The 57,083-nt window shown below is 73.2% G+C and carries 48 protein-coding genes and 1 pseudogene (1 of these 49 running past the window's edge); 21 read left to right on the top strand and 28 right to left on the bottom strand.

What is annotated here, in order from left to right:
• Window positions 1–128: 128 nt before the first annotated feature.
• Window positions 129–917: a DUF222 domain-containing protein gene (locus RM445_RS08720; RefSeq protein ID WP_311555621.1), complete on the top strand. Its 789-nt coding sequence runs from the start codon at window positions 129–131 to the stop codon at window positions 915–917.
• A complete protein-coding gene (locus tag RM445_RS08715) occupies window positions 914–1,555 on the top strand; it encodes an HNH endonuclease signature motif containing protein (RefSeq protein WP_311555620.1) in 642 nt (213 codons plus the stop codon). Before RM445_RS08720 ends, RM445_RS08715 begins: the two co-directional genes overlap by 4 nt.
• A gap of 99 nt (window positions 1,556–1,654) precedes the next feature.
• On the opposite strand, the gene RM445_RS08710 is transcribed toward RM445_RS08715, so the two are convergent.
• Entirely contained in the window at window positions 1,655–2,704 is a 1,050-nt protein-coding gene (locus tag RM445_RS08710) for a class I SAM-dependent methyltransferase (RefSeq protein ID WP_311555619.1), read from the bottom strand.
• Between the two features lie 123 nt (window positions 2,705–2,827).
• Between RM445_RS08710 and RM445_RS08705 the strand changes: the two genes are divergently transcribed.
• Window positions 2,828–5,965 carry an ATP-binding protein gene (locus RM445_RS08705; protein WP_311555618.1) on the top strand — a complete coding sequence of 1,046 codons (3,138 nt, stop codon included), beginning with the start codon at window positions 2,828–2,830 and terminating at the stop codon, window positions 5,963–5,965.
• On the top strand, window positions 5,947–6,351 hold the full coding sequence (locus RM445_RS08700; RefSeq protein WP_311555617.1) for an SRPBCC family protein: 405 nt from the start codon (window positions 5,947–5,949) through the stop codon (window positions 6,349–6,351). The genes RM445_RS08705 and RM445_RS08700 overlap by 19 nt, the downstream gene beginning before the upstream one ends.
• Here RM445_RS08700 and RM445_RS08695 read toward each other — a convergent pair.
• Genes RM445_RS08695 through RM445_RS08680 form a run of 4 tightly spaced genes read right to left on the bottom strand, consistent with a single transcriptional unit; the run spans window position 6,344 to window position 10,330 of the window.
• Complete coding sequence (locus RM445_RS08695; RefSeq protein ID WP_311555616.1) at window positions 6,344–7,519, bottom strand: acyl-CoA dehydrogenase family protein; 1,176 nt, start codon at window positions 7,517–7,519, stop codon at window positions 6,344–6,346. The two genes, RM445_RS08700 and RM445_RS08695, sit on opposite strands and share 8 nt — an antisense overlap.
• Window positions 7,516–8,376 (bottom strand): 3-hydroxyacyl-CoA dehydrogenase family protein, encoded by an 861-nt coding sequence (locus RM445_RS08690; protein WP_311555615.1) that lies wholly within the window; start codon window positions 8,374–8,376, stop codon window positions 7,516–7,518. The genes RM445_RS08695 and RM445_RS08690 overlap by 4 nt, the downstream gene beginning before the upstream one ends.
• A 2-nt stretch (window positions 8,377–8,378) precedes the next feature.
• Window positions 8,379–9,149: an enoyl-CoA hydratase/isomerase family protein gene (locus tag RM445_RS08685; RefSeq protein WP_311555614.1), complete on the bottom strand. Its 771-nt coding sequence runs from the start codon at window positions 9,147–9,149 to the stop codon at window positions 8,379–8,381.
• A complete protein-coding gene (locus tag RM445_RS08680) occupies window positions 9,149–10,330 on the bottom strand; it encodes an acyl-CoA dehydrogenase family protein (RefSeq protein WP_311555613.1) in 1,182 nt (393 codons plus the stop codon). Before RM445_RS08680 ends, RM445_RS08685 begins: the two co-directional genes overlap by 1 nt.
• 220 nt (window positions 10,331–10,550) lie before the next feature.
• On the opposite strand from RM445_RS08680, the gene RM445_RS08675 reads away from it, so the two are divergent.
• Window positions 10,551–10,898: a nuclear transport factor 2 family protein gene (locus tag RM445_RS08675; RefSeq protein WP_311555612.1), complete on the top strand. Its 348-nt coding sequence runs from the start codon at window positions 10,551–10,553 to the stop codon at window positions 10,896–10,898.
• Window positions 10,899–10,909: 11 nt separating this feature from the next.
• The gene (locus tag RM445_RS08670) at window positions 10,910–12,292 is read left to right on the top strand and encodes a pyridoxal phosphate-dependent decarboxylase family protein (protein WP_311555611.1); all 1,383 of its coding nucleotides are present in this window, start codon (window positions 10,910–10,912) and stop codon (window positions 12,290–12,292) included.
• Between the two features lie 9 nt (window positions 12,293–12,301).
• Here the strand turns inward: RM445_RS08670 and RM445_RS08665 are convergent, their stop codons facing one another.
• Window positions 12,302–12,541, bottom strand: a complete 240-nt coding sequence (locus RM445_RS08665) for a hypothetical protein (RefSeq protein WP_311555610.1) — start codon at window positions 12,539–12,541, stop codon at window positions 12,302–12,304.
• Window positions 12,542–12,786: 245 nt separating this feature from the next.
• Between RM445_RS08665 and RM445_RS08660 the strand changes: the two genes are divergently transcribed.
• On the top strand, window positions 12,787–13,560 hold the full coding sequence (locus tag RM445_RS08660; RefSeq protein WP_311555609.1) for an alpha/beta fold hydrolase: 774 nt from the start codon (window positions 12,787–12,789) through the stop codon (window positions 13,558–13,560).
• Between the two features lie 97 nt (window positions 13,561–13,657).
• Here the strand turns inward: RM445_RS08660 and RM445_RS08655 are convergent, their stop codons facing one another.
• The 6 genes from RM445_RS08655 to RM445_RS08630 form a co-directional block, all read right to left on the bottom strand.
• A complete protein-coding gene (locus RM445_RS08655; RefSeq protein ID WP_311555608.1) occupies window positions 13,658–16,909 on the bottom strand; it encodes a bifunctional cytochrome P450/NADPH--P450 reductase in 3,252 nt (1,083 codons plus the stop codon).
• A gap of 101 nt (window positions 16,910–17,010) precedes the next feature.
• Complete coding sequence (locus RM445_RS08650; RefSeq protein WP_311555607.1) at window positions 17,011–21,669, bottom strand: multicopper oxidase domain-containing protein; 4,659 nt, start codon at window positions 21,667–21,669, stop codon at window positions 17,011–17,013.
• Window positions 21,670–21,694: 25 nt separating this feature from the next.
• Window positions 21,695–22,432 carry a DUF2182 domain-containing protein gene (locus tag RM445_RS08645; protein ID WP_311555606.1) on the bottom strand — a complete coding sequence of 246 codons (738 nt, stop codon included), beginning with the start codon at window positions 22,430–22,432 and terminating at the stop codon, window positions 21,695–21,697.
• Window positions 22,429–23,100 (bottom strand): DUF1326 domain-containing protein, encoded by a 672-nt coding sequence (locus tag RM445_RS08640; protein ID WP_311555605.1) that lies wholly within the window; start codon window positions 23,098–23,100, stop codon window positions 22,429–22,431. The genes RM445_RS08645 and RM445_RS08640 overlap by 4 nt, the downstream gene beginning before the upstream one ends.
• Before the next feature lie 12 nt (window positions 23,101–23,112).
• Window positions 23,113–25,071, bottom strand: coding sequence for a PKD domain-containing protein (locus tag RM445_RS08635; RefSeq protein ID WP_311555604.1), 1,959 nt, complete (start codon window positions 25,069–25,071; stop codon window positions 23,113–23,115).
• A 164-nt stretch (window positions 25,072–25,235) separates the two neighbouring features.
• Window positions 25,236–26,015 (bottom strand): SDR family oxidoreductase, encoded by a 780-nt coding sequence (locus RM445_RS08630; protein ID WP_311555603.1) that lies wholly within the window; start codon window positions 26,013–26,015, stop codon window positions 25,236–25,238.
• 63 nt (window positions 26,016–26,078) lie between these two features.
• Here RM445_RS08630 and RM445_RS08625 point away from each other — a divergent pair, with 63 nt between their 5' ends.
• The 3 genes from RM445_RS08625 to RM445_RS08615 are packed head-to-tail and all read left to right on the top strand — an operon-like array spanning window position 26,079 to window position 29,219.
• Window positions 26,079–27,227, top strand: a complete 1,149-nt coding sequence (locus tag RM445_RS08625) for a glycosyltransferase family 4 protein (protein WP_311555602.1) — start codon at window positions 26,079–26,081, stop codon at window positions 27,225–27,227.
• Between the two features lie 30 nt (window positions 27,228–27,257).
• Window positions 27,258–28,334 carry an ATP-grasp domain-containing protein gene (locus RM445_RS08620; RefSeq protein ID WP_311555601.1) on the top strand — a complete coding sequence of 359 codons (1,077 nt, stop codon included), beginning with the start codon at window positions 27,258–27,260 and terminating at the stop codon, window positions 28,332–28,334.
• A 9-nt stretch (window positions 28,335–28,343) separates the two neighbouring features.
• Window positions 28,344–29,219: a hypothetical protein gene (locus RM445_RS08615; RefSeq protein ID WP_311555600.1), complete on the top strand. Its 876-nt coding sequence runs from the start codon at window positions 28,344–28,346 to the stop codon at window positions 29,217–29,219.
• 52 nt (window positions 29,220–29,271) lie between these two features.
• Here the strand turns inward: RM445_RS08615 and RM445_RS08610 are convergent, their stop codons facing one another.
• Both RM445_RS08610 and RM445_RS08605 read right to left on the bottom strand, forming a co-directional pair.
• Window positions 29,272–29,640 carry a hypothetical protein gene (locus RM445_RS08610; protein ID WP_311555599.1) on the bottom strand — a complete coding sequence of 123 codons (369 nt, stop codon included), beginning with the start codon at window positions 29,638–29,640 and terminating at the stop codon, window positions 29,272–29,274.
• Window positions 29,641–29,859: 219 nt separating this feature from the next.
• The gene (locus RM445_RS08605; RefSeq protein ID WP_311555598.1) at window positions 29,860–30,993 is read right to left on the bottom strand and encodes a PucR family transcriptional regulator; all 1,134 of its coding nucleotides are present in this window, start codon (window positions 30,991–30,993) and stop codon (window positions 29,860–29,862) included.
• Window positions 30,994–31,123: 130 nt separating this feature from the next.
• Between RM445_RS08605 and RM445_RS08600 the strand changes: the two genes are divergently transcribed.
• The 3 genes from RM445_RS08600 to RM445_RS08590 are packed head-to-tail and all read left to right on the top strand — an operon-like array spanning window position 31,124 to window position 35,587.
• Window positions 31,124–32,047, top strand: coding sequence for a proline dehydrogenase family protein (locus RM445_RS08600; protein ID WP_311555597.1), 924 nt, complete (start codon window positions 31,124–31,126; stop codon window positions 32,045–32,047).
• Window positions 32,048–32,082: 35 nt separating this feature from the next.
• Complete coding sequence (gene pruA, locus RM445_RS08595; protein ID WP_311555596.1) at window positions 32,083–33,723, top strand: L-glutamate gamma-semialdehyde dehydrogenase; 1,641 nt, start codon at window positions 32,083–32,085, stop codon at window positions 33,721–33,723.
• 13 nt (window positions 33,724–33,736) lie between these two features.
• A complete protein-coding gene (locus tag RM445_RS08590; protein WP_311555595.1) occupies window positions 33,737–35,587 on the top strand; it encodes an amino acid permease in 1,851 nt (616 codons plus the stop codon).
• A 17-nt stretch (window positions 35,588–35,604) separates the two neighbouring features.
• On the opposite strand, the gene RM445_RS08585 is transcribed toward RM445_RS08590, so the two are convergent.
• The 6 genes from RM445_RS08585 to RM445_RS08560 all read right to left on the bottom strand — a co-directional run bounded on the left by RM445_RS08585 (window position 35,605) and on the right by RM445_RS08560 (window position 42,328).
• Window positions 35,605–36,693 (bottom strand): NADH:flavin oxidoreductase/NADH oxidase, encoded by a 1,089-nt coding sequence (locus tag RM445_RS08585; RefSeq protein WP_311555594.1) that lies wholly within the window; start codon window positions 36,691–36,693, stop codon window positions 35,605–35,607.
• Between the two features lie 35 nt (window positions 36,694–36,728).
• Entirely contained in the window at window positions 36,729–37,697 is a 969-nt protein-coding gene (locus tag RM445_RS08580) for an amidohydrolase family protein (protein WP_311555593.1), read from the bottom strand.
• Entirely contained in the window at window positions 37,694–38,155 is a 462-nt protein-coding gene (locus RM445_RS08575; protein ID WP_311555592.1) for a cupin domain-containing protein, read from the bottom strand. Before RM445_RS08575 ends, RM445_RS08580 begins: the two co-directional genes overlap by 4 nt.
• A gap of 19 nt (window positions 38,156–38,174) precedes the next feature.
• Window positions 38,175–39,380: an FAD binding domain-containing protein gene (locus tag RM445_RS08570; protein WP_311555591.1), complete on the bottom strand. Its 1,206-nt coding sequence runs from the start codon at window positions 39,378–39,380 to the stop codon at window positions 38,175–38,177.
• Window positions 39,377–40,765: an MFS transporter gene (locus tag RM445_RS08565; RefSeq protein ID WP_311555590.1), complete on the bottom strand. Its 1,389-nt coding sequence runs from the start codon at window positions 40,763–40,765 to the stop codon at window positions 39,377–39,379. The genes RM445_RS08570 and RM445_RS08565 overlap by 4 nt, the downstream gene beginning before the upstream one ends.
• Before the next feature lie 72 nt (window positions 40,766–40,837).
• Window positions 40,838–42,328: an aldehyde dehydrogenase family protein gene (locus RM445_RS08560; RefSeq protein WP_311555589.1), complete on the bottom strand. Its 1,491-nt coding sequence runs from the start codon at window positions 42,326–42,328 to the stop codon at window positions 40,838–40,840.
• Between the two features lie 125 nt (window positions 42,329–42,453).
• Here RM445_RS08560 and RM445_RS08555 point away from each other — a divergent pair, with 125 nt between their 5' ends.
• Window positions 42,454–44,199: a helix-turn-helix domain-containing protein gene (locus tag RM445_RS08555; RefSeq protein WP_311555588.1), complete on the top strand. Its 1,746-nt coding sequence runs from the start codon at window positions 42,454–42,456 to the stop codon at window positions 44,197–44,199.
• A gap of 12 nt (window positions 44,200–44,211) precedes the next feature.
• On the opposite strand, the gene RM445_RS08550 is transcribed toward RM445_RS08555, so the two are convergent.
• Window positions 44,212–44,409: a hypothetical protein gene (locus tag RM445_RS08550; protein ID WP_311555587.1), complete on the bottom strand. Its 198-nt coding sequence runs from the start codon at window positions 44,407–44,409 to the stop codon at window positions 44,212–44,214.
• Window positions 44,410–44,570: 161 nt separating this feature from the next.
• Between RM445_RS08550 and RM445_RS08545 the strand changes: the two genes are divergently transcribed.
• The 3 genes from RM445_RS08545 to RM445_RS08535 all read left to right on the top strand — a co-directional run bounded on the left by RM445_RS08545 (window position 44,571) and on the right by RM445_RS08535 (window position 46,970).
• The gene (locus RM445_RS08545; RefSeq protein ID WP_311555586.1) at window positions 44,571–45,437 is read left to right on the top strand and encodes an aldo/keto reductase family oxidoreductase; all 867 of its coding nucleotides are present in this window, start codon (window positions 44,571–44,573) and stop codon (window positions 45,435–45,437) included.
• A 9-nt stretch (window positions 45,438–45,446) separates the two neighbouring features.
• Complete coding sequence (locus RM445_RS08540) at window positions 45,447–46,262, top strand: MBL fold metallo-hydrolase (RefSeq protein ID WP_311555585.1); 816 nt, start codon at window positions 45,447–45,449, stop codon at window positions 46,260–46,262.
• Window positions 46,263–46,343: 81 nt separating this feature from the next.
• Window positions 46,344–46,970 (top strand): maleylpyruvate isomerase family mycothiol-dependent enzyme, encoded by a 627-nt coding sequence (locus tag RM445_RS08535; RefSeq protein WP_311555584.1) that lies wholly within the window; start codon window positions 46,344–46,346, stop codon window positions 46,968–46,970.
• Window positions 46,971–46,984: 14 nt separating this feature from the next.
• Here RM445_RS08535 and RM445_RS08530 read toward each other — a convergent pair whose 3' ends face one another.
• Window positions 46,985–47,896 carry a MerR family transcriptional regulator gene (locus tag RM445_RS08530; RefSeq protein WP_311555583.1) on the bottom strand — a complete coding sequence of 304 codons (912 nt, stop codon included), beginning with the start codon at window positions 47,894–47,896 and terminating at the stop codon, window positions 46,985–46,987.
• Between the two features lie 187 nt (window positions 47,897–48,083).
• Between RM445_RS08530 and RM445_RS08525 the strand changes: the two genes are divergently transcribed.
• Window positions 48,084–49,022: a sensor histidine kinase gene (locus RM445_RS08525; RefSeq protein WP_311555582.1), complete on the top strand. Its 939-nt coding sequence runs from the start codon at window positions 48,084–48,086 to the stop codon at window positions 49,020–49,022.
• Here the strand turns inward: RM445_RS08525 and RM445_RS08520 are convergent.
• Window positions 49,007–49,744 carry a lipoate--protein ligase family protein gene (locus tag RM445_RS08520; protein WP_311555581.1) on the bottom strand — a complete coding sequence of 246 codons (738 nt, stop codon included), beginning with the start codon at window positions 49,742–49,744 and terminating at the stop codon, window positions 49,007–49,009. The two genes, RM445_RS08525 and RM445_RS08520, sit on opposite strands and share 16 nt — an antisense overlap.
• Before the next feature lie 41 nt (window positions 49,745–49,785).
• A complete protein-coding gene (locus RM445_RS08515) occupies window positions 49,786–49,986 on the bottom strand; it encodes a hypothetical protein (protein ID WP_311555580.1) in 201 nt (66 codons plus the stop codon).
• A gap of 373 nt (window positions 49,987–50,359) precedes the next feature.
• On the opposite strand from RM445_RS08515, the gene RM445_RS08510 reads away from it, so the two are divergent.
• Both RM445_RS08510 and glgX read left to right on the top strand, forming a co-directional pair.
• Window positions 50,360–51,235 carry an alpha/beta fold hydrolase gene (locus RM445_RS08510; RefSeq protein WP_311555579.1) on the top strand — a complete coding sequence of 292 codons (876 nt, stop codon included), beginning with the start codon at window positions 50,360–50,362 and terminating at the stop codon, window positions 51,233–51,235.
• A 95-nt stretch (window positions 51,236–51,330) separates the two neighbouring features.
• The gene (gene glgX, locus RM445_RS08505) at window positions 51,331–53,457 is read left to right on the top strand and encodes a glycogen debranching protein GlgX (RefSeq protein WP_311555755.1); all 2,127 of its coding nucleotides are present in this window, start codon (window positions 51,331–51,333) and stop codon (window positions 53,455–53,457) included.
• Here the strand turns inward: glgX and RM445_RS08500 are convergent.
• On the bottom strand, window positions 53,451–55,295 hold the full coding sequence (locus RM445_RS08500; protein WP_311555578.1) for a SpoIIE family protein phosphatase: 1,845 nt from the start codon (window positions 55,293–55,295) through the stop codon (window positions 53,451–53,453). The two genes, glgX and RM445_RS08500, sit on opposite strands and share 7 nt — an antisense overlap.
• A gap of 224 nt (window positions 55,296–55,519) precedes the next feature.
• Here RM445_RS08500 and RM445_RS08495 point away from each other — a divergent pair.
• A pseudogene (locus tag RM445_RS08495) lies at window positions 55,520–56,431 on the top strand (RNA polymerase sigma factor); the annotation flags it as partial.
• Between the two features lie 5 nt (window positions 56,432–56,436).
• On the opposite strand, the gene RM445_RS08490 reads toward RM445_RS08495, so the two are convergent.
• The 3 genes in view from RM445_RS08490 to RM445_RS08480 are tightly spaced (at most 55 nt apart) and all read right to left on the bottom strand, a layout consistent with a single transcriptional unit that may run on beyond the window.
• Window positions 56,437–56,616, bottom strand: coding sequence for a dihydrofolate reductase family protein (locus RM445_RS08490; protein ID WP_311555577.1), 180 nt, complete (start codon window positions 56,614–56,616; stop codon window positions 56,437–56,439).
• Window positions 56,613–56,810 (bottom strand): hypothetical protein, encoded by a 198-nt coding sequence (locus tag RM445_RS08485; protein WP_311555576.1) that lies wholly within the window; start codon window positions 56,808–56,810, stop codon window positions 56,613–56,615. The genes RM445_RS08490 and RM445_RS08485 overlap by 4 nt, the downstream gene beginning before the upstream one ends.
• Window positions 56,811–56,865: 55 nt before the next feature.
• Window positions 56,866–57,083, bottom strand: partial view of a hypothetical protein gene (locus tag RM445_RS08480; protein ID WP_311555575.1) — the 3' portion only. The gene runs 205 nt beyond the window's last position; 218 of the gene's 423 nt are visible here — the last part of the coding sequence; its start codon lies off the right edge, out of view; it ends in the stop codon at window positions 56,866–56,868.

Here is a 57,083-nt window from a genome sequence, read left to right as displayed (position 1 = left end):
AGCCACGAACCCTGCGAGGAAGGACGGTTTGGTGAAGTTGCGGTCCGCCGAGTCCCGCATGCGGCGCGGCTGTGTTCGACCTGGGGATAAGCAGTTAATGGGGTAGCGATCTTGCGATGGAATCGAACATGTTCGAGCAAGCGGTCGAGGGACCCTCCTGGGATCCCGACGGTTGGCTGCCCGAAGACGACTTCGACGGCGTGCTGGAACGGCTGCTCGCGAAAGCCGAGGCGCTGCCCGAGTTCGTGCCGGACTGGTCGGACCCGGTGCCGGACTTCCCGCCCGAGGACTGGGCATTCGAGGACTGGGCATTCGAGGACGGGGCACTCGGGCCGCGCAGCGACGACGACGCCCCCTACGGCACCCGCATGCCGTCGGGGTGGCTGGCGCTGGACCTCGACTCCGGCACCGCCGAGCCCGCCGCGCTCGACGACAACACCTTGATCGAAGCCCTGGTCGGGTTCGACCGGGTCGCGTCCTGGGCCGCGGCGCGGCAGGCCCGGCTGCTCGCCGAGCTCGCCCGCCGCCGCCCGACCGACCGGGCGCCGCATACGGCGCGGTGGGCCGGGGTGGGCAGCGAGTACGCCCCCGACGAGGCCGGGGTCGCCCTCAAACTCTCCCGCCCCACCGCGTGTGCCCGGATCGGCACCGCCAACCGGCTGCTCACGGTGCTCCCCGCCACCCACGCCCTGTGGGAGACCGGACGCATCGACACCGCCAAAGCCCGCGCGGTCGACGACACCACCTGGATGCTCACCCCCGAGCTGGCCCGCGCCGTGCAGGACCGGGTCCTGCCCCGCGCGCCGGAGCAGACGTTGGCCCAGTTGAAGGCTGCGCTGGCCCGTGCCGTGCTGGCCGTGGACCCTGAGGGTGCCGAGGCGCGGCACCGCGCGGCCCCCGCGACCGCCGGGTGGTGATCACCCCGGAGGCCGACGGGATGGCCGCGCTGTGGGCGCTGCTCACCGCGACCGAAGCCGCCGGGGCGTTCACCTGGCTCACCCGGCTGGCCCGCGGCCTCGGCTCGGACGACCCCCGCTCCATGGACGCCCGACGCGCCGACATCCTCACCGCCTGCGAGCTGGTCGGCCACGCCCCCATCCCGGCGAGCCTGGCCCGCGACACCGCCACCGAAAGTGTGTGGCAGCGGCTGGTCACCGACCCCCTGTCGGGCACCCTGCTCGACCACGGCCGCAGCACCTACCACCCACCCGCCGGGCTCGCCGACCACGTCCGCGCCCGCGACGTCTACTGCCGATTCCCCGGCTGCCGCCGCACAGCCGTCGACGCCGAACTCGACCACATCCTGGCCTGGTCCGACGGCGGCACCACCAGCGACCACAACCTCGCCGCCTACTGCACCCACCACCACCGGCTCAAACACCACGCCGGTTGGCAGGTCCACGCAAACCCCGACGGCAGCCTCACCTGGACCACCCCCACCGGGCACCAACGCACCACCACACCCCACGACTACCGCCCCGAACCAGCACCCGAACCGGCGTCCCCGCCGTGCCCGACGACGAACGAACCCGGCCCCGACCCGCCCCGGTTCTGATCGATCCGATCAGCGTGTTCATCGCGCTCCACACCTCGCCCGCGCGTTCTCCTCGACCCCCTCGACCGAGGAGAGCGCGCGGACGGAAGGGTATTCAGATCAGGGCCGGGCCTCGAAGACGTTGTTGAACGGCGTCTCGGCGGCCCGACGGAAGCGGGTGAAGCCCGCCTCGGTGACGACCTCCCGGATCGCGGCCTCGCCGGCCTGCGCGCCGAGCGCGTACCCGCCCTCCTGCGACAGCGCGGTCGGAACGCACAGGAACGTGGAGAACCCGTAGTAGGCCCGGCCGACGGGGTTGAGGTTCCCGGCCACGGTGTCGGTCGCGTACGGCTCGACGATCAACCAGGTCCCGTCAGGGGCGATCGACTCTCGGACGTGGCGGGCTGTCGCGACGGGGTCGCCCATGTCGTGCAGGCAGTCGAAGGTCGCGACGAGGTCGAGGTCGTGGCCCGGGAAGTCCTTCGCGCTCGCGACGTCGAACGTCGTCCGGTCCTCGACGCCGGCGTCGGCGGCGCGCTTGCGGGCCAGCTCGATCGACTCGGCGTGGTAGTCGGAGCCGGTGAAGGTCGACTTCGGGAACGCCTGGGCCAGGAGCACCGTCGACGCACCGAGCCCGCACCCGACGTCGGCGACCCGGGCACCGGCGGTCAGCTTCGCCTCCACCCCGTCCAGCGCCGGGATCCAGGTCGGGACCAGGTTCGCGATGTAGCCGGGTCGGAAGAACATCTCGCAGCCCAACGGCACGTCGTCGTGGTGCTCGTGCCAGCCCATGCCGGCACCGGTCCGGAAGCTGTCGGTGATCTGGCTCTCGGCCCGCAGTGCGCCGAGAGCCAGCACGAAGGCGCCGGGGGTGTAGACGGCGCCGTCCGGGTCGGTCAGCACGAACGCCTGCTCCTCGGACAGGGAGAACGTGCCGCTGGCGGCGTCGAACTCGGCGTAGCCGCCTGCGGCCTGCGCCCGCAGCCACTCTGCGACGTACCGCGGCGAGGTCCTGGTGCGCTCGGCCAGCTCGTCCGGAGTCGCGGGACCCTCCGCGAGCGCCTTGTAGAGCCCCAGCCGGTGTCCGACGACGATCCCGCCGGCCGCCATCGTGGCGCCGAGGTCGTCGACGAAGCGGCCGAGTACTGCATTCAGCTTGTCCTGATCCATCGGGCTGTCTCCTTGTGTCGTCTCGATGTGACGACGAGAGCCTCGGCGCGGACCGTCGGTGCACCGTCAACGCAGCGTCAACGGCGGTGTACGCCGGCCCCGTCTCGGGCTACCGTCCGGCGGGTGCTGCACGTGCAGCTCCTCGGCGAGATCACGGCGACGCGCGACGGGGAACAGGTGCTCCTGTCCCGGCCGCACCGGCGGCTGCTCGCGTATCTCGCCTTGCACCCCGGTCCGCACGAACGCGACGCGCTCGCCGCGCGCTTCTGGCCGGATGCGCCGACAGCCCGGGCGAACCTGCGCACGGCCGTCTGGACGCTGCGCCGGTCGCTGGGGGCCGACGCGGTGCAGGCCACCCGGACGACGGTCGCGCTGGCGCCGGTGGTCCGCGACGTCGACGAGCTCGGCACGGCGCTGGAGCGGGGCGAGCCGACCGCACTGGACATGCTCGGGGCCGAGCCGTGTGCCGAGTTCGACGACGACTGGGCGGACGCGGCGCGCGCCGAGCACCGGCGCCGGTGCGTCACGCTGCTGGACGCCCGCGCCGCGGCGGCGGCAGATCCGGCCGGGGCCGTGCGGTGGTCCGCCCGGAGGTGCGCCCTCACCCCGCTCGACGAGCCGGCGCACCGCGCCCTCTTCGAACACCTCGCCGCGACGGGTGACCGGGCAGGAGCGATGCTCGCGGCCCGCGAGCTCGCGGATCGGCTGCGCACCGAGCTCGGGGTGGGGCCGGCCCCGACCACCCGGGCGCTGGTGGCGCGGCTGTGTGGGCCCGGAGCGGTCCCCGCAGCGTCGGGTGCACCGATGTTCGGGCGTTCGGCGGAGCTCACCACGCTGACCGCGGCCTGGTCGGCCGCGCGCCGTGGCCGGGGAAGGGTCGTGGTCGTCACCGGCGAGGCCGGGATCGGCAAGACCCGGCTGATCCGCGAGCTGGCCCGGCGGGCCGACAACGCCGGGGCCCGGGTGGCGGTCGGCGCGGGCGTGGATGTCGGCGGCGAGGCGCCGCTCGCGATGTGGCAGGAGCTGGCGCGGGCGCTGGTCGCCGTCGTCCCGCAGCCGCCGGATCGAGCCGGATGGCCGTCGGAGCTCGGTCGGCTCGCCCCGGACCTCACCCGCGGGCTCGGCAGGCACGGCGAACCCCCGGTGGTCGCCGCGCCCGAGCTGGAGCGGCTGCGGGTGTTCGACGCCGTGCTGCGGCTGGTCGAATGGGCCGCGGGAGGACGTCCGGTACTGCTCGTGGCCGAGGACGTGCACCGGGCCGACCGGGCGAGCATCGCCCTGTGTGCGCACATCGGACGGCGACTGGCGGGGATGCCGGTGCTGTTCGTACTGACCCGACGCGACCGCCCTGCCCATCCCGAGATCGACGCGCTGCTCGCCGACCTCGCCGGCCGCGGACTGGACGTCGCGGAGGTCGAGCTGGGCCCCCTCCGCGGGCCGGAGATCGCCGAGGTCGTCCGCAGCGTCACCGACGACGTGCTGCCCGGCCCGGTCGTCGACGACGTGGTGGCTGCAGCCGAGGGGAACCCGCTGCTTGCCGTGGAGAGCGCCCGCGCCACGGCGGCAGGCAGCAGCGCCCCGCCCCGCAGTTTGCGCGCCGTCGTCCGGGCCGCGCTGCGCGGGCTGCCGGAGCCGGCACGGGCACTGGCGGAGGCGATCGCGGCCGCGGGACGGACGCTCACGGCCGCGGAGATCGCCGCGCTACCGGCCACCGCCGACGCCGAGCGCCAGATCCTCGACACGGGGCTGGCCGGCCGGGCGCGGGGCGGGCTGCGCTACCGCCACGCACTGCTGGCCGAGGCCGCCCGCGCCGACCTGCGCGATCCCGAAGGCACGCATCTCGCGGTCGCGCTCGCCGTCGAGGCCGGCTGCGCGCCGGGCCACGGCGCCGCCCGTGCGGCCGAGGTCGCCCGGCACCTGCAGCGGGCCGGCCGCGACGATCTGGCCGGTCCACGGTGGCAACGCGCCGCGCGCCACGCCCGCGAGCTCGGTGCGCTCCCGGAGGCGACGGCGTTCTGGACCGAGGCGGTGCTCTGCGACCCCGACGACGGCATCGCCCGCCTGGAGCTCGCCGAGGTGCACGCGTGGTCGGGGCGGACCGAGGCGTTCGAGCAGGAGTGGGAGCACGCGCTGGCCCGGCTCGCGCCGGCCGACCGGGCCGCCGCCTGGTCCCGCCGCGGTCACATCCACAAGACGGTGCTGTGCCGGCCGTCCGCCTCGCTCGCCGCCTACCGCCGGGCCGCGGAGCTGTTGACCCCCGACACGTCGGTGGCACTGCGGGTGACCGTCCTGATCGGCCTGGCCTGGAGCGAGGCGTCTGCGGGCGACGCGGGACGCAGCGGCCCGCTGCTCGCCGAGGCCGCGGCGCTCGTACCCCATCCCGACGACACGACCGCGGCGGAGATCGAGACCGCGCGGCTGTCCATCGCGATCCGCCTCGGCCGGTTCGACGGATGCGAAGACGTCGCGCTCCGTGCGGCGGACGCCGTCGGCCGCGCGCGACGGCCCGACCTCGCCCACGTCGTCTGGATCCAGACGGCGTGCGCCCTGACGTGTGCGGGCGATCTCGGCGGGGCCCTCCGGGCCGCCGACCGAGGGGTCGCGACCACGCGCGACGTGCCGGTACTGGTGCTGCCCAACCTGGCTGCGCGCGCCCACCTGCTCTCCCGGCTCGAACGGCACGACGAGGCGGGGACCACCGCGGCGGAACTGCTGACGACGGCGGAGCGGCTCGACTCGGCGGCCATGCTCGCCGTGGCCCGGCACGACGCGGGCCTGGTCGCGCTCGCCGCCGGGCGGTACGGCGCGGCGGTCGACCTGCTCGGCGCGGCTCTCGCCGGGAACGCGTCGGTCAGCCGGCCGGCGACCCGGATGGCGCTGGCCGAGGCGCTGGCCGGGTGCAGGGACGCCGACGCCGCCGGGGCCGAGCTGCGCCGGGCCGTCCTGGAACCGGTCGGCCCCGGGGATCAGCCGTGGGCGCTGGTTCCGCGGATGGCTCGGGCCCAGGGGCTCGTGGCCCGGGCACGCGGCGACGTGCCGCAGGCTCGGCGCCGGCTCGCCGAGGCCGCCGACGGCTGGCGCCGTCTCAGTCGTACCGGGCGGGCGGGACATCGGACCGGCGAGGAGTTCATGGCGTCGCTCGTCGACCTCGGGCGGCCACCGGTCGTCGGCCTGGTCGAGCCCGACCGGGAGCTGGCCCGCGTCGTCGCCGAACTCGTCGATCTCGACGAGCTGGAGGGCTCATGCCTGGATTCATCCTGACCGACACGGCGGCGGCTCCGGTCGAAGACGTGTGGAAGCTGCTGTTCGACCCGTCGCGCTTCCCTGAATGGTGGGCCGGCATCGAGACGGTCCAGGTCGACGGCGAGGGCGCGCTCACGGTCTGGCAGCACGGCTACCCGGACTTCCCCCTGCCCCAGTACCTGCGCGCAGACCCGGCGACCGGCCGCGTGACCATGTCGTGCCAGACCTTCGACGTCGAGGTCTCCTGGCAGCTCGCCGAGCAGGGCGAGGACACCCGGATCACCGTGACCGCGGACATCCCGGCCGACCTCGCAGACCTCGTCGGCGTACTCGAGCGGGAGGTCGTCGCAGCGTCGTTGACCGCGCTGGTGAGGCTCGCCGAGGCGGAGCACGCGCTCAGCTGATCGCCGAGATCCCGGTGATGTCGCGCCCCACCAGCAGCGCCTGGATGTGGTCGGTGCCCTCGTAGGTGTGCACGACCTCCATGTCCGTCATGTGCCTGGCGACGTGGTTCTCCAGCAGCAGACCGTTGCCGCCGAGGATGTCGCGAGCGTCGAGGCAGATCTGCCGCGCCTTGCGGGCGTGGTTCATCTTGGCCAGCGACGCCATCGGACCCGTCCAGCGTCCCTGCTCCTGCAGCTGCGCCATCCGGAAGCAGTAGAGCTGCATCGCGGTGATCTCGGCGAGCATCTCGGCGAGCTTGGCCTGCACGAGCTGGAAGCTCCCGATCGGCCTGCCGAACTGGTGGCGGGTCGTCGCGTAGTTCAGCGCGATCTCGTAGGAGGCGGCGGCGTGGCCGAGCGATTCCCACGCCGCGCCGCCGCGGGTGGCGGTGAGCACGCGGGTGGCGTCGCGGAAGGACCGCGCCTCGGCGAGCTTGTTGTCCAACGGGACGCGGACCTCGCGCAGCGTGACGTCCGGCTGCCACACGGCCCGCTTGCCGATCTTGCCGGTGATCAGCTGGGCGGTGTAGCCGTCCGGGTAGGTGCCGTCGAGGTTCTTCTCGACGACGATCGCCTTGACCTTGCCGTCGTCGGTGTCCCGGGCCCAGACGACGATCACGTCCGCGATGCTCGCGTTGCCGATCCAGCGCTTCGCGCCGTTGAGCACCCAGGAGCCGCCGTCGCGCCGGACCGTGGTCTCCAGCGCCACCGAGTCCGAGCCGTGGTCGGGTTCCGTCAGCGCGAAGGCGCCGATCAGGTCGAGCGTGGCCATCCCCGGCAGCCAGCGCTGCCTCTGTTCCTCGCTGCCCAGCAGATTGATCGTGCCCATGGCGAGCCCGGACTGGACGCCGAGGAACGTGTTCACACTGCCGTCGCCGCGCGAGATCTCCAGGCTCACCATCCCGGCGGCCAGCCGCGACAGCCCCGGGCAGCCGTACCCCTGGATCGTCGAGCCGACGATCCCGAGCGCGGCCAGCTTCGGCACGAGCGGCCAGGGGAACTCGGCCCGGTCCCAGTAGTCGTTGATCACGGGCAGGACGTCGGAGTCGACGAAGGCGCGCACCCGGTCGCGGACGGCGCGGGCCTCATCGGTGAGCAGCTCGTCGAGCAGGTAGTAGTCGGGGCTCACCGCTCGTCCTCGTAGCTGTAGAAGCCCTTGCCGGTCTTGCGGCCGAGGTCGCCGCGCTCGACGAGCTCGGTGACGGTCCGGCTGGGCAGGTCGCGGGGATCACCGGTGACGGCGTGGCGGGCGAGCTTGGCGTGGTAGCCGATGTCGATCCCGGTGAGGTCCATGAGCTCGAACGGGCCCATCGGGTGGCCGAGAGCGGTCCGGCAGGCGGTGTCGATGTCCTTGACGGACGACACACCCTGCTCCAGCAGGGAGATCGCCTCGTCGCGGACGGCACCGAGGATCCGGTTGGCGACGAAGCCCGGGATCTCCTTGTGCAGCACGACCGGCTCCTTGCCGAGCCGGCGCGCCAGCGCGGTGACGGTCTCCATCGTCTCCGGTGACGTGTCGTCGGACCCGACGACCTCGACGCAGCGCATCACCAGCGCCGGGTTGAAGAAGTGCATGTTGGCGACGCGGTCCGGGCGCCCGGTGGCGTCCGCGATCTGCGACGACATGATCGCCGACGAGTTGGTCGTGAGGATCGTCTGTGGTGGCGCTGCCTTGTCCAGTCGGGCGAAGACCTCCCGCTTGACGTCCAGCTTCTCCACCGCCGCCTCGATCACCAGGTCCGCACCGGCCGCGGCGGCGTCGAGGTCGGTGGTGAACGTGAGCCGGTCGAACGCGGCGTCGACGTCGTCGCGGGTGCGGCGCTCCTTCGCGACGTCCCGGTCCAGCCGGGCCTGCAGTTGTGCCCGCGCGCGGTCGAGTGCGTCGTCGGTGACGTCCGTGACGGTCGTGTCGTGCCCGGCGAGGGCGCAGACCATCGCGATCTGCGACCCCATGGTCCCGGCACCGACGACGAGAAGGCGGTCCATCGTCACGCCCCCTTGAACTCGGGCGGGCGCTTCTCCAAGAACGCGCTCGTGCCCTCGGCCTTGTCCGCGGTGGTGTAGAGCAGGGCCTGGGCGAGCTGTTCGATCACCTGGCCGGTGCGCTGGTCGGCGTCCATGCCTGCGCGCACCACGAGCTTCGCCAACCGCACCGCGAGTGGTCCCTTGGCCAGGATCTGGTCGGCGAGGCGGCGCAGCTCGCCGGGCAGGTCGTCCGCCGGGACGACCGCGGTGACCAGACCGATCGCGTGCGCCTCCGCGGCGTCGACGAACCGGCCGGTCAGGATCATCTCGATGGCGCGGCCGGTACCGACCAGCCGCGCGAGCCGCTGCGTGCCTCCGGCTCCGGGCAGGACGGACAGCGTCGTCTCCGGCAGCCCGAACCGGGCGTTCTCGCTCGCGATCCGGATGTCGCACGCCATCGCCAGCTCGCAGCCGCCGCCGAGGGCGAACCCGTTGACGGCCGCGACCGTCGGCTTCGGGAAGGCCTCGACGACGTCGAAGGTCCGCTGCATCTCCGCCGCGAGCCCGGTGTGCAGGTCGTAGTGGCGCAGCTGGGAGATGTCCGCACCGGCGACGAAGGCCTTGTCGCCCGCGCCGGTGAAGGCGACGAGCCCGACGTCGTCGCGCTCGCGCAGGTCGGCCAGCACGTCGCGGAGCTCGGCCAGCACCTGCCGGCTCAGCGCGTTGCGGACCTCGGGCCGGTCGACCGTGACGACGGCGAGCCGGTCGTCGACCTCGACCGTGAGCGTCTTCATCACGCACCCCCGAAGGCGGCGATGCCGGTGATCGCCCGGCCCATGATCAGGGTGTGCACCTCGTCGGTGCCCTCGTAGGTGCGCACGCTCTCGAGGTTGTCGGCGTGCCGGAGCGGCGAGTGCTCCAGCGTGATGCCGTTGCCGCCGAGGATCGTGCGCGCGGACCGGCAGATCGCGATGGCCTCGCGGACGTTGTTGAGCTTGCCGAACGAGATCTGCTCGGGGCGGAGCTTCCCGGCGTCCTTGAGGCGCCCGGTCTGCAGCGCGACCAGCACGCCCTTCTGGATCTCCAGCACCATGTCGACGAGCTTCTGCTGCGTGAGCTGGAACGACGCGATCGGCGTGCCGAACTGGCGGCGCTCCAGCGCGTAGCGCAGCGCGGTCTCGTAGGAGTCGCGGGCGGCGCCCATCGCGCCCCAGATGATCCCGTAGCGGGCCTCGTTGAGGCAGGCGAACGGTCCCTTGAGACCCCGGACGCCGGGCAGCACCGCGTCGGTGGGCAGCCGCACGGCGTCGAGGGTGATGTCGCACTGGATCGAGGCGCGCATCGAGAGCTTCGGCTCGATCGGGGTGGCGGTGAAGCCGTCGGTGTCCGTCGGGACGACGAACCCCCGAATGCCCTCGTCCGTCCCCGCCCAGATGATCGCCACGTCGGCGATCGAGGCCAACCCGATCCAGCGCTTGGTGCCGGTCAGCACCCACCCGTCACCGTCGCGGACGGCGCGGGTGGCCATGCTCGCCGGGTCGCTGCCCGCCGACGGCTCGGTCAGGCCGAAGCACCCGATCAGATCGCCGGTGGCCATGCGGGGCAGCCACTGCTGCTTCTGTTCCTCGGAGCCGAACTTGGCGATGGCGCTCATCGCGAGCGAGCCCTGGACGGAGACGAACGTGCGGATGCCGGAGTCGCCGGCCTCCAGCTCCATCATCGCGAGGCCGTACTCGACGGCCGAACGGCCACCGCCGCCGTACCCCGAGAGGTGCATGCCGAGCAGGCCGAGGTCGGCCATCTCCTTGACCAGCTCGCGGGGAAAGGTCGCGGTGGCGTACCAGCCCGCGATGTTCGGGCGGATCCGCTCGTCGACGAAGGTGCGGACGCGGTCGCGCACGGCCAGCTCGTCGGGCGTGAAGAGGTCGTCGAGGTCGAGGTAGTCGTGGGAGAGCTCAGTAGGGCCCAATTCCATCACGGCCTCCAGCAGTTGGGCGATGCCTCGTCCATCGTGAACCCTTCGCCGTGATCCTGCGCCGCCTCAGGTTCCGCACCAGGACGGGCACGACCGCTCCTGCGGCAGGGTGGGCTAGCGACCCAGCCGTGCGCCGGTTGGTGGCTGGACGCGGCACCCCGATCGGACGACCCTGGCCCGCACCGGCGGGACGAGCCGGTCGACGAGCCAGGAGGCAGCAATGGCGCGCACTCCCCAGGAGATCTTCCAGCACCACGCCGAGGCGTTGATGGCCGGCGACGTCGACGAGATCGTCGCCGACTACACGGACGACGCCGTTGTGATCACTCCTCGCGGGTCTCACCACGGCAAGGACGGCGTGCGAGAGAGTTTCGTCGCGCTGCTGGCGGACCTGCCCGACGCGAAGTGGGACGTGCCGGTCCAGATCTTTGAGGGCGACGTCCTGTTCATCGAATGGACGGCCGAGACACCGACGGCGCGCGGGACGTACGGCGTCGACACCTTCGTCTTCTCGGACGACGGGATTCGCGTCCAGACCGTCCGCTACACCCTGAACCAGCTGGGTTAGCCGAGGCAGCCATGGACCGACCGGACTGGAAGGGACCCCTGGGCGAGGCGCTCGCCCAGGCGCTCGCCCATCTCGAGGGCCTGCCCGACCGGCCGGTCCGTCCGGCTGCCGATCTCGCCGAGTTGCGCTCGGCGCTCGGCGGTCCGCTGCCCGAGGCGCCGCACGACGCGCGGGACGTGGTCGCCGGACTCGCGGCGGCGACCGGGCCGGGGGTGATGCCGTCCGGGAGCGGCCGGTTCTTCGGGTTCGTCGTCGGAGGAACGACCCCGGCGGCGCTGGCCGCCGACTGGCTGGCCTCCGCCTGGGACCAGAACGCCGGGCTCTACGTGCTCGCGCCCGCGGCGGCCGTCGTCGAGGAGGTCGCGGGCGCGTGGCTGGCCGATCTCCTCGGCCTCCCGCCGAAGGTGTCGGTGGGGTACGTGACCGGCGCCCAGATGGCCAACTTCACCGGTCTGGCGGCGGCCCTGCAGTCGGTGCTGGCCCGCGCCGGTTGGGACCTGGGCTCGGCGGGTTTGTGGGGGGCTCCGCGGGTCCGGGTGCTGGCCGGCGAGTCGCGGCACGGCACGATCGACCGGGCGTTGCGCTTCCTCGGGGTCGGCACGGCGGCGATCGTGCCGGTGGCCGCCGACGGCCAGGGGCGGATGCGCGTCGACGCTCTCGCCGAGGCGCTCGACGACGGCCCGGCGATCGTGTGCGCGCAGGTCGGCAACGTGAACACCGGAGCCGTCGACCCGGTCGGCGAGATCAGCGACCTGGCCCACCGGCACGGCGCCTGGGTGCACGTCGACGGCGCTTTCGGGATGTGGGCGGCGGCGAGCCCGCGCCTGCGGCCGCTGATCGCCGGTGTGGAGCGGGCCGACTCGTGGGCGACCGACGCGCACAAGTGGCTCAACGTGCCCTACGACTGCGGCCTCGTCTTCTGCGCCGACCCGCAGGCGCACCGGGCCGTGATGGGCGCCCGGGCGGGCTATCTCGTGCACGGGGCGGCCGGCGAGCGGGATGCGCTCGACCACAACCCCGAGCACTCCCGGCGGGCGCGTGGGTTCGCGGTCTACGCGGCGCTACGCGCGCTGGGCCGCAGCGGCGTCGCGGACCTGATCGAGCGCAATTGTGCGCTCGCCCGCCGATTCGCCGAGCAGCTCGGCACGGCCCCGGGCGTCGAGGTGCTGAACGACGTGGTGCTCAACCAGGTGCTCGTGCGCTTCGGCGATTCCGACGATCTGACTCGCGCGGTGGTCGACCGGGCACAGCGCGACGGCACGTGCTGGATGAGCGGCACGGTGTGGCAGGAGCGGGCGGCGATGCGGATCTCGGTGTCGAACTGGTCGACCGACGAGGCGGACGTCGACCGGTCGGTCGCGGCGATCCTCCGCTGCATGCGGGAGGCGGGCTGATCGACCGGCTCAGGCCACGATCCGAAGCGCGACGGGCGCCCCGACGCGGACGGCACGCTCCGCGGCGGTGACCACCGCCCGCCACCGGTCGTCCGTCGCCGTCGTGGCGCCGGTGCGGGCGGCCTCGTCGCGGGCGTAGGCGACCGCGGTGAGCACGTCGCGCAGCGGGCCCGGCGGCAGCGTGGCGACGCCCGACCGGAACCGGTCGCGCTGGTCGGGTAGATCGATGACGACGGCGGTGGGGTTCACGGGGGCCTCCGGGGACGGCGTTGTCCGACGAGCCGAGCTTCCGGGAAGAGCGCGGTGACGTCCGTGGAATACGCCACGCAGGGGTGCGCCCTTTTCCAGCCCGGCCGCGCCCCCGCCGCCCACGACCTCGCAGAGGCCGTGTCGTCGTCGCAGCTCCGATTGTCCCTGCGACGACGACGGCGACCCTGCGAACACGGCAGCGTCAGTACCTTGTCGGCGCCGTGCCTCCCCGCCACCATGGCCAGGTGCAACGCGTCGAGCTCGACGGCGTCCGTGTCGAGTACGAGCTCACCGGCGAGGGCGAGCCGGTGGTGCTGCCGCACGCCCGGCCGTTCGTGATGTTGCACCTGCCGCTGGCCGCGGAGCTGCGCGACATGTCGGTGCTCCGCTACCGCAGGGAAGCCCCCGTCGGCTGGCGGATCGAGGACGACGCCCGATTGTGCGCGCAGCTGCTCGACGATCTCGGGATCCGCCGCGTCCACGTGGTCGGACACTCCTACGGTGGGCTCGTGGCCCTGGAGCTCGCCCGGCAGGGCGCGGCGGACCTGCGGTCGCTCGCGCTGCTCGAGCCGGCGACGGTCGGGCTCCTCCCGCCGGACGAAGCGGCGGCCCGGACGGCTCCGCTGATGGAGATGGCTCGGATGGAGGGCGCCGGTACGGCGATGGACCGGTTCCTCCGGGCGATCACCTGCCCGGACGGCCCCGAGGAGCTGGACGAGCTGGTCCCGGGCGCCCTGACGGACGCCCTCAGCCACGCAGCGGGATTCTTCGCGGTCGAGCTCCCGGCCGCCGCTCGATGGGTGTTCGCACCGTCGGACGCCACCGAAATCGGCCTGTCGGTACTGCACCTGCGCGGCGGCGCCAGCGTCCCCCGGTTCGCCGAGAGCGCCGCCCTCGTCGAGTCGTGGTTCCCCGCCGCCGAACATCGGATGCTGGACGGGGTAGACCACTTGATGATGGCGCGGGCTCCGGAGGCGACCGCCGCGCTGCTCGGTCGGTTCTGGGAGTCGTGCCGCTGACCCGCCCCTTCCTCAGGACGTCCTCGCAAAGGCCGTGTCGTCTTCGCAGCTTCGATCGCCTCTGCGACGACGACGGCGACCCTGCGAGGGCGCAGCGTCAGCCGCCCCAGATGTCCTCGACGAAGCGGTTCGTCGCGCGGAGCCCGGCGAGCCAGGCCTCCGCGTCGGCCGCCCCGGTGGACGTCTTGTCGCGGAAGATCTGCGTCAACGCGGCGCGCACTCCCGGGGCGATCGTCGAGGCGTTGCCGCAGACGAACACCACGGCGTCGTGGCGCAGCGCCTCCCACACCTCGTCCGCGCGGTCGAGCATCGCGTCCTGGACGTAGCGGCAGCGCTCGCCCGCCGCCCGGGAGAAGGCGTTCTCCACCTGGACCAACCCGCGGTCCTGGTAGTCGCGCAGCTCGTCGGCGTACAGGAGGTCCGACTCGCGGTTGCGGCAGCCGAAGAACAGCAGCGATCGCGCCACCGGCACCCCCTGGCCGGCCAGCGCGGCGCGCTCCTGCAGGAACCCGCGGAAGGGCGCGACGCCGGTCCCGGCCCCGATCATGATCATCGGGATGTGCGGGTTCTCCGGCGGGTGGAAGGCGATGGTCGGTTTCCGCATGAACACGAAGACGGTGCCGCCGACCGGCTGGTGAGCCAGGTAGGCCGAGGCGACGCCGGTGAACGTGCCGGTCCCCGAGCGGGCCGGCGCGCGCAGCACGCCCGCGGTGATGCTGCACGCGTCCGGGCTCGCCAGTGGCGAGGAGGAGATGGAGTAGTAACGGGGCCGCAGCGGCGGCAGGAGGTCGAGGAACTCGGCGAAGGGCAGCGCACAGGCCGGAAAGGCCTCGAGCAGGTCGAGCACCGATCGGTTGGCGGCGTACACCTCGTCGCGGTAGCGCTGCTGTGCCGCCTCGCCGTCGCCGGCCAGCTCCTGCAGCGCCGCCTTCTGAGCGGGGTCGCCGGTGTGACGGGCCATGGTCGCGATGTCGTCGCGGCCGGCGACGTCCTGCAGCTCGACGCAGCTGCCCAGCACACCGATCACCGGGGCCGGTTCGTCGATCGGCAGGTGGGTGTGGGCCCCGCTGTTCGGGATGATCGTCACGTACTGCCCGCCGTCGAGCGCGAACCGCACCATCACCCGGCGGATGAGGTCGATGCCGTTGCGCGGGAGCACCCCCAGGTGGTCGCCGGCCGCGTACGTCGTCCCGGACGGGAGCGCGATCTCGAGGTGCCGGGTGGAGCGGTCGGCAGGCTTCCCGTTCATGGCCGAGATGAGCTCGCGGTTCGCCCGGACCCGCGCCGGCCGGGCGTCGTAGGAGACGATCACCGGGTTGCTGACCTGCCGGTTGGTCAGGGTGATCGACAGCCGCGGTCCGGTCGGGGCCACGGTCTCGCCCACCTCTGCGGGCAGGTCGAGGGCGGTGGCGAGGTCGGCCCAGAGGCCGCTGTGCCAGTCACGGTAGGCGGCGTCGAAGTCGCCCGCGGCGTTGCCCTCTCCGCGGTCGCGGACCCGGCGTCCGCCGTGTGCGGCGAGCTGCTCGTCGAGCAGGGTCGGGACGGCCTGGTAGGTGGCGGCCCACTCCGTGTTGCCGCAGCCGAAGACGGTGTAGGCCAGGCCGGCGGCCGCATCGGTGGGGGCACCCGTGATCCAGCGGCAGAAGGCGGCGGCGTTGTCGGGCGGGGTGCCGTTGTAGGAGGAACAGACGATCAGCGCGGCGCCGTCGCGGGGCAGGTCGTCGACGTGGTCGTCGAGCGCGCCGAGGGTGACGTCGAAGCCGCGTTCGGAGCCCTCCTGGGCCAGGCGGGTGGCGATCGACTCGGCGGTGCCGAGGTTGGACCCGAACAGCACGCTGAGCGGGGTGCCGTGCCGGGCGACGAGCGGTGCCGGCGCGGCCTCCGGGTCGGCGACGGCCCGCTCCGCCGCGGCCACCGGAGCGGCCCGGTCGAGGTGCACGTCGGCGCGGGGCTGGACCTGGATGTGGAAGCCGTCGGGCTTCATCGTGAGGGTCGTCTTGACCTTGAGCTCGTACCGCAGGTGGTCGACGAACTCGAAGCGCTGCAGCAGCATGCCGAGCACCAGCGTGGCCTCCTGCAGGGCGAACTGCCGCCCGATGCAGGCCCGCTGCCCGGTGCCGAAGGGCTTGTAGGCGTTGGGCGGGAGCGCGGCCATCCGCGCCGGCGCCGTGTGGTCGGGGTTGAACTCCGCGGCGTCGTCGCCCCATACCGACGTCGCGTGGTGCAGCGCCTGGCTCAGCACGAGCATCGGGGTGTGGGCGGGGATCGCGTACCGGCCGCCGATCACGGTGTCCTCGTACGGGGCGCGGGTGAAGCCGGGCGCGGTCGGCCACAGCCGCAGCGACTCGTCGAGGACCTGCCGGACGTAGGTGAGCCGCTGCACCTGCTCGAACGCGGGCGCCGCGGTGGTGCCGAGCACCCCGTCGACCTCCGCTCGGGCCCTCGCCAGCACGTCCGGGTTCTTCAGCAGGTAGTAGAGCGCGAACGACAGCAGCCCGGAGGTCGTCTCGTGGCCGGCGATCAGGAAGGTGATGCACTGGGCCCGGATGTTCTCGTCCGGCAGCCGCTCGCCGGTCTGCTTGTCGACGCCGGTGAGCATCCGGCCCAGCAGGTCCGTGGTGGCACCCGCGTCTGCCCCAGGACCGTCGAGCACGGCTTTCCGCTCGGCGATGATCTGGTCGACCAGGTCGTTCATGAACGACTGGTCCTCCTGCATCTGGCGTTGTGCACGGATGTTCAGGCGGGCCTGGATCGGCAACTGCCGGGCACGGTTCTGCGAGTCGGCGAGACTGCGCGTCATCGCCTCGACGAACGGGTGCTGGGTGTCGCGGTAGAAGGAGTTGAACCGGTAGCCGAAACCGCAGAGGGCGATGGTGTCGAGCGTCAGCCGGGTCATGTCGGCCGCGACGTCGACCTCCTCGCCCGGGTTCAACCGCGACCACTTGTCCATGAGCTGGTCGGCGACGTCGAGCATGTGGGGCATGTAGTCGCGCATCGCCTGCAGGCTGAACGGGGTCATGAGGATGTTGTGCGCGCGGTGCCAGAGCGGGTTGTCGGTGTCCGCGGTGAACAGCCCGTCGCCCGCACCGCCCTGGCGGAGGTTCCCCAGGCCGCCCCCGACCAACTCGTCGAACCGGCTGTCGTCGCAGACCTCGTCGACGAGTTCCGGTCCCGAGAGGAACACCCGGACGCCGTTCGGGAAGTGCATCTTGAAGATCGGCCCGTACTCGCCGGCCATCCGGACGAAGCCCTCGACGGGGCCTGCGGAGTCGATGTCGAGGAGGTTCCCGATCACGGGCAGGCCGTGTGGGCCCGGAAGATCGTTCAGCGACAGGGGAGTGGAGGTCACGGCTGATCCCTTCACCGAGGGCCGCTCAACGTACGCCGAACCGCAGGACCGCGGTAGCGATCGGGTCGCCGATCACCCGATGACGCGAGATGACGGCGCGGTCAGCGCACGCGCAGGATGCCCCACATCCCCTGCTCGACCGACCACCGGAAGACCCCGTCGCGGTAGGCGTGGTCGCCCTGCGCCTCGACGTCGAACACCAGGTCGTGCACGCTGCCCGCGGTGATCCCCCCTACCGCGCCGGCTCGTGGCCCCGCGCCCGGCCGCGGCGCCGAGGGCCAGGAGACGCCGTGGACCGTGAACGTGTGGTTGCGCGGCTTGTCCGCGGCGGAGACGACGCGCAGCCACACCGTGCCGTCGTCGGGCACCTCCATCGTCGGGGTGCGCGGCTCGCGGACGGCGAGCTGCGTGCGGGGGTGCACCGGCTCGGTGCGGTAGCTGATGCCCTTCTGCCCCGAGTCCTCCGGGTCGTCGCCGGGCACCACGTCGCGCACCGGCTCGGCCGGGTTGCCGGCGACGAACAGCCGCAGCCCGTCCTGCAGGAACAGCACCTTCTCGTGCGCCACGGTCTCGCCGGCGCCGTCGACGATCCGCGCCTCCGACCCGCTCCACCGCTCGTCGCCGTGCCCGTCCTGCGGGGTGTGGCCCGCCGGGAGCACGACCAGCGCGCCGACCAGGCCGTGGTGGCGATGGTTGCGGATGTCCGCCATGTCCTGCAGCAGGCACACCTGCCCGGCGCCGCCGGCCGGGGCGAGCAGCGGGTCGGCGTACCACCAGTACTCGCGCCAGTTGCGCTCGACGTGGTTGCCGTGGTCGTCGCGCAGCACGACGGTCGTCTCCTCCGCTCCGTGCGCCCGGTGCTCGGCGTCGTCGACCGGCAGGGCGGCAACCGTGCCGTCGTGGTTGCGGCCCACGTTGGACCCGTCGTCGGAGACGACGTCGTACGACAGCAGCGCGGCATGCAGTGAGACCCGGGGTGAGACCTTTCGCCGGTCCGGGTCGCCCAGCTCGTCGACGTGCTCGATCGGCAGCCGTGGCGGGCTCGGCTCGACCTTGAACTCCGGCAGGAACGGGTCGGCGAAGAACCGCGGGTCGTCCTCGTGCCCCGCCGGAACGACGGCGCCGATCTCGTCGTCGTCGGAGTCGAGCCTCGGCAGGAGGACCTCGTTGACGAGGGTGATCCGCACCCACTCGCCCGCGCGGGCCCGCAGCACGAGCGGACCGGGCGCGTCGTGCAGCCCGTCGACGCGGAGGTGTTCGTCCGGCAGGGTCAGCGGTGGCCGGTCCGCCAGCACGTACTCCAGGCCCCAGGGGTCGGTGAGCACGTGCCCCCGGTAGCTGTGCTCGCGCCGCCGGGCGACCACGAGGTAGTCCCGGTCCGGCTCCGTCGGCCGCGAGGGCACGGGCCGGGTGGGGCCCGGCGAGGTCGGGAGCGGCGGGAGGTCCGCGTGGGTCGGACCGGGAACGAGCGCCCGGATCAACCCCCAGCAGCCCAGCCACAGGTCGTCCATCGCGTGGAACGACCAGAGGTGGTCGCCGGGCCCGTAGGGGCTCGCCTCCTCCGGGTCGATGTCGAGGGTGAACGCCTCGGAGATGCCGAGGGTCTGCTGGTTGACCAGCGTGGATGTGGGGTCGTGCCACTCCCGGCGCCACCGCATCCCGTGCAGCACGAAACCGTGCTGCTCTTCGTGCGAGCCCTGGATGAGCCGGATCCGCAGGCGCTCGCCCGGGTAGGTGCGGATGACGCCGGTGTCCGGGTCGCCGAACCGGCGCGGTACGCCGTCCGGGTCCGGCGGCTCCAGCTCGTCCGGCCGGTGTTCGCGGGAGCTGAACCACTCCGAGGGGTCGTCGCCGCGGAACCGCAGCGGTGCGTTGCGGTAGTTGACGGCCATCGCGCCCGGGTCGTCGTCGCCGCCCAGCTCGCCCGGCGGGTTCAACGGCTCGCCGCGCCCGTCGTGGAGCGGGACGAAGTCGCCGATCGCCAGGCAGGCCTCCCGGTACGGCGGGAGCGTGCCGGAAGAAGTGAACTCGGCGTCGCGCGGCACGATGACCGCCTCGGCGTCCGACCACGCCGTGCCGTTCTGGTCCGTCGTCAGCCACTGCGACGCGAAGGGTTCCGCGATCAGCGCGGCGAACAGCCCGTGCTTCTGCCGGTAGTTCGCCAGCAGGTGGTCGTGGAAGAAGCAGGGTCCGAACTCCTCGTCGACGACCCAGCGGTGGAACCCGACGATCCGGGAGACCGCGTCGCCGGCCAGGTCCGGGCCCACCGCCTCCCGGCAGCTCGCCCCGGACAGGTAGTTCCAGCCGGTCGACGAGCCGTCGGCGGCCATGACGTCGAACTTGACGAGGTGCACGTGCAGCCCGCACTCGACGGGCGGGGTGATCAGGTCGAAGTCGTCGGCCGGGAGCGTGCCGAGCGTGTTGATGAAGGTCAGCTCGACGACGTCGCCCTGGTTGGCCCGCGGGAAGAACGGCTTCGGGCCGGTGAACGGGGGTGCCACGACCGGTTCGCACGTGACGACGTCGCCCTCCCCGTCGAGCTGGCTGATCGCGATGCCGGTGATCCGGTAGAAGTGGCCGTTGTCGTCGTGCCAGCCGTTCTCGTTGTACTCGACGACACCGGAGGCGACCTCGACGTCGTAGTGGATGATCCGGGGCGGCGGCAGACCGGCCTTCTGGTTCCACGTGACCTGGTCGCCGTCGAGGTCGACGAACAGCATCCCGGGACGCGGTCGGGCGACGACCTCGGGAGCGAACGCCGCCAGCTCCAGCGGCGAGTGCAGCGGCATCTGCAGCAGGGCACGGCGGCCGTACCGGTGCTCGGGCAGCAGCGCGGGCGGCGGCGGCGCCTTCTGCGGGAACTCCGCGTCGATGAACCAGGGAAAGCCCGGGTGGTTCGCGTCGACCGGGTCGGGGTCGCGGCCCGGGAGCGGCGCCAGCCGTCGGCCGGGTGTGCCGTCGGGAAAGGCGAGCGATCCGTCGACGAACCGGTCGAAGCTGCGCCACAGGCCCCACATCCCATGGTGGAAGTGCGGATACAGGTGGCAGTGCCAGATGACGTCGCCCGGAAGGTGCTGCCGGCTGCCCGACCCGTAGAGCGGGTCGATCGTGTAGGCGGTCTGCGGGCCGATGGTGATCGAGTCGAGCAGCTGGGAGCCGGCCGCGGTGCCGGGTGTCGCGCCGTCCTGCGGCGTCGCGCGCCACTGGTGCACGTGCAGGTGGAAGACGTGGGTCTCCTTGACCCCGCCGTGCACGAGCCGGATCCGGGCCGGGTCGCCCTTGTAGCAGCGCAGGATCGGTGTGATCGGGTCGCCGAAGAGCCACGAGCTGTGGTGCTGCTCCTCGCCCGCGACCCGCTCCAGGAACTCGCCCTCAGGAGTGCGGGCGATCCGGAACACCTCGCCGAGGTCGTCGTCGAGCTCGATCGTCACGGCCGAGTGGTCGATGCCGACCTGGCCCGGCGGCGGCTCGGGCGCAGTGCGCTCCGCGAGGCGGCGCATCCGGTGCGGCAGCCGGTTCGGCATGGGCTCGGCCCGGTACGACAGCGGCATCACGGTGTGCTCGCCGACGAGGTGGAAGCCGCTGTGCACCTCCGGCTCGTCGTGGAAGAAGATCGTGAACTCGCGGTGGCTGCGCAGGCCGTGCAGGTGCAGGTCGACGTACTCGTCGTCCGGACCGTCGACGGGCTCGCCGGGCACGTGGATGTCGACGTACAAGCCGACGGCTGCGCGCTCCTCGCCGTGCAGCTCGCAGCCGGTCTCGGGGTCGTGGTAGGTCGTGCCGGGGTCGCCGACGACCAGCGCCCCGAACAGCCCGTGGACGTTGCCGCCCTCCTCGGTGCCGCGGACGTCGGCGAGGTCGTTCAGCGGCCACACGCCCTCGTCCGGGCAGGCCCAGCGGTAGGTCACGGTCCGCCCGAAGGCCGCGGTCGTGTCCGGGTTCCGGCCGACGTCGGCGCCGTCGCCGTACCGGACGCCGGAGCCGCCGGGGCCACCGAGCCCGCGACCCTGTGCGTGCAGCCCGACGTGCGCGCGGTCGCGGATGTCGTTGCGCAGCCGCACGGTCAGGTGCTCGCCGCGGTGGGCGCGCAACACCAGGGGACGGACGAGGGGGACCGGACGCAGCGGGTTGCAGCGGTCGTAGGGCGGGGTGTCGACGCCCAGGCCGGTCACGTCGTGGCGGTGGTCGTTGAACATCAGCCGTTCCCAGCCGTCGGGCCAGCCGGGCGCCTCGGCATCGAGGCTCTCGTCGACCCGCCGCAGGGCCGCGACGAGGGCCTGGTCGACCTGGAGCAGGGCGGCGCGCCACTCGGTGAGCCACCGGTCCCGGACGACCGGGTCGGGGTCGAGCTCGCGGACGTGCCCGTCGGTCAGCTCGTCGAGGGCCGCCACCAGCTCGTCCACGGTGGCGCCCAGGTTCTGGCGCACCGCCTTCTCGTGCGGGGTGTCACCGAGGTGCTCGCCGCCTCCCAGCTTGTCGAGCATCCGGCCGTAGCGGACGAGCCCGTCGACGACGAGCTGGATCAGCTGCCGCCGCCGGTGCAGCCCGGGCAGGAACTCGTCGTGTTCCTTCCAACGCTCGTCGAGCCAGTGCAGCAGAGGCGCGTGCCGGGCCAGGGCGTACATCCGGCCGTTCGGGTCGTGGTCGCCGTCGAGGGTGTAGACGATCGGCACCGACAGCGCGACGACGTCGTAGTCGGGGGCACCCGGACCGGACCGCCTCCCGGACCGCTTCCGGGCGGGCTTGCTCTGCTGGGGCATCGCTCCTCCTTGCGGGGCGTCCGGCTCAACCGGAGAGCAGGCCCGCGAGGAGCGGACCGAGGACGAGGAGGGCGCCGGTGCCGAGCAGCACCGCACCCACGGGACGTACGAGCCGGCGGCCCCGCGGCAGCAGGCGCTCCGCGGCCATGACCAGTGCCAGCGTCACCATCACCGGCAGTGCGACGGCGCCCGCGGCGCCGTCGACGACGACCGCCACGCCCATCAGCGCCACGCAGCAGCCCGCGCACGACAGTGCGTACGCGCCGGCCAGCGTGGCGACGTCGACGACCGGGTTCTCGCCGTGCCAGTGGCGGGCGGCGAAACCGCGCGGCGACCGGCAGGCGGTGAGACACCGGTCCTTCCACGGACCGAACTGGTAGGCGCCCGCCGCGCCGACGACCGCTCCCGCGACCACCGCGGGATGCGCCGCGAGCCACGGCACGGCCGCCACGCCGCTCCGCACCGCGTCGGCGGCGCCGATCAGCAGTGCTCCGGTGACCGTCCAGACCCCGACGAACGCTGTTGCGCCCGCCGCCACCAGCAGGCCCGGTGCGCGCCGGCGGGCGACGAGTGCGCGGAGGACGCCGAGCATCGGCAGCGCGGGCGGCAGCATCATCGCCACGACCATCACCGCCCAACCCGCGAGCGCGGGGTGTCCCGCGTCCGGGGCGTGCGGCAGCAGGACCGTCGCCGCCCACGCCAGCGCGGCGAGCGGCAGGACGACGGCGGCCGGTGATCGGAGCCCGGCGACCGGCGCGGTCACGGACGCTCTTTGTGGACGTAGTGGAACGGGCCTCGCATGCCGGAGCGCCCGGTGACCTCGATGAACCCGCCGGGCAGGGCGGCGGCGCGGATCGTGAGGGTGTCGGAGTGGTGTGCGGTGACCGTCTCCTCGTCCGCGATGCCCAGCTCCTTGGACAACGCGGTGCGCCGCAGGGTCAGCGCCTCGTGCCCGTCGAAGCAGGCCGGGCTGAGCGTCGCCACGACCGGCTGCGCTCCGCCGCTGTCGACCGTGACGGTCACGTCGTCGCCGGTCGCCGTGATCGCGATGCCCGCCGGCTCGACCAGGACGACCGTGCCGTTGACGGCCTTGAGGTCCTCGAGCGGCCCGGACCTGTCGCCGGAGAAGGCCTGGCCGAGCGCGGTGAGGGCGCCGGCCCGCTCGTCCTCGGGCAGGTCGACGACGTCGACGAAGATCACGGAGAGGGTGTTCTCCGCGGCCGCCTGTCCGCGCCGGCGTCCGAGGTGGGTGGTCACGCAGACCACCCGGGCGCCGCCGACCTGGAGTCCGTCGACGGTCGAGCCGGTGTCGACCGACCACGCGAACAGCCCGGTGCAGTGGCCGTCGTCCGGCTCGTCGTCGGTCCAGCAGGGGCACATGAGGCGGCAGTCGCAGGCCTCGACGAACGTGCCGTTCAGCAGGTAGCCCATGGTGTCTCCGGGTCAGTTGCGGACGGTGACGGCGACGACCCGCGTGCCACCGCGGGTGGACGTGAGGGTGACGACCGATCCCGCGACCGGGCGCAGGCCGGCGTCGGCGGGGCCGAGGTCACGGCGCAGGTCGAACGCCTGCGTGGTGTCGGCCGCGACGGTGCCGATCTCCGGGCCGCTGGCATTGCCCAGCCGCGCGGTGACCCGGTTGGGAAGCGCGCCGGAGACGGTGCCCTCGATCCGCCACTGGCCGCGCTGCGTGCGGAACTCGACCCGGCCGGGAGTGATCGTGTCGAGCAGCGGCGTGACGGTGACGGTGTCGGTGTCCGGTCCGCCGCCGGGGCCGCTCACCGTGAGGGTCAGTGTCACCGGCTGTGCGGGCATGGTGAACGAGACCTCGGCCGTGTCGGCCCCGTCGAGGACGAGGCCGGCGACGTCGCTGGTCCACGCGAAGCTCGCCGCTCCGGCCGAGAAGCCGCCGCTGACGCGCACCAGGTCGCCGACCGACTCGGTCCGGTCGGGCCCCGTCTCGGCGACCGGCGGGGTCAGCGCCGCGACCGTCACCGTGACGGAGTCGGTCTTCGGGCCGCCCGGGCCTTCCACGGTGAGTGTGAAGGTCAGCACGGAGCCGGCCGCGGGCGCGGTGAACGTCGGCGTCGCGGTCGTGCCGCCGCTGAGGGTGACGTCCGCTCCGTCGGTCTGCTCCCAGGAGAAGCCCGTCGCGCCGAGCGAGCCGGCGCCGTCGAGCCGGACCTGCTGGCCCTGCTGCACCGCGAGATCTGCCCCGGCGTCGGCGACCACCGGCACGGGGTCGAGCGCGGTGCCGGTGACCGCGACGGCCCGCGCCGCGCGGCCGCCGAGGTCGGAGGTGACGGTCACCGCGGCAGGTGGGGCGGCCGTGGCGAAGGTGCCCGGAACACCGAACCCGGTGACCGTGAGCGTGCCGCCGTCCGACGACGTCGCCGCGACGGTCAGCTGTGCGGCGTCGAGGTCGTAGGTCGCGTCCGTGATCGTCACGGCGTCGGTCACGGTCGCGGTCACGGCGAACGGCGGCGCGTCGGTCCGGTTCGTGAGGGTGACGGTGGCCGGCCGGGAGCCCGTGGTGACGCGGGCGAGGTAGCGACGGTCGTCGGCGCGCAGCGCGGTGTCGGGAACGCCGGGGCCGGACACGACGAGGGCCTGGCCGCGCACGGAGGTGGCGAAGACGTCGACCTGCGTGACGCCGCCCGCCCCGGTCGACACGGCCCGCGTCACGGTGGCGCCGAAGCGGGTGGCCAGCTTGCCCTGCACGGTGAACAGCCGGGTCAGCGCCTTGTTCGGGTTCGTGGGGTCGTCGGGATCCCGGCCCGCCGGGCCGTTGCCGACGCCCGGTCCCTCCAACCGGAAGAACCCGTCCGGGCCACCGGCACCGACGACGACCGTGCGTTCGCTGCCGCCGTCGCCGAGGTATCCGGCCGGCGGGTTGGTCGCCCAGCGGAGGAAGGGGCCGATCCGGGAGGCGAAGGGCGAGGTGAAGTCGCCCGGCGCGCCGATGTCCTCGGTCTCGAACACCCGGCCGCGGTCGTCGGCCTCGCCCGCGATCACGCCGTAGGGACCGGTGGCCGTGTAGGTCCGTCCGGGTTCGACGTCGTCGATCCGCAGGCGGATCCGGCCGAAGACCATCTGCTGCCCGTCGACGACCGCGCCGGTGCCTCCGAATGCCGCTTCCAGCGCCAGGATCAGGCGTGCCCGGGCCGACCCCGCCGGGCCGCCGACCAGCATCTCCGCCTCGGCGCTGAAGTAGAAGGCCTCGTCGGGGAAGTTGTCGGGGAAGACCACGGGAGCGCCGGGCGTCGGTGGTTCGAGCGCGGGCAGGTTCGGGTCGTCGGCGTCGAGGCCGAGCTCCAGGCGGGTGCCGTCGGAGTCCTCGTACCAGAGCGGGAAGTGGTGGACCGGGTCGATCGGGCCGACATCGATGAGACCGTCCGGCATCGTCGACTCCGTTCTCCGGGCACGGCGGAGCCGACGGCCGTGTGTCCATTGAGGACCCTGGCCGCCGCACGCTCCGCGTGAAAGGGATGTCGTCGACAGCGTGAGCGAGCGCCGAAGGCCAGGTCAACGAATCGCCGAGGCCATACGTACATCTGCGTACGGCGTCAGCGGGCGGACCAGCCGCCGTCCGAGGCGATGACCTGGCCGGTCACCCAGTCCGCCTCGTCGCTCACGAGCCACCCCACCAGCCGGGCGGTGTCGGACGGCGTGCCCCATCGCCGTCCGGGGTTCTCGGCCGCCACCCACGCCCGTGTTGCGTCGTCGGCGTATCCGGTGTCGTTCGGCCCGGGGTCGACGCAGTTGACGGTGATGCCGCGGGGCATGAGGTGCGCGGCGACGCTGCCCGTGAGCTGGTGCAACGCGCCCTTCGATGCGATGTAGGGCAGCTCGTCGGGCATCGCGCCGTGGTACTGGCCCGAGGTGAAGAACAGGACGCGCCCGCCGGGCCGGCCGTCGTGCTGCGCCGCGAACGCCTGCGCGAGCAGCAGGCTGCCGCGGGTGTTGACGGCGTGGCAGCGGTCGAGCTCGTCGGCCGTCAGCTGCTCCAGGCTCTGGGCACCGCTGCGGGCGTGGTTGGCGACGAGGACGTCGACGTGGCCGAAGGCCCGCCGCGCGGCGTCGACGACGCGTGCGGGAGCCGCGGGATCGGCCAGGTCCGCGCTGACGTGTTCGGCCCGTCCGCCCGCGTCCCGGATCTCGGCGACGACGCCCTCGGGACCGCCGGGATCGGCGCCCCACGGCTGCTCGGCGTCGTGCGGGACCCAGGAGTGCACGAACACGGCGGCACCGTCGGCGGCCAGCCGGCGGGCGATCGCGGCACCGATCGCGATCCGCCGGCCGACCCCGGTGACGAGGGCGACGCGGCCCTCGAGCGGTGATGTCATCGCGGTCCCTTCGCCGACGTGGTCCTATGACACGATCCTCCGCGTGGATCATGGTCGGTGCCGGTGAAGGTTCTCGTCCTCGGGCACACCGCCGAGCTGGGTGGTGCCGAGATCGGCATGGTGAGCATGGCCCGGTACCTGCCGGCGGACGTGCGCGTCGTCCTGCTCGAAGACGGACCGCTGGTCCACCGGCTGCAGGCCGCGGGGTGCACGGTCGAGGTCCGCGACCTGAACGCCTCGCTCACCCTGCCGGCGCGCGACCGGCGCACGTCCGACGACGTGGCCCGGTACGTGCGGGCGCTCACCGAGCTCCGCAGGACGATCCTCGACGCGGTGACGCGGCACGGGGTCGACGTGGTCCTGCTGAACACGCTGCGGGTGACCCGGCTCGTCGCCGCCTGCGCCCTCCCACGACGGGTCCGGTGCGTGACGATGCTGCGTGACGGCCTGCGGCCTCCGCACATCAGCGGCCGGGACGCGGTCGTCGATCAGATCGCGGTGAACGCCGTCAGCGCGGCCGTCGTCGCGAACAGCACGTGGACCGCCGGTCAGCTCGTCACGCCCCGCCCGACGTCGGTCGTGCCGCCCTTCGTCGCCGCCGACTTCTTCGAGACCCCGCTCGTGCACCCGCCTGTGCACAGCGCCGACGACGAGCTGCGGGTGCTGATGCTGGGCCGCATGGCGCACTGGAAGGGGCAGCTGTTGGGCCTGCGCGCGCTCGCCGCCCGCCGGACCTCGCGACCGCTCGCGGTCACCGTCGCCGGCGGGACGTGGTTCGGCGAGACCGCGCACCAGGAGAGGATCCGCCGGTTCGCCCGTGAGCATCCGCAACTCCGCGTCGACGTGCCCGGGCATGTCGACGACGTCGTCGGGCTGATCGACCGGCACGACGTGCTGCTGCACACCTCCCTGATGCCCGAGCCGTTCGGCCAGGTGGTGGTGCAGGGGCTGGCCCGGGGCCGGGTCGTCGTCGCGGCCGATCAGGGAGGGCCGGCCGAGGTCATCCGGTCCGGCCACGACGGCCTGCTCTACCGGATGGGCGACGAGGAGGAGCTCACGGGGACGCTGGACCGGGTCGCCGCAGGCGGTCCCGAGTTCGCCGCGATGCGCGCCACCGCCGTCCGCACCGCGCAGGAGTACCACCCCGAGCGGACGGCGGAGCGACTGACAGCGGCACTCGAGCGGGTGGTCGGCGCCTACGCCCGCGCGTGAGCCGATCTCCTCCTGGGCATACTCCGCCGGGTGCGCGGACTCCCCGACCAGTTGCGCTGGCTGCTCACCGGCACCCCGCCGAGCCGGATCGGCTTCTCGCCCGGCCCTCTGACGGATCTGCGCAAGCGACGGCATGCCGCCGGGCTCGCGGCGCGGTCCCGGCCGCTGCGGCTGTGCCTGCTCGAGCACGACACGTCGACGATGTACTTCGCCGAGCCGACCGCGTTCTGGATCAACGAGCGCAGCCGGGTGTGCTGGGCCGAGCGCAACGGGCCGCCGGAGCGGGCCGACCTCGTCTGGGTGTTCACCCAGGACCCGCTGACGCCCGAGGTGCGGACCTGGCTCGACGCGCAGCTGCGGCGGGTGCGCCCGGGCGTGCGCGTGCTCAACCCGCCTGCGGTGTACGACGCCTACCACGACCCCGACTGCTTCCCGCGGCTCGCGGACGCCGGGGTGCGGGTGCCGCGCACGGAGCTCGGTCCGGCCGACGTCGGCGTGACACCGGTGGTCTACAAGGCCGTGGGCGAGCAGGCGGCCCGCAAGGACCTGTGTGTCTACGACGGGCCGCGGCCCGGCTTCCGCGCCGCGGTCGCGTACGACAGCCGCGGGGCCGACGGCCGGTACCGCCGCTACCGGGCGTTCGTCCTGGGCGACCGCGTGCTGCCCGAGGACGTGATCGTCGCCGACCACTGGAACGCCAGCCTGCGCCATCTCGTCACGGTCGAGCGCAACTACGCGCTCACCGAGCTCGAGCGCAGGCAGCTCCTGCTCATCAACTCCACGCTCGACCTCGACTTCAGCTGCGTGGACTACCTGCGCGAGCGCGACACCGGCGCCCCGGTGTTCCACGACGTCAACGTCTACCCGACGGTCGTGGGCGCGTGGCAGGGCGACATGCCGGCCCGTGACCGCGGCCGGTGGCACGTGTTCGACAACTGCGACCGCCTCGGCCTGGCCCCGCCCGGCGGACGACCGGTGTGGCGGCAGTTCGACGACGCGCTCCTGCGGCTGGCGGCGGGGCCCGGTCCCGCGCTCCCGGTGGCGTCGGCCGGCGGCCACACCCGGAAGGGCACAGGCGCTCCGTCGTCGCCCGGCCGTGCGGGATAGCGTCCCGCCGTGTCGATCAGAAGGTTCGCGCTCGTCGCGATGGTCGTCGTGGTCGGGATCGCGGTGGTGGCCGTGACGGCGGTCGGCAGGGGCTGGGTGCCGCGCCCGGCGCCCGGCGCCGTGCCCTCGGCGGCAGCGGTGGCGGCGAGCTCGCCGGTCACCAGCACCCCACCGCCGGCCCCGACGGTGTTCGACACCGGGATGACCACTCCGCACGACCACGACGCGGGCCTGTGGATGTCGTGGTCGCTGGTCGACAACACCGACGGCAGGAGGGTGGGCTCGGCCAACAGCACGACGGAGCGCACCAACTCCGAGTCGAGCATCAAGGCCTGGATCACCACGGACTTCCTGCGCATCGCGAGCCAGAAGGGGCGCACCCTGCAGGCGGGCGACCGGGCCACGATCGACGCCGCGATCCGCAAGAGCGACGACCAGGCGGCGCAGCGGCTCTACCTCAGGCTGGGCGGCGACGAGGTGCTGCGGGACCTGAAGACGGTCTGCGGGGTCGGTGTCTCGACCGCGCGGCGCGGGTACTGGTCCTACGCCCAGATCACCGCGGCCGACGCCACCGCGATCCTCGACTGCGTCCTCGACAAGGCGCCGACCTACCCTGGTGGCGACGAGATCGTCGACGACCTGCACAACGTCGCGGCGGACAACGCCTTCGGTATTCCGGAGGCGCTTCCCGCGGGAACGAAGTTCGCCGTGAAGAACGGGTGGACCGCCCATTCGGCGACCGGCAAATGGAATGTCGACTGCGTGGCGTCGTGGGACCATTACACGCTCGCGGTACTCACGCGTTATCCGATGGCGCGCAAGCTCGACTACGGCGCGACGGTCTGTCGTGACGTCACCGCCACGGTGCTGAAGAAGCTCGGCTGACCGCCGCGTGGAGCTTGCGGGAGCTCCACGCGGCGGTCCTACCGGTCAGGAGTCAGCGGGGACCCCTGCCTCCCGGACCCTGACCCGGGTTCTGGTTGTCGCCACGGTCCGGCCTGCCGTTGCGCACCGGCGGAGCGCAGTAGCGGTTCTCGCGCCGCTGGTGCGTCCACACCATGCGCCGCTGGCGCTGGCTCCACTCCCGCTTGTCCCAGTGGCCGCCGCGGCGGCCGTCGTCCCAGCGCCAGTCGCGCCCGGTGTGGGCCGGCTTGCACCACCGGACCGGCCAGGGAGCGGCGGCGACCGCCGCCGGTGCCGCCGTGACGGTCGCAGCCGACGCCGCCGGCGCCGTGGCCACGGCCAGGCCGAATGTCGTGGCCGCAGCCATGACCATCAGACCGATTCGTTGCGACAGAGCATTCATCGAACCCCTCCTGAATGCGAGCGGGAAAATCATGTCGTGCAGCACGTCGAGCACTGCCGCCCCGCCATTACAGGCGTTTCCGGGAGAAGTATCGAACGTGTCGGGGAGGGCGGAAAGAACGAGCAGGTGGACGCCCTGACGGCCCGTTCCGCCATTCTTCCGGGTTCACTCCGGCGGGAGACATCCGTTGACACACCGCTGCGGTGTCGCAGCGGACGGTCACGGCAGGAGCGGCGCCAGCGTAAGGGCGAGGTGCAGCCGCAGGCGGTCCCGGCCGTCGGCCAGGTCGAGGCCGGTGAGCTCCTCGATGCGGCGCAGCCGGTAGTAGAGGGTCTGTCGGTGGATCGCCAGCTCCGTCGCGGCGCGCTGGACGTTGCCGGCGTGGTCGAGGAACGCCGCGGCGGTCGCGGCCAGCTCGGGGTGGGACAGCAGGGGCTCGACGGCCGCGTCGACGGCGCCCTCCCGCAGCGCCCGCCGCGGCCCGCAGGCGAGGAGCCGGTGGACGCCGAGGTCGGCCCACGCGGCGACCGGGCGGAGCCGGGGCACGGAGTGGGCCACCCGGGCGGCGAGCCGCGCCTCGCGCACGCTGCCGCTGATCCCGGCGAGGTCCGGCCGGACGCCGCCGACCCCCGCCACCACGGCGTGGTGCAGCGCCGGCTCCAGGCGTTCGGTGTAGAGCAGCCGTGCGTCGCGGGCGACGTCGCGGACGGCCAGGGCGGCCGGGACGAGCAGGACGACGTCCCCGTCGGTGGCGACCGCGACGACCGCGCGAGGCAGCCGCCAGAGGTTGAGCGGCGGCGGGTCGCGCGGAGCGTCGAGGTCGAGCACCACCGCACACGCCGGCACGTCGCGCCCGAGGGCGCCGAGCCCGTCGATCTCCTCCGCGGCCGCTTCGGCGACGTCCCGGTCGCCGGTCAGCAGGTCGCGCACCTGGCCGTCGAGGCTCTGCCGGGTGCGGGCGCGCTGGGCCATGACCGTGCCGGCGCGGACCGCGTGGCGCATCACCCGCTCCAGCGCCGCGTCGTCGAGGCGGTGGTGCTCGTCGAGCGCCCACAGGTAGCCGTAGGTGACGCCGTTCCAGCGCGCAGGCAGGCACGCGCGGGCGACGATCCCGCGGGCGGGGTCGGCAGGCGTCCGGACCGGCCGGTCCGTGGTGGCGATCCCGAACGCCTCGAACCACTGCTGCACCTCGGCGGTGGAGCGGCGGCTCAGGATCGTCCGTTGCCGGACCGGGTCGACCTCGTCGGCGTGCGCGGCGAACACCACCAGGTTGAAGTCGCGGTCCTCCAGCACCACGGGCGTCGCGAGCACCCGTGACACCTCGTCGACGATGTTCTGCAGGTCAGGACCCACGGGGGCAGTCTGGCACCGCCTTGATACAGCTGTATGAAATCCGACCTGTTTCCTCGGCGGTCTGTCCATGGGTCCGGCGGCGTCGGCTGCTTACCGTTCCTCCATCAGCCCGCCTCCCGGAGGTCGCCCGATGTTCAGTTCCTCGGTGCTCGCCGTCACCCACCACCCGCAGGTGCGCCGCCTCGTCACGAACTCGGCCTCCCGTCGCCTCGTCGGCCGCTTCGTCGCAGGCGACGACCTCGCGACGGCGATGGACCCCATCCGCACGCTCGTCGAGCGCGACCTGCTCGTCACCGTCGACCACCTCGGCGAAGACGTCACCGACGCCGCCGACGCCATGGCCACCCGCGAGGCGTACGTCGCGCTGCTCGACCGCCTCGACGACCTCGGCCTGGCGCACGCCGTCGAGGTGTCGGTCAAGCTCTCGGCGGTCGGCCAGGCGCTGCCCGGCGACGGCGGGCGGATCGCGCTCGACCACGCCGCGGCCATCTGCGCCGCCGCCGCCCGCGCCGGCACCACCGTCACGCTCGACATGGAGGACCACACCACCGTCGACTCCACGCTGGAGATCCTCGGGACGCTACGCCGCGAGCACCCGTGGGTCGGCGCAGTGCTCCAGTCGGCCCTGCGCCGCACCGAGGCGGACGCCGCCGACCTGGCCCGGGCGGGGTCCCGGGTGCGGCTGGTCAAGGGGGCCTACGCCGAGCCCGCCTCGGTCGCGCACACCGCGAAGGCCGAGGTCGACGAGGCCTACCTGCGCTGCCTGCGCATCCTGATCTCCGGCCCCGGGTATCCGATGGTCGCCACCCACGACCTCCGCATGGTCGAGGCCGCACGCGCCATGGCCGTCGTGCACGGCCGCTCCGCCGACGACCACGAGTACCAGATGCTCTACGGCATCCGCACCACCGAGCAGGACCGCATCGCCGCGTCCGGCGACCGGATGCGCGTCTACCTGCCCTACGGCGCCGACTGGTACGGCTACTTCACCCGCCGCCTCGCCGAGCGCCCGGCCAATCTCGCCTTCTTCCTGCGCTCGCTGCTCAGCCGTTGAACACTGACCTCGACAACCTGGGAAGGACACCTCACGTGGACGCCGTCACCATCGTTCCGGAGCCGGCGAACGAGCCGGTGCACACCTACGCTCCCGGCTCGCCCGAGCGCGCCTCGCTGCAGTCCCGCCTCGCGGAGCTGCGCGGCGAGGACGTCGAGCTGACGCAGACCATCGGCGGCCGCCGCCGGATGGCCGGTGGCGAGCGCTTCGCCGTCGTCGAACCGCACCGGCACTCCTCGGTGCTCGGCACCTCCGCCAACGCCACCGACGCCGACGTGGCCGAGGCCGTTGCCGCCGCGAAGGCCGCCGCGCCCGCGTGGGCGGCCCTGCCCTTCGACGAGCGTGCCGCCGTGTTCCTGCGTGCCGCGGACCTGCTCGCCGGGCCCTGGCGCGACACGCTCAACGCCGCCACGATGCTGGGCCAGTCCAAATCGGTGCAGCAGGCAGAGATCGACGCCGCGTGCGAGCTGATCGACTTCCTGCGGTTCAACGTGCACTACGCCCGCCGCGTCATCGCCGAGCAGCCGCGCTCGGCGCCCGGCGAGTGGAACCGGATGGACTGGCGGCCGCTCGACGGCTTCGTCACCGCCATCACCCCGTTCAACTTCACGGCCATCGCGGGGAACCTGCCCACGGTGCCCGCGCTCATGGGCAACACGGTGGTCTGGAAGCCGACCCCCACCCAGCAGGTCGCCGCGCACCACACCATGCGGCTGCTCGAGGCCGCGGGCCTGCCCGCCGGCGTGATCAACATGGTCACCGGCGACGGGCTCGCCGTCTCCCGCGTCGCCCTGACCGACCCGGACATGGCCGGCCTGCACTTCACCGGGTCGTCGGCGACCTTCAAGACCCTCTGGCGCACGGTCGCGGACAACCTCGACCGGTACCGCAGCTACCCGCGCATCGTCGGCGAGACCGGCGGCAAGGACTTCGTCGTCGTCCACCCGTCGGCGGACCCCGCGCCGCTGACCACCGCGCTCGTCCGCGGCGCGTTCGAGTACCAGGGCCAGAAGTGCTCGGCCGCCTCCCGCGCCTACATCCCGCGCAGCATCTGGCAGGGCGGGCTGCGCGAGGAGCTGGCCGACGTCACCCGCTCGTTGCGCTACGGCGACGTCACGGACCTGACCAACTTCGGCGGCGCCGTGATCGACGCCCGCGCGTTCGACCGGCACCGCACGGCGCTGGACCGGGCCAAGCAGGTGCCCTCGCTGGAGATCCTCGCGGGCGGTGGCACCGACGACAGCGAGGGCTGGTTCGTCGAGCCCACCGTCCTGGTCGGCACCGACCCTGCCGACGAGGCGTTCGCCACCGAGTACTTCGGCCCGATCCTCGCCGTGCACGTCTACGACGACACGGACCCCTCGGCGTATGCCGCGACGCTCGACCTCGTCGACCGCACCAGCCCGTACGCGCTGACCGGCGCCGTCTTCGCGACGGACCGGGCCGCGGTCGAGCAGGCCCACCGCGCGCTGCGGCACGCCGCGGGCAACTTCTACGTCAACGACCGGCCCACCGGCTCGATCGTCTCCCGGCAGCCCTTCGGGGGCAGCCGGGCGTCGGGCACCAACGACAAGGCCGGCTCGATGCTCAACGTCCAGCGCTGGACAAGTCCTCGGGCGATCAAGGAGACCTTCGACGCGCCCGTCGGTCACACCTACCCGCACCAGATCTCCTGAGAGGAGACGGGTCATGGCGAATGCGCCGGACGCGGAACTGCACAAGGGCTTGAAGCAGCGCCACCTGACGATGATCGCGATCGGGGGTGTCATCGGGGCCGGGCTGTTCGTCGGCTCCGGCGCGGTGATCAACGAAGTCGGCCCCGCCGCCTTCCTCACCTACGCGGTCACCGGCGTGCTCATCGTCATGGTGATGCGGATGCTGGGGGAGATGGCCACGGCGAACCCGTCGACGGGCTCGTTCGCGGACTACGCCCGCAAGGCCCTCGGCGGGTGGGCGGGCTTCTCCGTCGGCTGGCTGTACTGGTACTTCTGGGTCATCGTCGTCGGGTTCGAAGCGGTCGCCGGGGCGAAGCTCCTGACCCGCTGGATCGAGGCGCCGCTGTGGCTTCTCGCCCTCGGGCTGATGATCCTGATGACCGCGACGAACCTGTTCTCGGTCAAGTCGTACGGCGAGTTCGAGTACTGGTTCGCGGGCATCAAGGTCCTCGCGATCATCATCTTCCTCGCGCTCGGCAGCCTCTTCGTGATCGGGCTCTGGCCCGGGCGCGACGCGGACTTCTCGAACCTGACCGCGCACGGCGGGTTCCTGCCCAACGGCCCAGGCGCGATCTTCTCCGGCATCGTCGTGGTCATCTTCTCGATGGTCGGGGCCGAGATCGCCACGATCGCGGCCGCCGAGTCGAACGACCCGGGACGGGCCATCGCGAAGGCGACGAACTCCGTGGTCCTGCGTATCGCGCTCTTCTACGTCGGCTCGATCTTCCTGCTCGCGGTGATGCTGCCGTGGAACTCCACCGAGCTCGGCGACTCGCCCTACGTGAGCGCCTTCGAGGTGATGGGGATCCCCTACGCCGCCGACATCATGAACGCGGTCGTGCTCACCGCAGTGCTGTCGTGCCTCAACTCCGGGCTCTACACGGCGTCGCGGATGCTGTTCGTGCTGGCGGCCCGGCGCGAGGCCCCGATCAGGCTCATCACGGTCAACGGTCGCGGCGTGCCGGTGTCGGCGATCCTGCTGTCCACGGTGGTCGGCTTCCTCTGCGTGATCGCCGCCTACATCTCGCCCGACACCGTGTTCCTGTTCCTGCTGAACTCCTCGGGCGCGATCATCCTGTTCGTCTACCTGATCATCGCCGTGTCGCAGTACGTCCTGCGGCGCCGGACGCCCGAGGCGAAGCTGCAGGTGAAGATGTGGGCCTTCCCCTTCCTCACCCTGCTGACCATCGCCGCCATCGTGGGCGTGCTCATCTCGATGGGGGTCGGGGAGGACACGCGCTCGCAGCTGGTGCTGAGCCTGGTGTCGCTCGTCGTGGTGGTGCTCGTGTACCTGGTCGTCGCCCGGCGGAACCGGAACGTGCCCGCCGAGGCGTCCGCCGCCGAGCGCCTGGCGGCCGCGGCACCCCACCGGGTGCTGATCGTGGCCAACGAGACCGTGGGTGCCGACGACCTGCTCACCGAGATCCGGCGGTTCGCCACGGACCGCGACGCGGAGTTCTTCGTCTGCGTGCCGGCCAACCCGGTCGACACCGGCCAGGCCGAGCACAAGGGCGCGGTGTACCTGTGGGAGGCGACCCGGCGGGCCGCGCAGGAGCGGTTGGACACCACGCTGGAGATCCTGCGCAGTGACGGCCTGCAGGCCGACGGCGCGGTGGGCGACTACCGCCCGATGGTGGCCATGGACGAGGCCGTCGACCGGTTCCGGCCGGACGCCATCGTCATCTCCACGCACCCGGCGGGCGAGTCGGCGTGGCTGCGCGACGACCTCGTGGAGCGGGCCGCGAAGAAGTACCCGATGCCGGTGGAGCACGTCGTGTCGCACGCCCCGGCCGGGGTGGGGGACGGGACGACCACCGCGACCTGACCCCGCATCGGTGCCGGTCAGGCCCGGCCCGACGGCGCCGCCCGCAGGTAGGGGACCGGGTAGAGGTCGCGGACCCCCTGCGGCTCCAGCTCCGCGGCCGCGCGGAGCGGCCACGACGGGTCGCGCAGCGCCTCCCGCGCGAGCAGCACGACGTCCGCGGAACCGTCGGCGAGGATCCCCTCCGCCTGGTGCGTCTCCGTGATCAGCCCGACCGCGCCGATCGGCACGCCGCTCTTCTCGCGCACGTGCCGGGCGAAGGGCACCTGGTAGCCGGGACCGACGGTGATCTGCTGGGCCGGGTCCAGGCCGCCGGAGGAGACGTCGACCAGGTCGACGCCGCGCTCGCGCAGCAGCGCTGCCAGGTCTGCCGTCTCCTCGAGCGTCCACCCGTCGTCGACCCAGTCCGACGCCGAGAGCCGCACGAGCACCGGCCGGTCCCCCGGCCAGGCGGCGCGCACGGCGTCGACGACCTCCAGCAGGAGCCGGACCCGGTTGTCGAACGACCCGCCGTAGGCGTCGGTCCGCCGGTTCGCCAGCGGCGACAGGAACTGGTGCAGCAGGTAACCGTGCCCGGCGTGGATCTCGACGACGTCGAACCCGGCGGTCTCCGCGCGACCGGCTGCGGCGCCGAACGCCGCGACGATCCCGACGAGGTCGTCCGCGGTGGCCGCACGGGGTGTCGCGTAGCCCTCGTAGGCCAGGGCCGACGGCCCGACGGCCTCCCAGCCGCCGCCGGTCACCGGGACCGATCCGCGGCCCAGCCCGGGCGCGTACGTCGAGGCCTTGCGGCCCGCGTGGCCGAGCTGGACGCCGATCGGGGTGCCCTGGGCGTGCACGAAGTCGACGATCCGGGTCCAACCGGCCACCTGCGCGTCGTTCCACAGTCCGGTGTCCTGCGGGCTGATCCGGGCGTCCGGCGAGACGGCGGTGGACTCGGTCAGGATCAGGCCGAACCCGCCGAGCGCCCGCGCGCCGAGGTGGACGAGATGCCAGTCGGTCGGCACCCCGTCGGCGTCCGGAACGCTGTACTGGCACATCGGCGAGAGCCACGCGCGGTTGGGGACGGTCAGGCCGCGGAGGGTGAGCGGGGTGAACAGGTGCGACATCGCAGGTTCCTTAGCTGTGGGTCGGGCGCGGTGTGTCAGGCGCCGAGGAACGCCCGCGCGTTCGCGGTGATCGTCTCAGCGTCGGCGCCGTGGCTCGTGGCGAACCCGACCGGGTCGGCCTGGGCCATGTCGAACGGGTGGTCGCTGCCGCAGAGGAGGCGGTCCTTGCCGGCGTGGGCGACGAGCAGGCGCAGGGCCTCGGGGTCGTGGGTGACGGTGTCGACGTACAGCTCCCCGAACGTCTCGCTCGGCGGCCGCGTCGAGCTCCGCCGGACGTCGGCGCGCGTGCGCCAGCCGTGGTCCCACCGGCCGAGCAGGCCCGGCGCGCAGCCACCGCCGTGCACGAAGCAGATCCGCAGGTCGGGAAGCTGCTCCTGGACTCCGCCGAGCAGAACAGCGGCGATCGCGGTCGCGGTCTCGACCGGGTTGCCGACGAGGTTCGCCAGGTAGTGGTCGGCCCACTCGGGGCGGGGCAGCTGCATCGGGTGGACGAGCACGGCGAGGTCGAGCGCGGCGGCGTCGGCCAGCACATGCCGTAGCGGGCCGCGATCCAGGGACGCGCCCGCCACCAGAGGTGGGATCGCGACCCCGGAGATCCCGGGCGTCGCAGCGAGCCGCTCCAACTGGACGCGGGCGGTGCCGGGGTCGTCGAGCACCACGGTCCCGAGCCCGACGACGGTGCCCTCGGCGCCGCCGACGACCTCGCCGAGCGCCTCGTTGAAGGCGTCGACGTAGTCCGGCGCACCGCCCGCGACCGGGAAGGCGAAGGGCGGCGCGGACAGCACCCGGACACCGAGGCCCGACGCCGCCATGTCGGCGCGGATCGCGGCGACGTCGCTCATCGCGCGGGTCGGCACCGACAGCGGGACCTCGCCCAGGTGCAGCTCGCCGTCACGGTCGTGCAGCGGGCCGTAGGGCGCCCCCGGCGGGAGGTCGAACAGCGCCTCCGGGAGCCAGTGGGCGTGGACGTCGACCACGCCCGCGGCGAGCGGCAGGCCGATCACGCCCGTGGCCCGTCGGACAGGGGCAGCGGGGCGTTGGCGCCGTCGAGGTGCTCGACGGTGGTGAAGACCAGCGGCCCGTCGCCGACGTTCTCGATGTCGTGCAGCAGGTACTCACCCGGCCCGAAGGTGAAGTGCCGGGTCTCGCCCGCGGAGTACGACACCTCGCGGGTGGTGCCGTCGCTCGTGTGCTGGCTGCTGCGGCCGGCGTTGACCGCCGTCCAGAAGTAGTCGAGGACGTGCCGGTGGGCGTGCCAGCGCTCGCCGGGAGCGAGCCGGATCTCCCACACCCGGACGCGGTCGTTCGCGCTGAGCAGCCGGGAGCCGACCTGCCCGTCGTGGGCGTGGGCCGCGAACTCCGCACGCAGCTCGGGGGTCCAGCCGTCGAAGTCGGTGGCGACGAGCGTCCCGGCCAGGGGCAGGTCGCTCAGGAAGGTCAGGTCGGACGCGGTGTCGGTCATGTCGTCTCTCCTCGCGGGGTCAGCGGCCGGGGCCGTAGAGGCCGAAGCGCAGGCTCGGGTCGCCGGGGACCCAGGTGTTGCGGAACTGCGAGCGCTCGCCCATGTCGACGACGCGGTCGAGCAGGCGCGAGCTCAGCTCCAGCTGGGCGGGCTCCCACTTGCGCAGGGCCGCCGCGACGTCGCCGTCGGCCTCGTCCAGCGCGGCCGACAGCGCCCAGGCGTCGGCCGCGGCCTTGGCGGTGCCCGCTGCGGCGTGCGGGCGGGCGCCGCAGGCGGCGTCGCCGATCAGCGCGACCCGGCCGTCGGCCATCCGGGACGACCGCACGTCCTGCACGACCTGCACGTACGGCGTGGCGGTCGCGGTGACGACCTCGGCCGCGGCCGGCGCCAGCATCCGGGAGGCGGCCTCACGCATCTCGTCGACGTAGCGGTCCTGCACCTGACCGGGGTGCAGCGAGACCTTCCCGGGGATGCCACGCTTGTCGATGAGCATCTCCGAGAGCTCCGGGCCGGCGGGCACGTTGCGGTACCAGACGTAGTTCATCAGGCGGTCGCCCGGCTCCGTCCCGCTGCGCCCGGCGCCGGCCTCGCCCGGGATCGGGTAGAGCGTGATGTGCGAGTGCGGCACGACGCTGTAGGAGATGGCGTTGCCGAGCAGCTCGCGGGTGCCGTCGCTGAGCTCGTGCTCGGGGACGGTCCCGCGCCAGCCGACGTAGCCGGAGTAGATGAGCTGCGCGGTCGGGTCGAGGCGCTCGCGGGCCGTCGAGGTGATGCCGTCGGCGAAGACGACGAGGTCCGCGGTCACCGTGCGGCCGCTGACGAAGCGCACGGTCGCGCCGCGCTCGTCCTGGTCGAAGCCGCAGGCGAACTCGCCGAGGTGATAGTCGGCGGTGCCGAAGTCGGCGAGCAGCGCACGGTAGAAGGTGCCCCACGACGTGTAGGTCCACGTGCGCTGGTCCCGGTCGATCACGTGGTTGTCGGTGTCGAGGTACTGGACCCACTCGGTGCTGGTGTGCAGCGACTGGGGCTGCTGGCTGCTGCGCTCGGTGAACCAGCGCACCGTGTCGGGCTGCAGCACGATCCCGCCGCCGCGCCCGTCCAGCGGAGTGGGGGTGCGCTCGAAGACCTGCACGGAGAAGCCCAGGTCGCGCAGCAGGAGTGCCGCGGTCAGCCCGCCGATCGAGCCGCCGATCACGGCAGCCGTCGCTCCGTCGTACCTGCTCATGCCCGTGCCTCCTCGGTGATCGTGCCGGTGGTGGTCGCGACGGCCGGGTCGGTCGGCAGGGCCTCGCCGCGGGTCTCGGGGGCGAAAAGCAGCCCCAGCGCGCCGAGCATCCCGACGGCGACGACGCAGGTGGTGGCCAGCCCGAGGTCCCCGCCGAACCAGGAAGCGGCGATCACGCCGGCCACCAGCGGGCCGCAGGCGGTGATGTAGCGGCCGATGCCGTTGTAGAGGGCGATGCCGGTGGCGCGGACGCTGGGCGGGAACAGCTCCGGCCCGTAGACCAGGATCCCCGACAGCGCCCCGTAGAGCCCGAACCCGGCGATCGGGATGACGGCCAGGAACTGGCCGTAGGTGTGCGGGAACGGGAACAGGTAGGCCACGGTGGCGGCGGACACCGCGAAACTGATCGCGAAGGCCTTCCGCCTGCCCACGGCGTCGGCGAGGAAACCCCAGGTCGCGTAGCCGAGGATGCCGCCGGCGTTGAAGAGCATCGACGCGACGGCGACGCGGCCGTTGGCGACCTCCGGCGACAGGGATGCGGCGGCCGCGGCCTGGCGGATGATCTGCGGGTACCAGGTGGAGACGCTCCAGAAGGCGACCAGCGAACCCGTCGCGAGCGCGGTCCCGACCAGCGTGCGGTGCAGCAGCGGCGGGCTGAGCAGCCGGCGCAGGACGAAGCGGTCCTCGTCGACGGTCTGGCCCCGCTCCCGGCGGTCCCGGCGGGCGGCGATGGTGTCGGTGATCTCCGCCGGCTCCGGGACGTGGCGGCGGATGAACCACACCAGGAGGGCGGGTGCCACGGCGATGCCCATCATCAGCCGCCAGCCGTTCCCGCCGAGCACGGCGTAGGCCAGCGCGGCGAGGAAGAAGCCCAGGGCGTAGCCCGACATCATCACCCCGCACGCCCGGGCCCGGTAGCGGTTGCGCCAGACCTCGGCGACGAGCGCCGCGCCGACCGGAGCCTCGACTCCGGAGCCGAGCCCTGCGATGAACCGGAGCACGCCCAGCTGCCACCAGGTGTCGGCGAACGCGGCGAGGGCGGTGAAGATCGCGTAGGTGGCGATGCCGACCGACAGCACGCGGACCCGGCCGAAGTAGTCGGCGAGGATCCCGAACAGGATGCCGCCGGTGCCCCAGCCGAAGAGGAACAGGGCGACGGTGAGGCCGCCGTAGAGCCCGATGCTGCCGCCGTTCACGGCGATGCCGCTGTGCGGGAGCAGCTCGGTCATGGCCGGGCCGAGGACCAGGGCGTAGAGGCTGCCGGCGAACCCGTCGAGGGCCCAGCCCATCGTGGTGCCGAGCAGCACCAGCCACTGCGTCTTCGTGATCTCGGCGCGCCAGGTGCCGGGCGCCGGCCCGGCGGGGGTGGAGGCGGAGGCGGACATGGACGGTCCCTTCGTCGGGGTCGTCGTGCGGAAAGGTCGTGCCGGGAGGCGGAGAGAGGGGAGGGGTCGGGCTCAGTTCAGGCGGCCGGGCGCGGCCGACCCGTACCAGTCGGCGTCGTCGGCGGCGGTGCGCACGACCACGGTCTTGACCCACGTGAAGTCGTCGAAGCTCTCGGTGCCGGCGTCGCGGCCGGTCCCGGACTCCTTGACCCCGCCCCAGGGCAGCGAGGGCTCGAGCCGGTGGTGGTCGTTCACCCAGACCATCCCGGCGGTGATGCGGTCGGCGACGCGGTGGGCGCGGGCGACGTCGCGGGTCCAGAGCCCGGCCCCGAGGCCGAACCGGTTGTCGTTGGCCTTCGCGACGGCGTCGTCCTCGTCGTCAAACGGGACGACGACCGCGACCGGACCGAAGATCTCCTCCTGCGCGGCCCGCATGTCGTTGGTCGCGTCGGTGAGCACGGTCGGCTGCACGTAGAAGCCGTCGCACAGCGGTGCGGGCAGCTCCGGGGCGCCGCCGCCGGCCGCCACCCGGGCCCCCTCCGCCACGCCGACGCCGATCATCCGCAGCACCCGGTCCCGGGCGACGGCGTTGACCAGGGGGCCCAGCTGCGTCGCCGGGTCCGAGGGGTCGCCGATCCGGATGGCCGTGGCCCGCGCCGCGAGGGCCTCGACGAACGCGTCGTGGATCCCGCGCTGGACGAGGAAGCGCGAGCCGGCGACGCACGACTGCCCGGCGGCGACGAACGCGGCGAAGGCGGCGCCCTCGGCGGCGGCGCGCGGGTCGACGTCGTCGAAGACGACGACCGGGGTCTTGCCGCCCAGCTCGGCGGTGACCCGCGCGAACCGGGCCGCGGTCGCGACCGCGGCGGCGCGGCCCGCCTCGGTGCCGCCGGTGAGGGTGATCTTGGCGATGTCCGGGTGGTGCGTGAGCGCCTCGCCGACGTCGCGGCCGCCGGTCACGACGTTCACGACGCCGTCGGGCACGCCGGCCTCACGCAGGATCTCCAGGAGGGCGAGGGTGGACAGCGGCGTCGTCTCCGACGGCTTGACCACCACGGTGTTGCCGGTCGCGAGCGCCGCCGACAGGCTGCGCGCGAGGATCAACAGCGGGTGGTTGAACGGGGTGATGATCCCGCAGACGCCCAGCGGCGCGCGACGCTGGTAGGTGAGGTACGGCCCGTCGCCGGGAAGCACGGCGTCGCGCTGCGCCGCCAGCAGTCCCGCGTTGTACCGGAACCATTCGGGCACCCGCGAGAGCTGCGCGCGCGTCTCGGTGATCGGGCGTCCGTTGTTGCGGGTCTCCAGGCGGAACAGCCGCTCGGCGGCGTCCTCGATGGCGTCGGCGGCGCGCAGCAGGAGCCGGGCCCGCGCGCTGCGGGTCAGCGTGGGCCACGGGCCGCCGTCGAACGCGGCGCGAGCGGTGCGCACCGCCTCGTCGACCTCGGCGAGGGTGCTGTCGGGCACCGTGGCGATCACCGCGCCGGTAGCGGGGTCGAGGACCGGGCGCTCGTGCGCCCGGGCCGAGCCCGGAACCGTTTCGGGGGACGTGCTCGTCAGCGTCATCGCTTCTGCCCTCTCGACCTCATCCAGCGGGGTGCAAATCGAGTGTGGCGACGGCCCGCACGCTTCTCCATGTCCGTGGAGACACACTTCGACCAGTTCCATGTCCGCCGTGACACCATGGACGGGTGGCTGAGACCCTCCCCGACCTGCGGCAGTGGCTGGACGCCGTCCGCACGTTGACCGCCGTCGTGAACTCCGGTCAGGGGCTGCGCGACGTCCTCGGTCTCGTCGCCGAGACCGCCCGATCGCTGCTGCACCTGGACTTCTGCGGCGTTCTCGTGCCCGATGCGGACGGGCACAACCTCGTCATCACAGGCTGGAGCGGGCTGACCGCGGAGTACGTCGCCCGGGTGAACTCGGACCGGCCCGTGCGTCTGGAGGTCGACGCCCGCGGGGGCGCGCCGTCGAGCCGCGCGTACCGGTCCGGGCGACCGGTGGCCGTCACCGACATCTCCCAGGAGCAGGGCTTCATCTGGGGCGGCGTCGCGGCGGAGCAGGGCTACCGCTCGATGCTCTCGGTGCCGCTGATCGCCGGGTCGGCGGCGCTCGGCACTCTCAACAGCTACCACCGGGAGGTGCACGACTTCACGGCCGACGAGGTCGACCGGTTGATGCTGCTCGCCGACCACGCCGCGATCGCGCTCACCTCGGCGCGGATGCTCGACGACCTGCGCCGCCAGCACGAGCTGGTGACGCGGTCGGAACAGATCCACGAACGGCTGCTGCGGGTCGCGCTGCGCGCGGGCGGGGTCGACGGCATCGCCGCCGCCGCGTCGGAGCTGCTGGCCCGCCCGGTGCTGGTCGAGGACGCCCGGGGTGAGGTGCTCGCCCACGCCGGCCCGCTCGCCGCGCTGCCCTCGGCCGAGGTCCGCAGGGCGGTGCCCGTGGACGAGGTGGAGCCCGGCGACCGGCTGGTCCGCGAGTGCGGCGACCACGTCGTCGTCCGCGTGGTGCTCTCCGGTTCCGTGACCGCCCGGCTCTGGCTCCCGCGCGGCGCCGAGCCGCTGCGCCCGCTGGACGAGCGCGCCCTCGAGCACGCCTCGATCGTGCTGGCGCTGGAGCTCTTCCGGCTGCGGACCGCGGCGGAGGTCGAGCAACGACTGCGCGGCGAGCTGCTGGCCGACGTCCTGGGCGGCGCGGATCCGGCGTCACGACCGGTGCGGGAACGCGCCGAGCTGCTCGGGCACGACCTGTCGCGACCGCACGTCGCCCTGGTCGCCCGGACCGTTCCGGACGCGGCCGCGCCGGTAGCCGCCACGGCACAGCGGGCGCTGGACGCGGTGGTGCGGCTGGCGGGTCGGGACGTGCCGCGGCCGCTGGTGGGCACGCATCAGGGTGCGATCGTCGCATTGTGGCCGGTCGCGCCGGAGCGGGCGCGGACCGTCGCCGACGGGGTGCGCAGGGCGCTGGTGTCGGTGCCCGGGATCGCCGGGGCGACGGTCGCGGCGGCGCCGGCCGCGGAGGGGAACCTCGTACGGGCCCACCGGACCGCCCGGGGCGCGGCGGCTGTCGCCGAGCGGACCGCACGCACCGGCACGGTCGTCACGCTCGACGACCTCGGCGTCGCAGGCCTGCTGCTGCAGCTCGACGACGCCGAGCAGCTGGTCGCCTTCGCCGACCGGACCGTGGGTCCGGTGCGGCGGCACGACCGGGAGCGCGGCACGGCGCTGCTGCACACCCTGCGCACGCATCTCGACGGCGGACTCGACCGGGCCGAGACGGCCCGGCGGCTCACGGTGCACCCGAACACGGTCGGGCAGCGCCTGCGCCGGATCGAGACCGTCGCCGGGCTGGACCTGTCGCGAGCGGCGACGGTCGTCGACGTGGCGGCGGCGCTGGTCCTGCTGGACGTGGCCGGCGCGCTGCCCTGAGCTGCGGGCCCGTCAGGCGTTGCTCAGGTCGGCGACCGGCCGGCCCTCGACCGCGTTGGCGAGCTGGGGCACCAGCACGTCGAGGGCGTAGAGCAGCGCGTCGGGTCCGCTGTAGGACAGCGCCCCCGACAGCGGCGAGTCGAAGGTCGTGTAGAGCGTGCGGCCGTCGCGCACCACGGCCAGCCGGGAGAACACGGGGGAGGCGGCCATCTGCTGCGCGGTGGCGCCGCTGACGAACAGGATGTCGCGGTCGAGCAGCGACAGTGTTTCGCCGAGGATGGCAGTGCCCGGCGACCCGACGATCCTGGTACCGCCAGTCCCAGGAAGAGCGGGGCCCTGCCCCGCGGCGCCGTATCGGCGATCATGTGTACATGGCAACCACTGATCTCCCCGGAGGCACCTACGACGTCGGGGATCTCGAGCTCACCCGGGTCGGCTACGGGGCGATGCAGCTCGCCGGACCCGGCGTGTTCGGGCCGCCGAAGGACCACGACGCCGCGATAGCCGTGCTGCGCACGGCCGTCGAGCTCGGCATCACCCACATCGACACGGCCGACTTCTACGGCCCGCACGTCACCAACGAGATCATCCGCGAGGCGCTCGCGCCCTACCCGGACGACCTGCACATCGTCACGAAGGTCGGCGCGCGGCGCGATGCGGAGGGCGGCTGGCCGCACGCCCGGACGCCCACGGAGCTGCAGGAGCAGGTGCACGACAACCTGCGCCGCCTCGGGCTCGACGTGCTCGACGTCGTCAACCTGCGCGTCGGTGGGTTCGACGCCCCCGAGCCGGGCTCGCTCGCGGAGCAGTTCGAGGCCCTCGCCGAGCTGCAGCAGCAGGGGCTGATCCGGCACCTCGGCGTCAGCACGGTGAACGCGGAGCAGATCGCGGAGGCGCAGTCGATAGCGCCCGTCGTCTGCGTGCAGAACCTCTACAACCTCGCCCGCCGCGACGACGACGCCCTCATCGACTCACTCGCCGCGCAGGGGATCGCGTACGTGCCGTACTTCCCGCTCGGCGGCTTCTCGCCGCTGCAGTCCGACGCCCTGGAGGCGGTCGCGAAACGGCTCGACGCGACACCGATGGCGGTGGCACTGGCCTGGCTGCTGCAGCGGTCGCCGAACGTCCTGCTGATTCCCGGGACGTCCTCGGTGGCGCACCTGCGCGAGAACGTCGCGGGCGCGGGGCTGACTCTGCCCGCCGACGCACTGGCGGAGCTCGACGCGATCGGCGGCTGAGGAGGAAGCATGGGCTTCTGGATCTGCGCGACCTGCGCGGTCGAACACGCGGAGCGCGTCGAGGTCTGCGCAATCTGCGCCGACGAGCGGCAGTGGGTGCCCGCCGAGGGGCAGCGGTGGACCACCCTCGAGGAACTGGCCGCCGAGGGGCGCAAGGTGGAGGTGGCCGAGCTCGAGCCCGACCTGTTCGGGATCACGGCCACGCCGAAGGCCGGGATCGGGCAGACGGCCAAGCTGGTGCGCACGCCGTCGGGGAACCTGCTGTGGGATCCGATCGGCTTCGTCGACGCGGAGGGCGTGGCCCGGGTCCGCGAGCTCGGCGGCGCCGCGGCGATCGTCGCGAGCCACCCGCACATGTTCGGCGTCCAGGTGGAGTGGAGCAGGGCCCTCGGCGGTGTCCCCGTGTTCGTCGCCGAGGCCGACCGGGAGTGGGTGGCGCGACCGGACCCGGTCATCGAGACGTGGTCCGGCACCGTCGAGGTCCTGCCTGGCATCACCCTGACCCAGCCGGGCGGCCACTTCCCCGGCAGCGCTGTCGCGCACTGGTCGGCCGGCGCCGACGGCCGGGGTGTGCTGCTCAGCGGCGACACCGTGTTCGCCAACGCGGACCGCACCTCCGTCGCGTTCCTGCGCAGCTACCCCAACCACATCCCGCTCTCCGCCGCCGTGGTCGAGCGCGTCACCCGCGCTCTCGAGGAGTTCGCGTTCGACCGGCTCTACGGCAACTTCGCCATCCGGATCGACGCCGACGCCCGGGCCGTCGTACGTCGGTCCGCGGACAGGCACATCGGCTGGGTGCGCGGGGACTTCGACCACCTCACGTAGCCCCGTGACTCGTCGGCTCGGTGGCGACGGGTCACGGCACTAGGGTCCGGGGCGACACCGTCCAGCACCGAGGAGGCCGTCGTGGACCGGGACGCCATCGTGGCTGCGGTCGAGGCCGAGCGGCGCGACCTCGCCGACCTGCTCGACCGGCTCGCGCCCGCCGACTGGGACGCCGAGTCGCTCTGCGCGAACTGGACGGTCCGTGACGTCGTCGCCCACCTGACCCTGGTCACCCGCCTGTCGAAGCCGGCTGCGGTGCTCGGCGTGCTGCGCGCCCGCGGCGACATCAACAAGATGATCGGCGACGCGGCCCGCCGCCGCGCCGCGGAGTTCACGCCCGCGGAGCTCGTCGCGCAACTCCGGGCGACGGCCGGCTCCGCGCGCCGCCCCCTCGGTGCCCAGCCGCCGGACCCGCTCGTCGACATCCTCGTCCACGGCCAGGACATCGCGCGCCCGCTGGGCCGCGACCGACCGATGCCGCCCGAGCGTGTGCAGCCGGCGCTCCAGCACGTGTGGAGCAGCAGCTTCTACGGCGCGCGCAAGCGCTTCGCGGGCCTGCGGTTCGTCGCGACAGACGTGGACTGGTCGGCGGGGGAGGGCGCCGAGGTCCGGGGTCCGAGCGGCGAGCTGCTGCTCCTCCTCACCGGTCGTTCGGCCGGCCTCGACGGTCCGGGCGCCGCCGAGGCCGCGGCCCGGCTGAAGACCTGAGGACCGTCGAGCCGTCAGCGCGCGACGGAGCGCCGACGACCCCGTGTCGTGAACCGTGTCCGACTGACGACCTCACCGACGACCTCCAGGGCGCCGGCGAGGTCGTCGACCCTCCGGACGTCCGCGGGTAGTGCGGCACCGGCCCAGCCCGGGCCCGCAGCCACGACGCGGCCGGTTGGCGGCAGCGCGGTGAGCATGCCGGGATCGACGAGCTCGGGAAGCAGCGCGAGCAGCACGACGACGGCGGGCCGGCTGTGCTGGACCGCGCGGACCAGCGTGTCGGTCGGTGTCGCCGCGCCGAGCAGGGTGGTGGCGACCCCGCGCTGACCCAGTGCCGCCGCGAGGGCGACGAGCGGGAGGTCGTGTTCCTCGACCGGCACGCAGGCCAGCAGCACCGCGGGCGGCCCGGGAAGGTCGGTCGAGGCCGCCGCACCGAGGGCGGCCGCCGCGACGTGGGAGAGCAGGTGCTCGACCGCCACCCCGTGCGGCAGCTCGCTCCACCGCTCGCCCACGGTCCGCAGTGCCGGCCGGATCACCTCCTCCCAGGTCCGCTCCACGGGATGGGCCGCGAGGTGGTCGCGGAGCAGCGCGCGGCACGACGGGCCGTCGAGGTCGAGGGCGGCCGCCGCGAGCAGGTGGGCCACCGGGTCCGCCTCGGCGGGCAGGTCGAGGTCGTGCTCGGCGGGGACGAGGACGACCCGCACGGCTTCCGCGGTCGCCAGGCCCTGGCCGACGAGCTGTTGCACGGCGCGGAGCCGGGCGACGTCGAGCGGGCTGTAGCGACGGTGACCGCCGGGGGACGACCGGCTGGCGCCGAGCCCGTAGCGACGCTGCCAGGCCCGCAGGGTCGCGGTGGTCAGTCCGGTCAGCCGCGCCACCTCGGAGATGGGGAGCGCGACCGGCTGCTCGCCGCTGGTCACCGGCATGGGCTCATCTTGGCGCCACGGTGATCGCGGGCGGTCCGGGGGTCGTCATGAACTTCGACGAAAGCTGGACAGCACACGATGGGACCTCAGTACACTTCCGGGCCGGGTGCGAAGTGCTGACCGCGTGACCGGTGCCGGAGGGGTGCATCGGGCGCGGCGGTCGGCACCCGCCGGCGAAGGATGTGGAATGGGTCTGCGCACCGCTGCGAACGTCGACGAGGCGTTCGTCCACCCCGCCCTGTTCTACCAAGGGCCCTGGGAGTACCTGTCCGAGACGATCCCGTTCATCCGGGAGGGTCTGGCCAGGGACGAGCCCGTGGCGGTGGCCGTGCCCCAGTCCCGGCTCGAGTTGCTGCGCGCCGCGCTCGGCGACCTCGTGGCGCGCGTGCGGCTCGTCGACATGAGCGTGGCGGGCCGGAACCCGGGCCGGATCATCGCCGAGGTGCTGGGCGCGGCCGTCGACGCCCATCCCGACAAGCATGTGCGGGTGATCGGTGAGCCGATCTGGCCGGAGCGCTCCGACCTGGAGTACCCGGCCTGCGTCCAGCACGAGGCGCTGATCAACCTCGCGTTCGCCGGGCGCTCCGCCACGATCCTTTGCCCCTACGACGTCGCGAATCTCGACCCGGTGATCATCGCGGACGCCGCGGTCACCCACCCGACGCTGCTGCAGTCGGGGACGTCGTTCCCGAGCCCGGGCTACGCGCCCGACCGCATCGTGGCGGAGCACAACTGCGCGCTGCCGGAGCCGGCCGACGCCACCGTGATCGCCTTCGACGCCGCGCACCTGCGCAGCGCCCGCCGCTCGTCCGTCGACTACGCGGAGCGGGCCGGGCTGGCGGCCGAGCGCGTCGACGACGTGCTGTTGGCGGTGGGGGAGATGGCCGCGAACAGCGTGCGGCACGGCGGCGGCTCCGGCGTCCTGCGCCTGTGGACCGACGCGGCCCACGTCGTCTGTGAGGTCGCCGACGCGGGTGTGATCGACGATCCGCTCGTCGGCCGCCGTCCGGCCGCACCCGGCCAGCTCAGCGGCCGCGGCCTGTTGATGGTCAACCACCTCGCGGACCTGGTGCGGATGCACACCACGTCCGAGGGGACCGTCGTGCGCGCCTACTTCCGGACGTAGGGCCCGGGCGTCGCCTCGTCGTCGACAAGGCCCGGGAGCAGTTCGCCCAGCTCGGGCAGCAGGGCGCGCTCGACGTCGGACACGGCGATCCCGGGCACGTGGTCGGCGACGCACCCGACGGACGCGGGCCGCCAGTCCATGCCCAACGCCGCGTAGGCGTCCACCAGCACCTCCCGCACCGGCTCGGGATCGGTCACCAACACCACGATGCTGAACAGGTACCCGTACCGGGTGATGCGCTGGGCCGTACCGACGATCTTCGTCGCACCGCCGGCGTTCACGCTGAACTCCCCGGGGCAGTACTCCCCGGGAACCGGCCCGAGCTGAGCCGGGACCCCCAGCGTCCGCAGCCCCGCGGCGACGCGCTCGCCGAGCACGGCGAACCGTTCCCGGTAGTCGCCACGCGCCTGCCCGTGGCGGGCGACGAGATCGAGCACCAGGGCGCCCTCGTGATAGGCGGCGAGTCGGCCACCCGCCGGCCGGATCACCGGCGCGAACCCGTGCGTCCGCGCCGCCTCCTCGGCCGCCGGGAAGCCTGCAGCCAACGAGTCGAGCCGGCTGAACGCGGCCGTGGGGCGGGGGCTGTGCAGCCGGAGCCGCCCCGGGACGTCGGGGTCGGCGAAGTCGGCGAGCAGCTGCGGCGACAGGTCCATGTCCTGCTGCGGCGTGGTCGAGCCGTCGCGGACGACGCGCACCGGCGCGTCCCCGAACGGTCCCGTCACGCCCGCAGCATCGCACGGCGGGCCCGGGCGCCCGTCCTGGCTCAGTGCAGCGGCGGCTCGTCGGTCCGCAGGTCGTCGAGCCGGAGTCCGAGCATCTCCAGGAGCTCGCGGCAGTCCTGCGCGTCCGTCGAGTGCTGGGCGACCGTGCGTGCCGTCCGGGCGTTCTGTGCGGCTTCCCGCGTTCTCACGCCTTCGAGCCGGATCTCCCGCTCTCCGAGTCCGTGGCCGACGTGGACAGGCATGTTCCAGCTCATGAACGACCGTCCTGGGTGGATGCGACGGCGGGTACGGGGTGACCGAAACCTGACGGCATGTCGGCGCTCCCGTCCCCGGCCGGCGAGCCGCCCGGTGTGGGTGGCCGAGAACGACGCCGCGTGAATGCGACGTCGGGGTGCCCTCGACGGGCTGACTCTACGCCAGCAGGTGCCCTCCTACGGGAGTTTCCCCGGAGGAAGTGCGCGCCACCCGGCGCGTCCACCCACGGGATGACACCCGGAATGACAAAGGTCACCGTCTGTGTCGGACACCGGACCGAGGGCAAATCCTCGGTGACGTGGAGAACGCCGGCGCAGATCCCCTTCGCCGACTCCGACACCGGACGGGTGAGCAGACCTCATGACGACATCGTCGACGAACCTCGACCGCAATCAGTCGCGGACGACCTCAGGGGCCTCGCGGCTCGCCTTCGACCGCACCGGGCAGGGGGAGCCCCTGGTCCTCCTGCACGGCCAGGGCTTCGACCGCCGATCCTTCGATCCCGTCGTCCCGTTGCTGGCCGCCGAGCGCGACGTCATCGCGGTGGACCTGCCCGGCCACGGGGAGTCGCCGCGTCAGCCGAAGGGTGCCGGGAACGCGCCGCGCGACCTGGCGGCCGCCGTCGGCGAGCTGCTCGACGAACTCGGGCTGGCGACCGCGCACATCGCCGGGAACAGCAGCGGCGGCTGGGCGGCACTGGAGCTCGGCAAGGCCGGCCGCGCCCGGACCGTCACCGCCCTCGCTCCGGCCGGGCTCTGGCGCAAGTCCGGCGCGCCGCTGCACATCCGTGGCGGAATGCGGCAGGCTCGTCTCTCTGCCAAGGTCATCAACCGGATCTTCCCGAACGCCCCGCGGACCCGGCCCGGCCGGGCCTTCGCCGCGATGCAGGTGTCCGGCCACCCGTTCCAGGTGCCCTACGAGCCCGCACGGGACACCGTCGATGCCATGGCCTCGGCTCCCGGTTTCCGGGAGACGCTGCGCAGCCTGGAGAAGGAGCGGTTCACCGACGGCGCCGCGATCACCGTGCCGGTGACAGTCGCGTTCGGGACACGCGACCGGGTGCTGCTGCCGGGGGTGGCGCGCCACCGCGACCAGCTGCCCGACCAGACGCGCTGGGTGCGGCTGCGCGGGTGCGGGCACGTCCCGATGGTCGACGACCCGGAGGCGACCGCCGCGCTGCTCCTGCAGGCGAGCGACCCGGCCACCGCGCCCGGTCTGGGCAAGCCCGTGCGCTGACGTCCGGCGGGTCGGTCTCCTGTGGAGCGGCGCCCTGATCGGTGGTAGGGAGACAGCAACCGTGCAGGTGGCGCGGGCTGACGGAGGGTGTCGTGCTGCACATCTGGCCCGGGTCCGCGTACCCGCTGGGAGCGTCCTTCGACGGCGGAGGCACCAACTTCGCGATCTTCTCCGAGGTCGCCGAGCGGATCGAGCTGTGCCTGTTCGACGACGACGGCCCGGGCATGAAGACCACCGAGACGCGGGTCGACCTGCCCGAGCGCAACGGGCTCGTGTGGCACGGCTACCTGCCCCGGATCGGGCCCGGGCAGCGCTACGGCTACCGGGTGCACGGCCCCTACCAGCCCGAGGCGGGCCTGCGGTGCAACCCGGCGAAGCTGCTGCTCGACCCGTACGCCAAGGCCGTCGACGGCCGGATCGCGTGGGACGAGGCGCTGTTCTCCTACCGGTTCGGCGATCCGACCTCCCGCAACGACGCCGACTCGGCGCCGTTCGCGATGACGTCGGTGGTGACGAACCCGTTCTTCGACTGGAGTGACGACCGGCCCCCGCGGATCCCCTACAACGAGACGGTCATCTACGAAGCGCACGTCAAAGGGATGACGATGCGCCACCCCGGGATCCCCGACGACGTCCAGGGCACGTACGCCGGCCTGGCGCACCCGGTGATGATCCGGCACCTGCGCAACCTCGGGGTTACCGCAGTCGAACTGATGCCGGTGCACCAGTTCGTGCACGACTCGACGCTGGTCGAGCGGGGACTGTCGAACTACTGGGGCTACAACACGATCGGCTTCTTCGCCCCGCACAACGACTACGCCTGCTTCGGCACGCGGGGCGAGCAGGTGCTCGAGTTCAAGACCATGGTCCGGACACTGCACCGGGCGGGCATCGAGGTCATCCTCGATGTCGTCTACAACCACACCGCCGAGGGCAACCACCTCGGCCCGACCCTGTCGTTCCGCGGCATCGACAACCAGGCCTACTACCGGCTGGTCCCCGGCGACCCGCAGCACTACTACGACACCACCGGCACCGGCAACAGCTTCAACGTCCGCCACCACGAGTCCCTTCGCCTGATCATGGACTCGTTGCGGTACTGGGTCACCGAGATGCACGTCGACGGTTTCCGGTTCGACCTCGCGTCCGCGCTGGCCCGGGAGTTCCACTCGGTGGACCGGCTGGCCGCGTTCTTCGACCTGGTGAACCAGGACCCGATCGTCAGCCAGGTCAAGCTCATCGCGGAGCCGTGGGACGTCGGCGAGGGCGGCTACCAGGTGGGCGGCTTTCCGCCGCTGTGGACCGAGTGGAACGGCCGCTACCGCGACACCGTCCGCGACTTCTGGCGCGGCGAGCCCGCGAGCCTCGGGGAGTTCGCCTCACGGTTCACCGGCAGCTCCGACCTGTACGAGGCCGACGGCCGCCGCCCCCTCGCCTCGATCAACTTCGTGACCGCCCACGACGGTTTCACCCTGCACGACCTGGTCTCCTACAACGAGAAGCACAACGAGGCGAACGGCGAGGGCAACCGCGACGGCGAGAGCCACAACCGCTCGTGGAACCACGGCGCCGAGGGGCCGACCGACGACAGCGAGATCCGCATCCTGCGCGAGCGGCAGAAGCGCAACTTCATCGCGACGCTCCTGCTGTCACAGGGCGTGCCGATGATCGCCCACGGCGACGAGCTGGGCCGCACGCAGCAGGGCAACAACAACGTCTACTGCCAGGACGACGAGCTCAGCTGGATCGACTGGGCCGACGCCCGGGAGAACGAGGTGCTCACCGAGTTCACGGCGCGCCTCGTCGCGATGCGGCAGGCGCACCCGGTCTTCCGCCGGCAGCGGTTCTTCCAGAGCCGTGCGATCCGGGGCTCGAGCATCAACGACATCGCCTGGCTGCGCCCGGACGGGCAGCAGATGAGCGACGACGACTGGAACGGCGGCCGGGCGCAGAGCCTGGCCATCTTCCTCAACGGCGAGGGCATCCCGGATCGCGACGAGGTCGGCGAGCGGGTGATCGACGACTCCTTCCTGCTGCTGGTCAACGCCTCGCCGCACCAGATGACCTTCACCTTGCCCGACCAGGACTACGGGCGCGTCTGGGAGGTCGTCGTCGACACCGCGGACCCGCTGCTCGCCCACGCCCGCCGCCGTGCGTCCGGACCGGGCGAACGCCAGCGCGTCCCGGGCCGGACGATGCGCGTGCTGCAGCGGCGCTACTGAGGAGCCGGAGCGTCTTCCGGGAAGCGGACGGCGAAGGCGACGACGTCGTCGGGCGAGTCGGGCGCGAGGGTGTCGACGGCGAGGTCGACTAGCTCCGGTGGGGGAAGGTCGCGGTTCTCGGTGAGCAGCTGCCGGAGCCGGTCGGTGCCCTCGTCGAGGTCGCTGCCGCGGCGCTCGACGAGGCCGTCGGTGTAGAGGAAGAGCGTGCTGCCCGGGTCGAGGTCGTGGTGGTGGTCGCGGCGGGGCGAGGCCGCCAGGCGCGGTATCCCGAACAGGATGTCGTGCCCGTCGAGGAGCGTCGCCGAGCCGTCGGGACGGAGCAGGATCGGGGGCGGGTGCCCGGCGTTCGTCCACGTCACGGCCCACCGCTGGTCGGCGCCGCGGTGCAGGTGCGCGAGCAGGGCGGTCCCCATCGCCCGCAGCCCGATGCCGTCCGCGGCGAGCTCGAAAGCGCGGAGCGTGTGCGAGGGCGGCTCGCCGGGGTGGTCCCACGCGGCCTGGCGGAGCATCGAACGGACCTGCCCCATCACGGTCGCCGCGTCGAGGGCGTGGCCGATGACGTCGCCGACCGAGACGGCGAGGACCCGGCCGTCGGGACGGTCGGGATCCGGCATGGGCACGGCGTCGTACCAGTCGCCGCCGACGTACTCACGGGAGTCGGCCGGCTGGTAACGCGCGTACATCGTGAGGCCGGGAACGGCGGGCAGGGTCGTGAGCATCGCCTGCTGCAGTTGATGGGCGGCGCTGTCGCGTTGCTGCAGCCGTCGGGCGCGGTCGAGCGCCTGGGCGGCGTACCCGGCCAAGGTCGTGACGGTCAGCAGCTCCGCCGGATCGAGGCGGCGCGGGGTGTCCCAGCCGAGTGCGAGCGCACCCAGCGGTCCGCCCACGTGCATCAGCGGGACGGCGACGATCGCGTGCAGGTCGAGGTCGCGGATCAGGCGGCGGGCGGCCTCGGGATGGGCGGCGTCGAACCCGGGCCGGTCGTCGTACGCGACGATCCGCCGCTGCCGCACGGCCGTGGCGGTCGGGACCGCCGTGAGCAGGTCGTAGGTCTGCCACGGTCCGGTGTCCTCGACCCCGCGGGGCGCCCGGGCGTCGCGCATCCGGCGCAACCGCCCGTCGTCGTCAAGCAGGGCGAGCCCGACGTACGACGGGCGCAGCTCGGTCTTCACCAGCTCGCTGACCCGTGTCCGCACGTCGTCCACGGTGATGGTCCCGCTGAACGCCTCGGACGCGGCGAGCAGCGCCTGGCTGCGGTCGAACGAGACGCGCAGCCGGTTCTCGAGCCCGTCGCGGTGCCGGCGTTCCTCGCGGGCGGTGAACCGGGACAGTCGGAGCCGTAGTTCGGCACAGCAGGACTCGGCCAGGCCTTGCAGCAGGTCGAGCTGGGCGGCCGTCCACTGCCGCGGCACGCTGTCGATCGCGCACAGCGCGCCCAGGACGTTGCCCTCCTCGTCTGTCAGCGGCATCCCCGCGTAAGCCACCGCACCCAGCTCCTCGACGGCCGGGCTGCCCCGGAGCAGGGGATGCGCGCGGGCGTCCGACACGACCAGCGGCTCGGTCGCGATCACGACGTGCCGGCAGAACGAGTGGCGGATGGAGATGGACCGCGAGGTCGCCCAGGGCTCGGGCAACCCGGCCATCCCGGGGAACACCTGCCGATCCGGTTCGACCAGCGACACGAGGGCGATCGGGACGCCGAGCCACCGGCGGACCCGCTCGGCGACCGCCTGCATCTCCGGGTCGGCCTCGGCGCCCAGCCCGACCCGCGCCAGCGACTGCATCCGGAGCGCGTCGTGCAGCGCTCCTCGTCCGCCCGCGGACGGGACCTCGCTCATGTCACCACCCTCCGACTCCCGCTGTCCGGCTTCAGACGGAGATCAGCCTCACTACAGCGTAGTGTCTACGGCGTAGTGCAACCGGGCGACTGCATGCCTGCCCGGCCTGCGCCACGGCACGGCGATCATGAGGAGGCACCGATGGCTGATCGAGTGGTGTTCCTGCACCCCGCCGTATGACGACACGGCCGCTGCGGGCCGGGGGCCACTCCGGCACCGTGCCCGATCCGGTGCGGGTCTACCTGCGCGAGGTCGGCAGGGTCGCCCTGCTCGACGCGGCGCAGGAGGTCGACCTGGCCAAGCGGATCGAAGCGGGCGTCTTCGCCACCGAACGGCTGCGGTGTGCGGCGGAGTCGGGCGAGGCGCTCAACCCCCGGCTGCGCCGCGACCTGGGCCTGATCGCCGCCGACGGGAGCCGGGCAAGGAACCACCTCCTGGAGGCCAACCTGCGGCTGGTGGTGTCGCTGGCCAAGCGCTACACGGGACGTGGCCTCGGCTTCCTCGACCTGATCCAGGAGGGCAACATCGGCCTGGTGCGCGCGGTCGAGAAGTTCGACTACGCCCAGGGCTACAAGTTCTCGACGTACGCGACGTGGTGGATCCGCCAGGCCCTCGGCCGGGCCCTCGCCGACCAGTCACGGACGATCCGCATCCCGGTCCACGTCGGCGAGCTGATCACCCGGCTGCATCGCGCCCGGCGCACCCTGCTCCAGGAGCTCGGCCGCGAGGCGACGCCGCAGGAACTGGCCGTGGCGATCGACGTCACCGAGGACAGGGTGACGGAGATCCAGCGGTACGGACGCGAGCCGGTGTCGCTCGACGAACCGCTCGGCGAAGAGGGCGACACGCGGCTCGGTGATCTCATCGAGGACAGCGGGGCCGCGAGTGCGTTCGCCTCGGTGGACCTGACGTTGCTGCAGGCCGAGCTGCGGAGCGTGCTGGCGACGCTGTCCGACAGGGAGGCCGGGGTGATCCGGCTGCGGTTCGGGCTCACCGACGGCCGGCCCCGCACGCTCGACGAGATCGGCCGGACCTACGGGGTCACGCGCGAGCGGATCCGGCAGATCGAGACGAAGACGATGACGAAGCTGCGCCACCCGGCCCGGTCGCAGGTACTGCGGAGCTACGTCGAGTAGCGCGGCTACTTCTTGACCGCGTAGCGCACGTGCGTGGCGTAGGGCGAGCTGTAGACCTTCGCCACCTCGAGGTCGATGTCGCGGGCGAAGCCGTCGAAGAGGCGCTTGCCGGCACCGAGGATCACCGGTGCCGTCGAGATGGCCAGCTCGTCGACCCTCCCTGCGGCCAACGCCTGCCGGATCACGTCCGCCCCGCCGCGCCGATGGAGACGTCTCCGTCGCCGCCGGCGGTCGCCGCCCGGGCGAGTGCCTCGTCGAGCCCGGAGACGAACGTGAACCCGGCCTCCGGGGCGGGCTGGTCCTCCGGGCGGTGGGTGAGCACGACGAGCGGGCCCGGGAACGGGTTGGTCCCGCCCCACGCGCCCGCGGCCTCGTACATCCCGCGGCCGACGACGCCGGCCGCGACGGTCGAGACCCGCGGTGCGTCCGGCGACCTACGCGTGGAGACGCTCGCGGCGGCCCTCGACGACCAGCAGGACGATCAGCGCCACCTCGACGATCTTGTTTCCGATGCCGATCGCGTCGTAGTGGCCCTGGATCAGGGCGAAGTACGCGATGATCGTTGCAGCCGTCAGCGCGATCAGGGCCCAGCGGATCAGCCGCCGGAACCGGGCGAGGGCCGGGAGGTAGAGGGCAACGGTCAGCACGATGT

Origin of the sequence: Pseudonocardia charpentierae, from assembly GCF_031845345.1 — a bacterium.
GTDB lineage: Bacteria > Actinomycetota > Actinomycetes > Mycobacteriales > Pseudonocardiaceae > Pseudonocardia > Pseudonocardia charpentierae.
This window is presented reverse-complemented; position numbering and strand designations above follow the sequence as displayed.

What these genes read in the sequence shown, in the direction of transcription:
- RM445_RS08670 (WP_311555611.1), top strand. Translation starts at nt 10,910, where the DNA reads ATGGACCGACCGGACTGGAAGGGACCCCTGGGCGAGGCGCTCGCCCAG.
- RM445_RS08600 (WP_311555597.1), top strand. Translation starts at nt 31,124, where the DNA reads ATGTTCAGTTCCTCGGTGCTCGCCGTCACCCACCACCCGCAGGTGCGC.
- RM445_RS08630 (WP_311555603.1), bottom strand. Translation starts at nt 26,015, where the DNA reads ATGACATCACCGCTCGAGGGCCGCGTCGCCCTCGTCACCGGGGTCGGC.
- RM445_RS08570 (WP_311555591.1), bottom strand. Translation starts at nt 39,380, where the DNA reads ATGAGCAGGTACGACGGAGCGACGGCTGCCGTGATCGGCGGCTCGATC.
- RM445_RS08525 (WP_311555582.1), top strand. Translation starts at nt 48,084, where the DNA reads ATGGGTCTGCGCACCGCTGCGAACGTCGACGAGGCGTTCGTCCACCCC.
- RM445_RS08560 (WP_311555589.1), bottom strand. Translation starts at nt 42,328, where the DNA reads ATGACGCTGACGAGCACGTCCCCCGAAACGGTTCCGGGCTCGGCCCGG.
- RM445_RS08675 (WP_311555612.1), top strand. Translation starts at nt 10,551, where the DNA reads ATGGCGCGCACTCCCCAGGAGATCTTCCAGCACCACGCCGAGGCGTTG.
- RM445_RS08585 (WP_311555594.1), bottom strand. Translation starts at nt 36,693, where the DNA reads ATGTCGCACCTGTTCACCCCGCTCACCCTCCGCGGCCTGACCGTCCCC.
- RM445_RS08500 (WP_311555578.1), bottom strand. Translation starts at nt 55,295, where the DNA reads ATGAGCGAGGTCCCGTCCGCGGGCGGACGAGGAGCGCTGCACGACGCG.
- RM445_RS08710 (WP_311555619.1), bottom strand. Translation starts at nt 2,704, where the DNA reads ATGGATCAGGACAAGCTGAATGCAGTACTCGGCCGCTTCGTCGACGAC.
- RM445_RS08530 (WP_311555583.1), bottom strand. Translation starts at nt 47,896, where the DNA reads ATGCCGGTGACCAGCGGCGAGCAGCCGGTCGCGCTCCCCATCTCCGAG.
- RM445_RS08565 (WP_311555590.1), bottom strand. Translation starts at nt 40,765, where the DNA reads ATGTCCGCCTCCGCCTCCACCCCCGCCGGGCCGGCGCCCGGCACCTGG.
- RM445_RS08720 (WP_311555621.1), top strand. Translation starts at nt 129, where the DNA reads ATGTTCGAGCAAGCGGTCGAGGGACCCTCCTGGGATCCCGACGGTTGG.
- RM445_RS08640 (WP_311555605.1), bottom strand. Translation starts at nt 23,100, where the DNA reads ATGGGCTACCTGCTGAACGGCACGTTCGTCGAGGCCTGCGACTGCCGC.
- RM445_RS08610 (WP_311555599.1), bottom strand. Translation starts at nt 29,640, where the DNA reads ATGAATGCTCTGTCGCAACGAATCGGTCTGATGGTCATGGCTGCGGCC.
- RM445_RS08690 (WP_311555615.1), bottom strand. Translation starts at nt 8,376, where the DNA reads ATGGACCGCCTTCTCGTCGTCGGTGCCGGGACCATGGGGTCGCAGATC.
- RM445_RS08510 (WP_311555579.1), top strand. Translation starts at nt 50,360, where the DNA reads ATGACGACATCGTCGACGAACCTCGACCGCAATCAGTCGCGGACGACC.
- RM445_RS08590 (WP_311555595.1), top strand. Translation starts at nt 33,737, where the DNA reads ATGGCGAATGCGCCGGACGCGGAACTGCACAAGGGCTTGAAGCAGCGC.
- RM445_RS08680 (WP_311555613.1), bottom strand. Translation starts at nt 10,330, where the DNA reads ATGGAATTGGGCCCTACTGAGCTCTCCCACGACTACCTCGACCTCGAC.
- RM445_RS08550 (WP_311555587.1), bottom strand. Translation starts at nt 44,409, where the DNA reads ATGGCCGCCTCCCCCGTGTTCTCCCGGCTGGCCGTGGTGCGCGACGGC.
- RM445_RS08515 (WP_311555580.1), bottom strand. Translation starts at nt 49,986, where the DNA reads ATGCCTGTCCACGTCGGCCACGGACTCGGAGAGCGGGAGATCCGGCTC.
- RM445_RS08685 (WP_311555614.1), bottom strand. Translation starts at nt 9,149, where the DNA reads ATGAAGACGCTCACGGTCGAGGTCGACGACCGGCTCGCCGTCGTCACG.
- RM445_RS08545 (WP_311555586.1), top strand. Translation starts at nt 44,571, where the DNA reads ATGGCAACCACTGATCTCCCCGGAGGCACCTACGACGTCGGGGATCTC.
- RM445_RS08635 (WP_311555604.1), bottom strand. Translation starts at nt 25,071, where the DNA reads ATGCCGGACGGTCTCATCGATGTCGGCCCGATCGACCCGGTCCACCAC.
- RM445_RS08650 (WP_311555607.1), bottom strand. Translation starts at nt 21,669, where the DNA reads ATGCCCCAGCAGAGCAAGCCCGCCCGGAAGCGGTCCGGGAGGCGGTCC.
- RM445_RS08540 (WP_311555585.1), top strand. Translation starts at nt 45,447, where the DNA reads ATGGGCTTCTGGATCTGCGCGACCTGCGCGGTCGAACACGCGGAGCGC.
- RM445_RS08575 (WP_311555592.1), bottom strand. Translation starts at nt 38,155, where the DNA reads ATGACCGACACCGCGTCCGACCTGACCTTCCTGAGCGACCTGCCCCTG.
- RM445_RS08485 (WP_311555576.1), bottom strand. Translation starts at nt 56,810, where the DNA reads ATGTACGAGGCCGCGGGCGCGTGGGGCGGGACCAACCCGTTCCCGGGC.
- RM445_RS08700 (WP_311555617.1), top strand. Translation starts at nt 5,947, where the DNA reads ATGCCTGGATTCATCCTGACCGACACGGCGGCGGCTCCGGTCGAAGAC.